Source organism: Microvirga sp. GN3, assembly GCF_055792825.1.
The window spans coordinates 1-47,519 of sequence record NZ_JBVVAK010000065.1; the positions used below are offsets into that span (position 1 = coordinate 1).

The following is a 47,519-nucleotide window of genomic DNA, read 5'->3' on the forward strand; positions in this document are numbered from 1 at the left end:
CAGGGTAAGACCTACGACACGGGCTCCAAGATCGGCTTCCTCATGGCCAACGTCGCCTATGCCCTGGAGCGCGAGGGGCTGTCCGCCGATTTCCGCCGGGAGCTCGAAGCCCTGCTGCGGCAGAAGTAAGCAAGCGCGAGGGTTCCTCATGGCCGCCCGTCTGTGCTAGAGGGGCGGCCATGGCACTTGCACAACAAGCTCCCCTTTCGCCCGATCTGACCATTGCCTCAGCCCTGCGCACGCTCGAAACCGAGCGGGACGGCCTGACGATCCTGATGGAAGCCATCGGCAACGGCCTCGGTCCCGTCTTCACGGCTGCGGTCGAGACGCTGGCGGCTGCCAAGGGCCGTGTGATCGTCACCGGCATGGGCAAGTCCGGCCATGTGGGCCGCAAGATCACCGCCACTTTCGCCTCGACCGGAACCCCTGCCCATTATGTCCACCCGGCAGAGGCGAGCCATGGCGATCTGGGCATGATCCAGACAGACGACGTGATCATTGCCCTGTCCTGGTCTGGGGAGACGGCCGAGCTCGCCGACATCCTCGGCTATTCACGCCGATTCCGGGTGCCGCTGATCGCGCTGACCTCGAATGCGGAATCGACGCTCGGCCGCGCCGCCGATATCTGCCTGACCCTGCCGAAGGCCAAGGAAGCCTGCCCCAACGGGCTGGCGCCGACCACCTCGACTACGATCCAGCTGGCACTGGGCGATGCCCTCGCCGTCGCCCTCCTGGAAAAGCGCGGCTTCACGGCGGAGCACTTCAAGGTCTTCCATCCGGGCGGGAAGCTCGGCGCCCGCCTCAAGCTTGTCCGCGACATCATGCACAAGGACGAGCGTCTGCCGATCGTCAGCATCGAAGCGCGCATGGACGAGGCCATCGGCGAGATCGGCCGCAAGGGCTTCGGGGCGGTGATCGTGGTGAATGGCGACGGCACGCTCGCGGGCATCGTCACCGACGGCGATCTGCGCCGCAACCTCAAGCCCGACCTCATGACACTGCCGGTGACGGCGATCATGACCAAGACGCCGCGCACCATCGCGCCGGATGCTCTCGTGGCGACCGCGCTGGAGATGGAAGAGGCCTCCCGGATCACGGCCCTGATCGTGGTCGAGAACAGCCGACCCATCGGCCTCGTGCATTATCTCGACCTGCTGCGCGCGGGTGCAGCGTAATCAGGGATCATCGACGACAAGCGTCGATCCCTCGACCCGCACGACACGCACCCTGGCGCCGGCAAAGCGGTCGGCGCCCGTCACCCGCCAGGAGCTGTCATCGACCCGGATGCGACCCTCGCCGTCCTTGATCGGTGTCTCAAGGGTGAAGACCCGCCCGACCAAAGATTGTCCGCGCTGATTGAGCGGCGTGGTCTCGGTGTCGGGCTGCGTTTTCGAGCGGGTCACGAAACGTCCCAGGATCACCGCTCCGATGGACAACAGCGCGAAGAGCAGCGCAGCCGCCTGCCAGGACAGACCGAGCAGGGAATCCAGCAAGCCGGTGGCGATGGCGGCAAGGCCGAGCCAGAGGAAGAACGATCCCGGCGCGATCAGCTCGACGCCGATCAGGATCACACCGAGGATGATCCAGGCCCAGGCGCCGAGGCCGAGGGATGCATCGGCTATCATGAGCGCTCGGCTCCGCCGGCAACCGTGGGAACGCTGCGCACGGGCTTGACGCCAGCGCCACCCTCACCGAACACGGATCTGGTGAGTTCGGCGATGCCGCCGAGCGTGCCGGCAAGGCCGGCCGCCTCGATGGGCACGATCACCACCTTCTGGTTCGGTGCCGAAGCAAGCGCACGGATCGCCTCGATATACTTCTCCGCCACGATGAAATTGGCGGCCGCGAGATCACCCCTCGTAATGGCATCGCTGACCATGCCGGTGGCCTTGGCCTCAGCCTCCGCTTGGCGCTCGCGCGCCTCCGCATCGCGGAAGGCCGCTTCCTTACGGCCTTCCGCGGCGAGGATCTGCGACTGCTTCTGGCCTTCTGCGCGCAGGATCTCCGCCTGCCGCAAGCCTTCCGCTTCGAGCACGGCGGCGCGCTTCTCGCGCTCGGCCTTCATCTGCCGCGCCATGGCGCCGGCAAGGTCCTGAGGCGGCAGAATGTCCTTGATCTCGACACGTGTAACCTTGGCACCCCAGGGCGAGGCCGCGGCATCGACGACGCGCAGGAGCCGCTCGTTGATCTCGTCGCGATGCGAGAGCAACTGATCGAGATCCATGGAGCCGACCACCGTGCGAATATTGGTCATCGTCAGCACCAGCAGCGCCTGATTCAGATCGGCAACCTCATAGGACGCCTTGGCCGCATCCAGCACCTGATAGAACGCGGCGGCATCAATCGTGACGCCCGCGTTGTCCTTGGTAAAGGCTTCCTGGCTTGGAACGTCGAGCACCTGCTCCATGACGTTCACCTTTTTGCCGATCTGGTCGATATAGGGCACGATCAGGCCGAGGCCTGGCGTGAGCGTGCGCGAATAGCGCCCGAACCGCTCGACCGTATAGGCATAGCCCTGCGGGACCGTCCTGATGCCCATGGCGAGCGTCACCACGACGACGAGCACCAGAACGATGACGAAGATGTCGAAACCACTCAGCGGCATGAGCCCCCCAGGCAACCTCGTTGCAGAGGGCTCACGCTACCGCAAACAGGCCTAGAGTCCTAGATCCAACCCTGGAGCTCGCGCTCCACGATGTGGTTGATCACGCGCATGCCGTCGTTACCGTCATTGAGGCAGGGCAGATAGGCGAATTCCTCGCCGCCGTTATGCATGAAGATCTCGCGGTTCTCGCCGTTGAGTTCTTCCAGGGTCTCCAGGCAATCGGCGGAGAAGCCGGGCGCCACGATGGCCATGCGCTTCACGCCGCTCTTGGCCAAAGCTTCCACCGTCTTGTCCGTGTAAGGCTGCAGCCATTCCGCCTTGCCGAAACGGGACTGGAAGCTCATGCGGAACCTGTCCTCCGGCCAGCCGAAAGCTTCCCGCATCAGTCGCCAGGTCTTCACGCATTGGCAGTGATAGGGATCGCCTTTGAGCAGGTATTCCTTCGGCACGCCATGGAAGGAGACGAGGATCACCTCCGGCTCGAAGGTGAGCGTCGCCAGTTCCTTCTTCATCGAAGCGATGACGGCATCGATATAGACCGGATCGTCGTGATAGGGCGGCGAGACGCGTACCGTCGGCTGCCAGCGCATGTCCATGAGGGCCCGGAAGGCCTGATCGCAGGCGGTGGCCGACGTCGCCGCCGCATATTGCGGATAGAGCGGCACCAGCAGGATGCGGTCGCAGCCCTGGTCGAGAAGCGCCTGGATGCGCTCGCGCACCTCCGGCTTGCCGTAGCGCATGGCCCAATCGACGGTGATCTTGTCGCCAGCAATGCTTTTCAGATGCTCGGCAACCTTTTCGGCTTGGTTGCGGGTGATGGTCTTGAGCGGCCCCTCGTCGCGCTCGTTGTTCCAGATCGAGGCGTAGTCGCGGCCCTTGGGGCCGGGACGCTTTGTCAGAATGATCAGGTTGAGGATCGGCCACCACAGGAGGCGCGGCGTCTCGATCACGCGCCGGTCGGAGAGGAACTCCTTGAGGTAGGCACGCATCGGCCAGTAGCTGGTGCCCTCGGGCGTGCCGAGGTTCAGAAGAAGCACACCGATCCTGCCAGCCCGGGCGGGCGGGTGATCCACCGGGCGCACATCCTGGCGAAGATCGGTCAGACTCACACTCTCATTCATAAAAAGCCCCTTGGCCGCAGGATCCGAGAAACGAATCCCGCTCTCGATGCGGCCTAGATAGGATTTTCAGGCGGCTGCGCCAACAGGACGCCTCATCGCATCGTCGGGATTGGTTGCAACCCGGTCTTGTGCGAGCGCGCGTCAGACGCCCATCTCCGGGAACCGCGCCTGCTTGAGAACGGCATCGATGGCTACGCGCAATCCTGTCGGGTTGAAATCCATCTCGACCTTGGCGTTGAGTTGCGTCGCCAGCACCCGGTGCAGCAAACGCGAGCCGAACCCCTGCCGTTTCGGCGACGAAACGGCGGGGCCGCCCCGCTCCTCCCAGACGAGTTGCAGCCGTGTCCCGCCGTCTGCAGGCTCGGCTTCCCAGGTTACCGCAACCTTCCCGTTGGGAATCGAAAGGGCGCCATATTTGGCAGCGTTCGTGGTCAGCTCGTGAATTGCCATGCCGATGGGCACGGCCGCCTCCGAGGGCAGTTCCACGGCGGGACCGTTCAGAATGACCCTCTCGCCCTTGGTGTCGTTGTAGGGGCGGAGTTCCTTTTCCAGGATCTCGCGCAAGGAAGCGGTCTGCCATACGGCTTCGGTGAGCAGGGAATGCGTGTTGGCGAGCGAAATGATGCGTCCGACGAAGGCGTGATAGAAATCGTCGATACTCAAAGCAGAGCGCGCCGTTGCGCCCACCACCGCCTGGACGGTGGCAAGCGTGTTCTTCACCCGGTGATGGAGTTCGCGGATCAGCAGGGATTGCTGGGTCTGGGCCTGCTTGCGCTCTTCGATCTCGCTCTGTGCATTGCGGTAAAGGCCGCTGTTCTCGAGCGCAATGGCCGCCTGTGCCGTCAGGCCAGCGAGAAGGCGCTCGGAACGCCGATTGAACATTCCCGCCATCTCGTGCCCGAAAACGAGGATGCCGTGGGTTTCCCCGGTCCGCAGCACGACGGGAACGGCCAGGATGCTGCGGATTACGGGCGCGTCTGGCGTAGCGTCCAGCGGGAAGGGCGTGCCGTCATGTCCCTGCTCGACTGCAATATTATCCAGGCGGACCGCCTTGCCCTCCTGGAAAGCCGGGGCGCAGATCTCCCGGATGTTCAGGGCGCCGAAAGCGTCGCGAAGTCCTGCGGGCTCGAATTTTCCATAATGCTCTTTCCCGCCCTGGGACGCGCCGCAGAAGAAGGCGCCGAACTGCGCCTCGGTCAGCTCGATGCCGGCTTCGACGACGCTCTCGATGATACGATCAAGATCGAGTTCCGCCGCAAGCACGCTGCCGGTGCGGTTGAGAATTTCCAGCGCTGCGGTTTCCGTGCGCAGTTCGCTCGTCCGCAGAGCCACCTGCCGCTCGAGGAGCGCAGCATTGGCCGCCTGTTCGTGGAATTGCTCGGAGGCCAGCGCCGTCAGTGCGAGCAACGCCAACAGGGCGATGAGCGCGAAGGCGCCGTAGAGCCGCGTCTGGACATACCACGGCGTCCAATAGGCATCCTCCGGCATGCTGACATTCAGATAGAGCGGCATCGAGCCTACCCGACGATAGGCCCCGAGGCGCTCCTGTCCCAGGCTGGCGAAGGAATAGAGCCCAGCCTGGGAGGAAGCGTTCAGCGCCCTGTCGAAGGCGGCCTTGTCGATCGGGGCGAAGGACAGGCCATCGGTCGGCGGCGGAAATTGCGCAATGACTGCGGCATCGGAGGCGCGCAGCAGAGCGACCCGGCTGCCTTTCGGCAAGCGGATCTTCGACCAATAATCGTAGAAATAGGATAGAGAGACGGTGACTGCCGCAATGCCGCCGAATTCCGCGCCGCCATCCTGGAGGCGACGGCTGATCATGAAGGTCGGCGCCTTCGAGACCCGCCCGAGGATCGGCTCTCCAACGAACAATCCTCGATCCGCATTCACGTGAGCGTTGAAGGCATCCCGCCCGGCAAGATTCGATACAGGCGTCGGGAACTGCGCCGATGTCAGGCGCAGGCGTCCGCTCGGATCATTGAGCCAGACATCCTCGATATAGGGCAAAGCCTCCTGGGCAGCATTGATCTGATGCCACAGGGCTTTCGAGGCTTCCACCTGATCCCAGTTCTGCCCCTGCACCAGGGTGGTGGCCTGTTTCAAGGTCAGGTCCGTGACCTCCAAAAGCCTGGCCGTGTGATCGGCCAGGAAGAAGGCCGCATTGCGGATGTCGTCCTCGTTACGCTGAATCAGGCGGTTGCGCTGCTCCCAGGCAATGTAGCCGAAGGTCAGAAGAATGAACGCAACGCCGAACAAGCCCATGAACAGCGTCAGTCGTCCGCGCGCAAGGGAACGGCGACGCCGCTTCTGGGACAGGCTGATCGATTCTGGGCGCGTGTAATACTGCAAGGAGAGATCGCTTTTGAATGTGAGATTCGCCGTTGCGCGGCCAGAATGGCACAGCAAACGCCAATGATGGAGAGGGAATTTGCGTCTCGCTGTCCACTTGACCAGAGGCATGCGGCAGAACGCGCATGAACATCACATCTGCAACATCGTTCCATAAAAACGCCGGGGCTCATGTGAGCCCCGGCGCGAAGAAAAAAATTGCCGGTCGGATCAGCGCAGAACGACGCGGCCCTCGACCTTCGGCGCCACCTTACCGGCCTTGGCGACGTAGTCGATCACCTGGCTCGCCATGAGCTGGCTCGCCGAGACGTCGATGAGCGACTTGGCATTGGTGAAGGCGCGATAGCCGTCGCCGCCGCGAGCCACGAAGTCGTTGGTGGCGAGCTTGTAGGTCTTGGCCGGATCGAGCGGCTGGCCGTTGATCTTGACCGATTTCACGCGGCTGCCGACAGGTTCTTTCACCTCGACCTCGGCCACGATGCCGGAGACTTGCGGGAAGCGACCGCCGAGCTCGCGCACCTGGCTCACGCCGTTCTCGAGCGCGTCCTTGATCTGCGCGCCCGTGACCTCGATCAGCACGGTGGTGTTGCCGAACGGCATCTCGGACAGGATGTCGCGACGGGTCAGTTTCTGACCGGCCTGATATTGCTTGTCAGCCCGGATGCCGCCGCCATTGGTGAGAGCGACATCGGCGCCGACGGCTGCCTTGAGCGCATCAGTGATCAGGTTGCCCATGGCGGCTTCGCCTCCGCGCACGGTGGCGCGGCGGCTGTCGAGGGCCGTTTCCGTCACGCCGATCTCGACGTCGAGTTCCTTGGAGAGCTTGTCCTCGTAGCCCTTCACGACGGCCTCGATGTCGGGATCGGGCTTCACCGTGGCAGTGTCGACGATGCGGAAGTTCGGCGTCCAAGTGACGGTGGTCTTGCCGTCCTTCGTGGCCTTGGTGACGGCCAGTTCCACCACGTTGACGTAGTTTGCTTGCGATTCCGATTCCGACAGGACCACCTTGCCGTCGTAGAAGGCAAGCAGGTGCTCGTCATGGCCGCCGATGATCACGTCCACGCCAGCGGAGCGGGCGATGATCAGATCCACTGCCAGGGGAGTGTGCGCGATGGCGACGACGATGTCGGCGCCCTTCTCGCGCAGTTCCTTGGCCTTCGCGCGGGCGGTGTCGATGGTGGAGGAGAACTTGATGGTGCCGGGGCTCGACTCGATCGGCGTCGTCTCGGTGGTGAGGCCGAAGAAACCGATCTTCACGCCCTGGACCTCGATCATCTTGTCGGGCTTGGTGTTGGCCGGCAGGCCGTTGCCGTCGACGATGTTGGTGGCCAGCACGTCGAACTTGGCCTCGGCTATGCGGGCGCGGAAGGCCGCGTCGCCGAGATCGAATTCGTGGTTGCCCGGCGCCATGGCGTCGACGCCCATGCGGTTCAGGATGTCGATGACGTGGGCACCCTTGTCGAAGCCCGACAGAAGCGAGGGCGAGATCGTGTCACCCGCATGGATGAAGAAAGCATTGCCTTTGGCCTTCTCTTCCTTGATGACCGTGGCCAGCTTGGCGAAGCCGCCACGGCCCTTCTCGGGGCTCATGCGGTCGATGTCGTTGGTCTGAACGAAACGGATGGTCACGGACTCCTGTGCCAGGGCCGTACCCGACAGAAGCATGGACAACCCAAGAAACCCGGCGCGAAACGCAGCGGAAGGGCGGCTCTGAAACATCATGAAGGTCCTCGTAGAAGGTTGGATCCATTGGTTAGGGTCATGGAACCTAGACCGGCAACGTGTCACAGAAGTAACATTCTGTCGATATTCCCGGCGCCGGATCGGCGGCATCCCTGGTGTCTTTTTCATCGCTCGCCGCCGAACCCTTTAGCCGGCGCATCAACAGAGTCTCCATCTTACCTAAAGGCAAGCTTTCTTCATGACTGGACCCATCAGCCAAGCCCTCGCCGATTTTCGCGCCAACTCGCAGGCCGAGGGTTGGCTTGGGCTCCCGTTCTTTCAAGATAGGAGCGCGGATGCGGTAGCGGCCAAGGTCGACGCGGTGGTCGCCTCGGGTGCCCAAGTGCTCCCCCCGCCCGACGCCGTGTTCGCCAGCATGACGCTGACACCGCTCGATCAGGTCAAAGTCGTCGTTCTGGGTCAGGATCCCTATCCGACACCCGGGGATGCCCATGGGCTGGCCTTCTCCTATCGCGGCTCCCGGCGGCTGCCGGCCTCGCTGCGCACGATCCTTGCCGAAATGGCAGAGGATCTTGGTGTGCCGATGCCGAAATCGGGCGATCTGTCGAAATGGGCAAAGCAGGGCGTTCTTCTCCTCAACACGTCGCTTACGGTCGAGGCCGGACGATCGGGTGCGCATATGAAATTCGGCTGGTCGGCCCTGGTCGATCAGGCGATTGCCGCAATCTCGGCGCAGCAGCCCGCCGTGGTTTTCCTGCTCTGGGGCGGACCGGCCCGCAAGCGCGCCACTCTGGTGGATCGGAAAAAGCACTTGGTAATCGAGGCGGGCCACCCCTCCCCGCTCAACCGCCTCAATGACTTCCGCGGCACGAGGCCGTTCAGTCGCGCCAATGCCTGGCTTGCCGAGAAGAGGCTGGAGCCGGTGGATTGGCGGCTGGATCCTTGAGTTTTCACGAAGAACCTTGCCGAGAGACCTCTACAGGAGCTAGGTCTCGCGCAATGCAAACACTTTCGCCGCGACAGGCTTGGAGATCAGCATGACGGAATCACTGTTTGGACATGTGGAAGCCTTCGCGGGCGACCCGATCCTGTCCCTCAACGACGCCTTCAAGGCCGATCCGCGATCCGAGAAGGTGAATCTCAGCATCGGCGTCTATACGGACGAGAACGGCCGCATCCCGGTGCTGGGCGCGGTCAAAACTGCCTATGAGCGCATCGGCTTTGCGGAGCGACCCTATCTGCCCATGGAAGGGCATGCGGGTTATCGTGCAGGCGTGCAGAAACTCGTCTTCGGCGACAGGCATCCGGCGCTTGCCGAGAAGCGCATCGCCACGATCCAGACCATCGGCGGCACGGGTGCGGTAGGCATCGCGGCCGACTTCCTCGCCAAGCATTGCCCCGGCCGCACGGTGCTCGTCAGCGATCCGACCTGGGAGAACCATCACGGTCTCTTCCAGCGCGCGGGCTTCAAGACCACGACCTATCCCTATTGGGACCGCACCAATCGTTCAGTCGATTTCAACGGCATGGTGAAGGCGCTCGAAGCCGCCGAGAGCGGCTCCATCGTCGTGCTTCAGCCCGTCTGCCACAATCCGACCGGCGTCGATCTCGACGAGCGCCAGCAGGCAGCCGTGACCGAGGTGCTTCTCGCCAAGCGCCACATCGTCGTGTTCGACATGGCCTATCAGGGCTTCGGCAACAGCCTCGACGAAGATGCCGCCTTCGTGCGCCGGTATGCGGAACGCGCGAGCTGCCTCGTCGCCAATTCCTTCTCGAAGAATTTCTCGCTCTATGGCGAGCGCTGCGGCGGCCTGAGCGTCGTCTGCCGCGATGCTGACGAGGCCGAGCGCGTGCTCGGGCAGTTGAAGCTCGCCGTGCGCCGCAGCTATTCGAGCCCGCCGATGACGGGCGGCCTTCTGGTCGCAATCGTGCTCGGCGACGATGGCCTTCGCGCCGAATGGGCCCGCGAGGTCGGGATCATGCGCGACCGCATGGATGCGATGCGCAAGCGTTTGGCCGACGAGATCCGCGCCCTGTCGAACGCGATCGACGTCGACTTCCTCACGACCCAGCGCGGCATGTTCAGCTATACGGGTCTGAGCGCGCAGCAGGTGGACACCATGCGCGAGCGGGACGGCGTCTATCTCGTAGGCTCCGGCCGCATGTGCGTGGCGGGCCTCAACGAGACGAATGTGCCGAAGGTCGCGAAGAGCTTCGTCGAGGCGATGCAGAAGTAACCATAGCGGTCATCCCGGACGGCGAAGCCGATCCGGGATCGTTCAACCAATAAAGCACTGTCATCCCGGCGAAGGCCGGGATCCATATTCACGACCTACGGCCAGCTTGGCACCGTCAGCGGTTATGGATTCCCGCCTACGCGGGAATGACAGCGTTTAGGCTCAAGTACCATTCTCGTCAGACGACCCCGGATCGCCTATGGCGTCCGGGATGACAATGGTCGAGACCTTTACTCCGCCGCAATCGCCATCGGTTGCGGCCCATTACGGAACTTGGCGAGGAGATCCGCCTCCTCTGCCTTCGCCGCTTTCAAGTTCCGCTCCTTGACGTGACCGAAGCCGCGGATCTTCTGCGGGATGTTGGCGAGGCCGACAGCGGCAGCGTGATTGCCGGCATCGAGCTTCGTCACAATCTCCTCGATCAGCCCTTCGAAGTCACGGATGAGCTGGCGCTCCGTGCGGCGCTCGTGGGTGTAGCCGAAAGCGTCGAGCGGCGTGCCGCGCAACGGCTTGAACTTCGCCAGAACGCCCATGGCTTTGAGCATCCAAGGCCCGAAGCTCATCTTCCTCGGCAGGCCCGTGACCGGATCCTTTTTGGCAAGAACCGGCGGCGCCATGTGAAACTCGTAGCGCAGGTTCTCGCCCTCGAAGGCGGATGCGACCTGTTTCTCGAAATGGCCGTTCGTGTAGAGCCGCGCGACCTCGTACTCGTCCTTATAGGCCATGAGCTTGAACAGCGAGCGTGTCACCGCATCGGTGAGCGCGGTCGAGCCCGGCACGGCTTTCTCTTCCGCCGCGCGCACGCGCTCGACGAGGCTGCGATAACGCCGGCCATACCGCTTATTCTGATAACCCGACAGGAACGCCACGCGCCGCTCGATCACCTCGTCGAGGGTCTCCGAAAGCTTGCGCGATTCTGTCGGCGCCTTCAGCTCGCTCATCATGGCGGCGATCAGCTCGGGCTCGGCTGCCGCGCGACGGCCCCAGGTGAAGGCGGAAAGGTTCATCTTCACCGCTTCGCCGTTAAGCGCGATCGCCTTCTCGATGGCGGCACCGGAAAGCGGGACGCGGCCGGTCTGGTAGGCGTAGCCCAGCATGAACATGTTGGCGGCGATGGCATTGCCGAGAAGTGCGGTGGCAATCGCCGTCGCATCGACGAAGGAAACGCCCTCCGTGCCCGCCGCCGACTTGATCGCCCGCTTGAGACGCTCGGTCGGCAGCGAGAAATCGGCATTGCGCGTGAACTCGGCCGGCATCACCTCCGCCGTATTGACCACGAGCGCGGTCTGCCCTTCCTTCACGGAGGCGAGCACCTTCTTGGTGCCCGTCACCACGAGATCGCAGCCAAGCACGAGATGCGCCGATTCGGCGCTCACGCGGATGGCGTGGATGTCGTCCTGGTTGTTGGCGAGCCGCACATGGCTGTAGACCGCGCCGCCCTTCTGGGCGAGGCCAGCCATGTCGATCATGCCCAGCCCCTTGCCCTCGAGATGCGCCGCCATGCCGAGGATCGCCCCGATGGTCACGACGCCCGTGCCGCCAACGCCAGTCACGATCACGTTGAAGGTGCGGTCGATGGAAGGAATCGCCGGATCGGGCAGCGGCTTGAACGCCATGCCGTCCGTGGAGACGGTCTCAGGCACAGCCTTTTTGATCTTGGCGCCATGCACCGTCACGAAGGACGGGCAGAAGCCGCTGACGCAGGAAAAATCCTTGTTGCAATTCGACTGGTCGATCTGGCGCTTGCGCCCGAACTCGGTTTCCACGGGCTGTACGGCGACGCAGTTGGACTGCACCGAGCAATCGCCGCAGGCCTCGCAGACGAGATCGTTGATGATGACGCGCTTGTCCGGATCCGGGAACTCGCCGCGCTTGCGGCGGCGGCGCTTTTCCGAGGCGCAGGTCTGATCGTAGATCATCACCGTCACGCCAGGAATTTCAGCAAGCTGGCGCTGCACGGAATCGAGCTCGGTGCGGTGATGGATCGTCATGCCGGACGGCCAACGCATCTCCTTCGGATATTTGTCCGGCTCGTCGGTGACGAGTGCGATACGCTCGACACCCTCCTCGCGCACCTGGCGCGCAATCATGTCGACGGTGAGCTTGCCCTCGTGCGGCTGCCCGCCGGTCATGGCGACCGCATCGTTGAAGAGGATTTTATACGTGACGTTGGTCTTGGTGTGGATCGACCAGCGCAGCGCCAGAACGCCGGAATGGTTGTAGGTGCCATCGCCGAGGTTCTGGAACACGTGACCGCGCTTCGAGAACGGCGCCTCGCCGATCCAGTTCGCGCCCTCGCCGCCCATCTGCGTGAAGCCTTCGGTGGAGCGGTCCATCCACTGCACCATGTAATGGCAACCGATGCCCGCATAAGCGCGCATGCCCTCGGGCACCTTCGTCGAGGAATTGTGCGGACAGCCGGAGCAGAAATGCGGCGTGCGAGTTGCCACGTCGCTGGTCGCGACGAGTACCTCCTGCGCATGGCGAAGCCGTGCCACGCGGCCGCGCAGGTCGTCATTGTTGTGATAGGCCAGCAGGCGCTCGCCGATAACGATGGCGATATCGTTGGGATCGAGCGCACCCTTCACCGGGAAGAGCCAGCGACCCTCCTCGTCCTTCTTGCCGATGCAGAGTGGCTGGTTGGCGGTGCCGTAAAGCTCCTCGCGCAGCTGCACCTCAATCAGAGAGCGCTTCTCCTCGACGACGATGACCTTGTCGAGACCGCGCGCGAAATCGACGAGTTCGCGTTGCGACAGCGGCCAGGGGCAGGCGACTTTGTAGAGCCGCAGACCCATGTCATTCGCCTTGACCTCGTCGAGGCCAAGCTCGTCGAGAGCCTGACGCACGTCGAGATAGGACTTGCCGACGGTGATGATGCCGATCTTCGGATTGCGGCCGCCGGAGAGGACGATGCGGTTGAGATTGTTGGCGCGGACAAACGCCAGCATGGCATCGCGCTTGAAATCCTGAAGCCGCGCCTCCTGGTCGAGCACGCCGTCACGGTTACGGATGTTGAGGCCGCCCGGCGGCATGGTGAAGTCGTCGGGGATGACGATCTTCACCCGGTCGAGGGACGCATCGACGGAAGCGGTCGATTCGATGTTGTCCTTCACGCATTTGAAGGCGACCCAGGTGCCACAGAAGCGGCTCATGGCATAGCCGTAGAGGCCGTAATCGAGAATCTCCTGAACGCCCGCCGGGTTCAGAATCGGGATCATCACGTCGACGAAGTGGAATTCCGATTGATGCGCGACGGTGGAGGATTCCGCCGTGTGGTCGTCGCCCATGAGCGCGAGCACGCCGCCGTACTTCGAGGAGCCTGCCATGTTGGCATGGCGGAAGACGTCGCCTGAGCGGTCGACGCCGGGCCCTTTGCCGTACCAGAGGCCGAACACGCCGTCATACTTGCCGTCTCCCCGGATTTCGGCCTGCTGCGAGCCCCAGATGGCGGTCGCGGCAAGTTCCTCGTTGAGGCCAGGCTGGAAGACGACGTTGGAGGCCTCCAGCCATTTCCGGGCGCGCCAGAGATTCTGGTCGAGGCCACCGATGGGGGAACCACGATAGCCGGAGACGAAGCCGGCCGTGCTCAAGCCCGCGAGCCGATCCCGCTCGCGCTGCATCAGCAGCATGCGGATGACCGCCTGCGTGCCGGTAATAAAAACGTGATCCTTGGAGAGATCGTATTTGTCGTCGAGCGTGACGTTACGGAGCGCACCGTGACCGCCGGTCATTACCCGTTTTCCTCCTGGAGCCTTTGCTCCGTTGCCGGTGTCCCGGTCTTATTTTCGTGGAATATGTCAGTAATGCTGACATATCTTCCAGTGGCCGTCAATCGAGGCCCGACGCTCGCGCCTTCGTTTCGCCTCTGTTAACCATGAAACCCTCATACCGCTCGTAAGGTCCGGCTCCTCGCCGGAAGCGTCGCTGTTCCAGGGTCAACGCATGACACGCCAGATCGGTCTGAAATCTGCCTTGGCGGCCTTGTGTCTGGGCCTCGCCTCCCCGGCCCTTGCCCATCCCCATGTCTGGGTCACGGCCAGGGCCGAGGTCGTCTTCTCGCCCGACGGCAAGGTGACGGGCGTTCGCCACCACTGGACGTTCGACGAGGCCTACACGGCTTACGTCACCCAGGGGCTCGACACGAACAACGACGGCAAGCTCTCTCCGGAAGAACTCCAGGACCTCGCCACCGAGAATGCCGCCTCCTTGAACGAATTCGGGTATTTCACGGTGCTGAAAGCCCGCGGCAAGCCGCAAGCCTTCGAGTCGCCGCGGGAAGCCCGGATGAGCATGGAGAAAACACAAGTTTCCATGTCGTTCTTCCTGCCCCTCAAGGCACCAGCCTCCTCCTCGGGGGCCGTGTCCATCGAGATCGAGGACCCGACCTTCTTCGTCTATTTCAGCCTGTCGGAGGGTCAGGCGGCCGTCTCCCTCGCCAATGCGCCGCAGGGCTGCGTGACCAGCATCGCCAAGGCCAAGCCGCTCGATGCCACCATGCAGCAGATCCTGCAGGACGAGGGCGCGATCCAGACCCAGGATATCGGCATCGAATATTCGAACAGGGCCATCATTGCATGTCCCTGATGTCCGATGCCTCTGCCCTTCCAAGTACCGGGCGGGCGCCGCTGTGGCGGCGGCTCGCTGTCATGTTCGCAGCCATCGCCGCCATTTCCCTCGCGATGGGACTGATCGGCCTGTGGCTTGGACCGTTGAGCAAGCCGCCGCGCAGCCCTTTCGGCATCGGCCTGCGCGAGGCAACACCTTCGGGAAGCCTCGGCGTCTGGATCCTGTCGGTGCAGTCGGGCTTCTACGGCAGCCTGCAGGCGGGTGTGCGCGAGATGAAAGAGAACGGCTCCGCCCTGCTTTCCCTCCTCTTCGTCGGCTTCGCCTATGGCATCTTCCATGCCGCCGGCCCCGGACACGGCAAGGGCGTAATCTCGGCCTATCTCGTGGCCGACGAGAAGGCTCTGCGCAAAGGCTTTATCTTGAGCCTCGCCGCCGCCCTGGTGCAGGCTCTCGTCGCCATCGCCATCGTCACTCTCGTGAGCCTGGTGCTGCGGGCCACCGCCTCGACCATGAACAAGCTCGCCATGAACGTGGAGCTGGCGAGCTTCGTCGCCGTGGCCCTGCTCGGCGCTGTCATCACCTGGCGCAAGGCTGGCAAGATCCTGGGCGTCATGGCGCTCGCGCGAAATCCCCTGGCGCAGGCCCAGGACGATTGTGATCACGTCCACATGCCGCCACCGGAAGAACTCAGCCGCCTGACCGGCTGGCGCGACATGGCAGGCGTGGCGATCGCCGCCGGCATCCGCCCCTGCGCGGGCGCGCTCATCGTCCTGGTCTTCGCCCTGTCGCAGGGCCTGTTCGCGGCCGGCATCGCCGCGACCTTCGCCATGGCGCTCGGCACAGCGCTGACCACCAGCGCGATTGCGGCGCTCGCGGTCTTCTTCAAGGCCATGGCCTTGAGAGTTGCCGGTGGACGCGGGGCCTCGGGCGCCATCGCCATCGCGGGGCTCGAGCTTCTCGCCGCCGCCTTCGTGCTGGTGCTGGGGACAAGCCTCCTCTACGGCCTGTGGGCGACCGCGTAAAACTTGCTATCGCCGCGATTCGAACGCCATCCGCACGGCGAGACCGCCCAGCACGGTGCCCATCAGCCAGCGCTGCATCACCATCCAGCGCGGACGCGTGGCCAGGAACACCGCGATCGAGCCGGCCATGACGGTGATGACCGAATTCACGCTGACGCTGATGACGATCTGGGTGAAGCCGAGCACGATGGACTGCATCAGCACGCTGCCCTGTTCCGGATCGATGAACTGAGGCAGGAGCGACAGGTACATCACGGCGATCTTCGGGTTCAGCAGGTTCGTGAGAAGCCCCATCGTGAACAGCTTGCGCGGGCTGTCCTCGGGCAAGCCTTTGACCTGGAACGGTGAGCGTCCGCCCGGCCTCACCGCCTGCCAGGCCAAGTAGAGAAGATAGGCAGCGCCGCCGAAGCGCAGCGCATCGTAGGCATAGGGCACGGCCAGCACGAGGGCCGTGATGCCGAAGGCCGCGCAGAGCATGTAGACGAGAAACCCGACGGCCACGCCCGCAAGCGAGATGAAGCCGGCCGCACGCCCCTGTGAGATGGATCGGGACACGAGGTAGATCATGTTCGGTCCGGGCGTCAGCACCATTCCGAGAGCGACCAGGGCGAAGGCGACGAGACTTGCGGTTTCGGGCATGTGAAAGCTCCTTGCCCCACCCTGTATCGGAGTTCGGCCCTAAAGTCCCAGGGATCCGCCATCCGAGCGCGGATCGTGCACAGCCTCGACGCGCCCGTTGCGCGGATGCTTCACCAGCATGCCCGCATGGCCCATCGCATCGGCATAGGGCTTGCCGAGTTCCTGGATTGGATGACCGAAGCTCAACAAGGTGCGCAACAGGCTCGGATCGAAGCGGTCCTCCACCTTGAGGGTTGCCGATGATGCGCCCCACGATTTGTCAAAGCGCCAGCGCGGCGCGTCCACGGCATCGGCGAGGCTCATGCCGAAATCGGCATAGCGGGTGAAGATCTGGCCCATAGTCTGCGGCTGCCCGTCGCCGCCCATGGTGCCGTAGGAGAGCACACGCCCGTCATTGAAAACGGCAAGGCCCGGGTTGAGCAGATGAAACGGCTTTCGTCCTGGCTCCAGGGCTCTGAAGCTCTTGGGATCGAGCGAGAAGCTCAAGCCCCGGTTGTGCCAATGGATGCCGGTCGCGGGCAGGACGCAGCCGGAGCCGAAGGCCCAATAGACGGACTGGATGTAGGACACTGCCAGCCCATCCCTGTCGATGCACCCCATCCAGATCGTATCGCCCTCCGCAGAGCGCGGCGGATAAGGCGCAGCGCGGCGAGCCTCGATCATCGACGCCTCCCGCTCCAGCGCCGCTGGGGTGAGGAAATCCGCTGGATTATGGGTGAGTTCGCGGGGATCGGTCACCACCCGGTCGCGGATGGCAAAGGCGCGCTTGGCAGCCTCGATCAGCCCGTGATGATGTTCCGGCGTCTCGGAACGCGCCACATTCAGGCGCTCGAACATCCCGAGGATCAGGAGTGAGGCCAGTCCCTGGCTCGGCGGCGGCAGGTTGTAGACGGTCGCGTGATTCAGCCGGACGGATAGGGGCTGCACGACCCGGGCGCGATAGGTCTCCAGATCCTTGCGGATGATCGGGCTGCCGATGCGCTCCAGGTCGGCGGCGATCTCGCGTCCCACATCGCCGCGATAAAAATCGGCGAGCCCCGCATGGGCGAGCTGGGCGAGCGTATCGGCAAGCTTGAGGTTGCGCCGCGTGGCGCCGGCCTCCGGCAGCTTGCCGTCGACCAGAAAGGCTTCCGCAAAGCCCGGCGCCGCAAACAGAGACTCCTGCTCCAGCAGAGTATTCCGCCCCTCTGCCGCACCGATGGCATAGCCTTCGCGGGCGAAGCGAACAGCATCGCTCAGCAGGAGATCGAGGGGTAACTGCCCGCCGAGTGCCCTGGCAAGCTCCAGCACCAGCCCCCATCCGCTCACGGCCCCGGCGACGGTGAGCGCTGCATCCGGCCCACGCGGCGGGATGGCGTCATACTCCTTGTCGTGGTAGCGCCGGATGGTAGCGAGCGAGCCGGCTGGTCCCGAGGCGTCGAGGGCATGGATGCGACCCTTGGGCTCGCGCACGAGCCAGAACCCGTCGCCCCCGATGCCGTTCATGTGCGGATAGACCACCGCGATCGTCGCCGCCATGGCCACCACGGCCTCGACCGCATTGCCGCCCGCGGCCAGAATGGCCTGGCCGGTCTCTGCGGCTAGCCTGTGAGGAGCCGCAACGGCGGCTGTCGAGAAGACGGGAGTTTCAGCCATGAGCACGATCACACGGAAAAGTAGCTGACTAGCCCCTGTCGCCCCCGGTGTCATCTCCGGCGGTCTGCAGGATCGAGAAGGGAATCCACTCTCATCCACGATGCGATGGCTCCGCCATCTCCGGTCGGGAATGGCAAAGTGGGCTGCGTCACGATTGAAGGGGACAAAACCTTGCGCCGGAGGGTGCGTTTAGGGTAGTCCCATTCGCAAGCAATGGAGTTAGGCAACAGTGGCTCAGGCGAAAAGCACCAACTGGCGCAACGTGATCACCATCATGAGCATCATGATCCTGGTGGGCGCGGAGGTCTTCGGCGTGGCGATCGCCGCCGGCTGGGCCATCGCGGGCCTGTTCGAGCTCGGGGATTACGTCGGCTACGCGCTGATGGTCCTGTTCAGCCTGTTCGCCGTCTACATCCTGGTCAATCTCTGGCGCCGCTGCGTTGCCGTCGAGCCGCTGACCGGCCGGGCTTAAAAACAAAACATTCAGGCCTATCATCCCAAGAACCTCATCCGGAGGAGCAGCGAAGCTGCATCTCGAAGGAGGTTCCAGATCGCACTGAATCCTCCTTCGAGACGGTCGCTGTGTGACCTCCTCAGGATGAGGACAGTGTTTTTTAAGGCTGTTGGCCGCCCTCACATGCCTTCATCACGATCGGATCGGCCTCGGGCGGCACGGAAGCTTCCATCGGGCGACATTGGCCCGCGATGCAGATTCGCCAATCCGCCGTCGCGCCTGAGCGGCGCATCGTCACCTGCGCCTGCGGCGGCAGGCTCGGCCGCCACGACCAGACCCCGTTGACGAGCTTGGCCTCAGGCGGCGGCTCCATGCCGGCCCCGGAGCCGCGCACCCGCGCCTCGACGAGTTCGAGCCCCGCCGGAGTACTGCGCCAATCCTCCTCCCAGGTGATCTTCTCGACCGAATGGGTCCAGGCCAGGGTGATTGCGCCCGCCATGAGGGGCGCAATCATGGAGCCGCCGAGCAGGCAGATCATCAGCCGATGGCGGCGGGTGAGGCGACCCGACGCGTCCGCCAGACGTGGTATCCGACGAAGAGACCCGAGAGCACGAAGCCGACCTCATCGGTGAGCGGGATCGCCGCCACGAGAAGTGCAGCCGCGACCATCGCCCAGAGGCGCTCCCACCACGACAGAGGCTTGAGGAAATAACCGATGGCGGCGGTTCCCCAAAGCGTCATGGCGAGCGTCGCCTTGAGGACAATGTAGACCACCGCGAGCCAATAGCTTACGCCCTCGAGCCCTGGCACCGGCTGCAGCATCAGGGTCGGATCGTAGACCGCCATGTAGGGAATGACGAAACCGGGCAGCGCGATCCTGACCGCCTGCATGCCGATCTTGAGGCCCGATTCCTTGGCCATGGGGGCGGCCGCGAAGGCCGCAAGCGCCACCGGCGGCGTCAGGTCCGCCATGATACCGAAATAGAACACGAACATGTGCGAGACGATGAGCGGCACATCAAGCTGCAGCAGGATGGGGGCTGCGAGCGAAGAGGTGATGATGTAGTTCGGGATCGTCGGGATGCCCATGCCGAGGATCAGGCTGAAGATCATGGTGAGCACGAGGGCGGCAAAGATGTTCTCCTTGCCGATGGAGATCATCCAGGTGCCAACGATGGTGCCGAGACCGGTGAGCGTCATGGTGCCGATCACGATGCCGACCACCGCGCAGGCAAGGCCCACCGGCAGCGCCTGACGCGCACCATCCGCCATGGCTTCGACACAGGCCTGCAAGGTCGTGCGCCCGCGTCCCGAGAAGGCGTTCCACAGCGAAAGCGCCGCAACGACGAGCACGACGAGCGTCACGGTCGAGGCAAGCGAATAGGCCGCTACCAGCGCCAGCCCGACCCAGAACGCAATCCGCAGAGCCGGCGTGCCGAAGCCCATAGCGATGGCCGTGCCGAGGATCAGCGCCACGGTCAGCGACAGACCGACCGCGCCGGCGAAGAGCGGCGTGTAGCCGGTGAAGAGCAGATAGACGAGGACGCCGAGCGGGGCGATGAGGAACCACTTCGTCTTCAGCTCGGTCCAGGCGTTCGGCAATTCAGCTTTAGGCAGGCCGCGCAGGTTGCGCTTGCCGGCCTCCAGATGCACCGCGAGATAGCAGGCCGCGAAATAGAGGATGGCCGGAATGATCGCCGCCTCGACGATCTTCGAATACGGCACGTCGATGGTCTCGGCCATGATGAAGGCAACCGCACCCATGACCGGAGGCATGATCTGGCCGCCCATGGAGGATGTCGCCTCGACACCGCCGGCAAAGGCGGAGGTGAAGCCGAAGCGCTTCATCAGCGGAATCGTGAACTGGCCCGAGGCCACCACATTGGCGACGCCCGAGCCCGAGACCGTTCCCATGAGGGCGGAGGAGGCCACGCACACCTTGCCGGGCCCGCCCTGCTTGTCGCCGAAGACCGCCATCGAGATGTCGTTGAAGAAGTCGATGACGCCGGCCTTTTCCATGAAGGCGCCGAACAGGATGAAGAGGAAGATGTAGGTGGCCGAAACCAGGGTCGGCGTGCCGTAGATGCCTTCCGTGCCGAAGGACATGTGCTCGATCACCTGCTCCAGCGAATAGCCGCGATGATCGAGGGGAGCCGGCAGAAGGTGCCCGAACAGGCAATAGGACAGGAACAGGCTGGCCACGATGGGAAGTGCAGGACCCATGACGCGCCAGATCAGGTAGATCAGAATGGCGAGCCCGGCGATGCCGACGACGAGATCGAGCGTGGTGAGTTCACCCGCGCGAATGACCAGCTCCTCGTAGAGCGCCCAATGGTACAGCCCGACCAAGAAGCTTACGACGCCGACGATCCAGCCGACAGCGCGCGTAGATGACGAGCCGGCGCGATGGTTGGCGATCATCGCCGCAGCCACAAGGCACAGGAAACCCACATGAATGGTGCGCACGACCTGGCTCGGCATGCTGCCACCGAACCAGAGCACGAGCCCGAAGGCGCAGGCAACAGCGAGCCAGGCCAGAACGCCGTCTAGGATGCTGCGGCGGCGAACGGCAAGCCCGATCAGCCAGGCCGCCCAGGCCACCATGGTGACGGCCCAGAGATGGGTGAGGCTCAGGCCCGTGATGAAGGGCTGGTCGAGGGGAATGCCGAAGGAGGTGATGATCTGGAAGGTGGAGAACGAGACGGCAATCCAGAACAGGAGCTTGCCCGCAAAACCTTCACCAAAGCTTTCCGGCAGGCCGTGTTCCGGATTCACAGCCTCAGACGGCGCCTCCATCTGGGCGAGTTCAGAATTGTTCGCTCCCTGGCTCATGGCGTTCCCTCAAACCTTGTTCTTATTGTCATGAAAAAGCCGGAGCAGTTCACCTGCCCCGGCCTGATTGTAAATGGTCCGAAGGGTTTAGGAGCCCTGCTTCTTCACGCCCTTCTCGTCGAAATAGCGCTGGGCGCCCGGATGCATCGGGACGGGCATGCCGGAAAGCGCACTCTCGAGCTTGATGTCCTTGGCAGCCGCATGGGCGGCCACGAGATCCGGCAGGCTATCATAGATCGCCTTGGTCATCTGGTAGACGGTCTCGTCCTTCATGCCGGAATGGGTGACGAGGTAGTTGACGACGGCCGCCGTCTGCACGGGAGCGGTCTGACCGCCATAGGTGTTGGCCGGGATCGTGGCTTTCACGTAGGGCGAGCCGACCTTGTCCACGACGCTGGCCGGGATCTCCACCACGACGATGGGCACCGAAGTGGCGAGGTCGCGGATCGAGGAAACGCCGAGGCCAGCCGATTGCAGGGTGGCATCAAGCTGGCGGTTCTTCATCAGCTCGACGGATTCACCGAAGGGGAGATACTCGACCTTGCCGAGATCCTTGTAGGACAGACCTGCGCCCTGGAGGATCGCCCGGGCATTGAGCTCGGTGCCGGATTTCGGAGCGCCGACGGAGAGGCGCTTGCCCTTCAGGTCCGCCAGCGACTTGATGCCAGATTCCTGGGTCGCCACGACCTGGATGTAGTTCGGGTAGATGGCGGTGATGCCGCGCAGCTTGTCGAGCTTGCCCTTGAAGCCGGCTTCCTCGTCACCGGCCCAGCCCATGGCGAGGCTGTCGCCGAGGGTAAAGCCGATCTCGCCCTTGCCCTGCTGCAGGAGGGTGAGGTTCTCGACGGATGCCTTCGTGGCCTGGACCGACGGCCGAGAACCCTGCACCTTGTCCGTGAAGACCTTCGAGAGGGCGACGCCGAGCGGATAATAGACGCCCGAGGTGCCGCCGGTCAGGACATTGATGAAATCCTGGGCTTGGGCGGGCAGGCCCGCTCCGGCAATGGCAATGGCCGCCGCTGCGCCGATGACGCGGCGCATGACTTTTCGATGCATGACGTACTCCCTATTTTATGGCGCGGTTATTCCTACGCCTGTGTGTAGGGTAACTTTGCCCGCTGACGAAGATTTCTCAAGAGGCTAAGAGGGACTTAATCCTGCCACCTTGGTCGGTAGGGGTGCGTCCTTTCCACAGACATATGCGCTCATTCATGATCAATCGCCGCCGCTTCCTCCAAACAGCAACCGCCACCGCCGCCCTTGCTGCGCAAGGCTTTTCCGGTGAGGCACTGGCGCAGCAAAGCCTGAAAATGGGGGCCCCTGCCCCGTTCTCGTTCGAGGATTTGAGGAAGCGGGCGCAGAACATGGCGCGCTCGGCCTATGTGGCGCCGCCGAGCCCTTCGCCCGAGATCCTGTACCAAATCGACTACGACGCCCACGGCAAGATCAAGTTCAAGACGGATCTGGCGCTCTGGGCCAACGGCCCCAGCGAATTCCCCGTCACCTTCTTCCATCTTGGCCGCTTTTTCCAGAAGCCGGTGCGCATGCACGTGGTCGAGGGCGGCCGGGCCCGCGAGATCATCTACGACAGCGACTATTTCGACATGCCGGCGGATTCGCCCGCCCATAAGCTGCCGGACAATTCGGGCTTTGCCGGCTTCCGCTTCCAAGAGGCCCGTAACGGCAAGCTCGACTGGCGCAAGAACGACTGGGTTGCCTTCCTCGGCGCCTCTTACTTCCGCGCCATCGGCGAATTGTTCCAATACGGCCTCTCCGCCCGCGGCCTCGCCGTGGACGTGGCGGTCTTCGGGAAGAACGAGGAATTCCCCGACTTCACCCATATCTATTTCGAGACGCCGCAGCCGGGTTCGAACACGGTCACGGTCTATGCCCTGCTCGACGGCCCGAGCGTTGCCGGCGCCTACCGCTTCGTCATGCAGCGGGCGGCAGCCGTCATCATGGATATCGACAGCGCCGTCTACATGCGCCAGGACGTGAGCCGGCTCGGCCTCGCGCCGCTGACCTCCATGTACTGGTACTCGGAGAAGTCGAAGACCACCGCCGTCGACTGGCGCCCCGAGATTCACGACTCGGACGGGCTCGCCATGTGGACGGGCACGGGCGAGCGCATCTGGCGCCCGCTCAACAACCCGCCGCGCATCATCACCTCGGCCTTCACCGACGAGAACCCGAAGGGGTTCGGCCTGCTCCAGCGCGACCGGAACTTCGACCATTATCTCGACGGCGTCTATTACGACCGCCGCCCCTCCCTCTGGATCGAGCCGCAGGGCGGCTGGGGCCGGGGCTCGATCCAACTGGTCGAGATCCCGACCGACGACGAGATCCACGATAACATCGTGGCCATGTGGGTGCCGTCCGAACCGGTGCGCGCGGGCCAGGCCATCGAGCTGCGCTATCGCATGCATTGGGCGGCGGACGAACCTTATCCGACGCCGCTCGCGCGGGTCATCGCCACCCGCCTCGGCAACGGCGGACAGGCCGGCACCAACCGGCCGAAGGGCGTGCGCAAGTTCATGGTGGAGTTCATCGGCCAGCCCCTGACCAAGCTGCCGAGCGGCGTGATCCCGAAGCCCGTGCTCAGTGCCTCCCGCGGTGAATTCTCGAACATCCTGACCGAGGCCGTGCCGAACAACGTGCCTGGGCACTGGCGCACCCAGTTCGACCTCACCGCGACCGGAACCGAGCCGGTGGAGATGCGCTGCTACCTGCGCAATGAGAATGAGGTGTTGAGCGAAACCTGGCTCTACCAATACCACCCGACGTTCTGAAATATCTTCAAATAAACCATATGGTTGATAGGGGCGTATAAAATACTATACGCCCCTAGAAATGCCGGCTGATCCGGTTTATGTAAGGGGCCATGTCGCATGGCCACCACCATCATTACCATACCCACGAGCATCGGGCGATTGCCGCCGCTCCGACCTTCTCGCTGCTGCGCCTGTCGGCCGGGCAGCGTCTGATCGGCGCCGCCGCCCTCCTGCTTGTCCTGTGGCTGCTGGTCCTTGCGGTGATGGGGTAGCGCATGCCGTCCAGATCGACCGCCATCCGCTTCGACGGGGTCACCTTAGGCTATGACCGCAGGCCGGCCGTGCATCACCTCGATGGCGATATCCCGGCCGGCAGCCTGATGGCCGTGGTCGGGCCCAACGGGGCCGGCAAATCCACTCTGCTCAAGGGCATCGTCGGCACGTTGAAGCCTCTCGAAGGCCATATCCGCCTGAAGGGCTCTGCTTCCGGCATCGCCTACCTGCCGCAGGCCGCCGAGATCGACCGGTCGTTTCCGCTCTCCGTCTACGATCTCGTCGCCATGGGCCTCTGGGGGCGCTCCGGCCTGTTCGGCGGCATTTCCCGCTACGACCGCACGAAGATCGAGCGGGCTCTGGCAGCCGTGGGTCTCATCGGCTTCGAGCGGCGCCCGATCTCGACCCTGTCGGGCGGGCAGATGCAGCGGGCGCTCTTCGCGCGGCTCCTTCTCCAGGACGCCCCCGTGATCCTGCTTGACGAACCCTTCACCGCCATCGACGCCAAGACGACCGCCGATCTGCTCGACCTCGTCCGCCGCTGGCATGACGAATCCCGCACGGTGGTTGCGGTCCTGCACGACCTCGACATGGTCAAGCGCACCTTCCCGCAGACCCTGCTGATCGCCCGCGAGCCCGTGGCCTGGGGCGAGACGATGAACGTATTGAGTGCCGAGAATCTTTTGAAGGCCCGGCGCATGGTCGAGGCATATGATCCGCACGCGGATGTGTGCCACCGCAACGTCGCGTAAGAGCGCCCGTCCATGCTCGACCTGCTTTATACGCCCTTCTCCGAATTCGAGTTCATGAAGCGCGCCCTCGTGGGCGTAATCGCCATCGCCCTGGGCGGCGGCCCGGTCGGCGTTTTCCTGATGCTGCGCCGTATGAGCCTCACCGGCGACGCCATGGCGCATGCGATCCTGCCCGGCGCGGCCGTCGGCTATCTCGTCGCCGGCCTCTCGCTGCCGGCCATGACCATCGGCGGCTTGTTCGCCGGCGTCATCGTCGCGGTTGCGGCGGGCCTTGTCTCACGCTTCACGTCATTGAAGGAGGATGCCTCTCTGGCAGCCTTCTACCTGTTGTCTCTGGCACTCGGTGTCACCATCGTGTCGCTTCGCGGTTCGAACGTGGACCTGCTGCACGTGCTCTTCGGCACGGTACTGGCGCTCGATGACAACACGCTGCTTCTGATCGCCTCCATTTCCACCATCACTGTGCTGGCGCTCGCCGTGCTCTACCGCCCGCTCGTGCTTGAATGCGTGGACCCGGTCTTCCTGCGTTCCGTGAGCCATGCCGGCACGCCAACGCATCTGATCTTCTTAGGCCTCGTCGTCATGAACCTCGTCGGAGGATTTCATGCGCTCGGAACCCTGCTGGCGGTCGGCATGATGATGCTGCCTGCCGCCGCGTCCCGCTTCTGGACCAATGACATCACCATGATGATGCTGGTCTCCGTCGTCATCGGCATCGTCTCGGGATTGAGCGGCCTGCTGCTCTCGTTCCATGCGGAACTGCCCGCGGGGCCGGCGATCATCCTCTCGGCCGGTGCCGTCTATGTGATCTCCCTCGTGCTGGGGCGCGAGGGCGGCCTGCTGCGGCTCGCATGGCCCGGCAAGCACCTGGAAGCCTGACCTCCTTCATAAGGATCAAGACCCATGCTGACGCGAAGAGCTGCCGTATCCCTTCTGGCAGGATGCCTCACCCTTGCCGCATCGTCGCTGCCGGTGGCGGCACAGAACGCCGACAAGCTGAAGGTGGTCGCGACCTTCTCGATCCTCGGCGACATGGTGCGCAACGTGGGCGGCGAGCGCGTCGAGGTCGCCACCCTCGTCGGCCCGAACGGCGATGCGCATGTCTATTCGCCGACGCCGGCCGATGGACGGCGCCTGTCTGAGGCGACAATCGTCTTCACCAATGGCCTGAAATTCGAGGGCTGGATCGACCGTCTCGTGAAATCCTCCGGTACCAAGGCCGTGAAGGTCGAGGCCGCCAAGGGTGTGAAGCCTCTGAAGAGTGACGATGAAGGCCACGGGCATGATCACGGCCATGGCGGCGCTGATCCCCATGCCTGGCAGAGCATCGGCAATGCGAAGATTTACGTCGTCGGTATTCGAGATGCGCTGATCGCCGCGGATGAAGCGGGCAAGGCGACGTACGAGGCCAATGCGAGCGCTTATCTCAAGCAGCTCGATGCGTTGGATGCCGAGGTGAAGAGCCTCGTCGCCGGCATTCCCGCCGAGCGCCGCAGGATCATCACCTCCCACGATGCTTTCCGCTATTTCGAGGAGGCCTATGGGATCGACTTCGTCGCGCCTCAGGGCGTCTCCACCGAGTCGGAGGCCTCGGCCAAGGACGTGGCCCGGATCATTCAGCAGATCAAACGCGAGAAGATCACCGCAATCTTCGTGGAGAACGTCTCCGATATCCGCCTGATGGAGCGTATCGCTAAGGAAACCGGCGCGAAGATCGGCTCCAAGGTCTATTCCGACGCACTCTCGGACGGCAATGGCCCAGCTGCCACTTACATTGACATGATGAGACACAATATAAGGGCTTTCAGCACGGCCCTGTCGAGCTGATCAACCACCCTCCCCGCTCGTGGGAGACGAACGTTGCGGACCCATCCGATGACCGACAAGATTCCCGTCACCGTCCTCACAGGCTATCTCGGCGCCGGCAAGACCACGCTTTTGAACCGCATCCTCACCGAGCAGCACGGCAAGAAATATGCCGTGATCGTCAACGAGTTCGGCGAGATCGGCATCGACAACGAGCTCGTCGTCGGCGCCGACGAGGAAGTGTTCGAGATGAACAACGGCTGCATCTGCTGCACCGTGCGCGGCGACCTGATCCGCATCCTCGACGGACTGATGAAGCGTAAGGGCAAGTTCGACGCCATCATCGTCGAGACCACCGGTCTTGCCGATCCGGCTCCTGTGGCTCAGACCTTCTTCATGGACCAGGACGTGTCCGACACCGCGCGGCTCGACGCGGTGGTGACGGTGGCGGACGCCAAGTGGCTCTCCGACCGGCTGAAGGATGCGCCCGAGGCCAAGAACCAGATCGCCTTCGCGGACGTGATCATCCTCAACAAGATCGATCTCGTCTCCGAGGGGGAACTGGAAGAGGTCGAGGCGCGCATCCGCGCCATCAATCCCTACGCCAAGGTCCACCGGACCCAGAACTGCGCCATCCCGATCTCGGAAGTCCTCGACCGCAAGGCCTTCGATCTCGACCGCATCATCGAGCTCGAGCCCGACTTCCTGGAGGAAGGCCATCACCATCATCACGACGAGGAGATGCAGTCCGTCTCCGTCGCCATCGATGGCGAAGTGGATCCGGAGAAGTTCATGCCGTGGATCTCGAACCTGACCCAGGTCGAAGGTCCGAACATCCTGCGCTGCAAGGGCATCGTCGCGTTCCCGAACGAGCCGAAGCGCTTTGTCTTCCAGGGCGTGCACATGATCCTGGACGGCGACGTGCAAGGCGAGTGGAAGCCGGGCGAGAAGCACACTTCCAAGGTGGTCTTCATCGGCCGCGACCTGAACGAGAAGGCGATCAAGGAAGGGTTTCTGGCCTGCGCGGCATAAAACAGCCGTCTGACGGCCTCGGGGCTCAGCCCGGGGCCAGGCCTGCCCGCAACATGCAGTCGCGCACGTGGGCCCTGCGGGCGGCGATGATCTGGTTGCGGGCATCCTCACCCATGCCGATGCCCCGGCTGCTCGTCCTGTAGATCAGGTTGGCTTCCTGCTGGCAGGCGGCCTTCTGCGCCTCCCTCGCGGAGGATTCCGCGCTCTGCTCCTGGGCCGACACCTGCGCCGACAGGACACCTGCAAGGGCAAAGGTCGCCAAAGCCAGAACTCGCATTCAATCACTCCGTTTTTGAGCGCGTAGTCTCAGGCAATAAGCTGGAACGGGCTACGGCTCAGAAGTCCTAATCCTGGGACTCATTGGTAGATCACCGCCTTTGAGAAATTCGTGATGCCCCTGCCCGCAACCAGCCAAACTATGTTATGGGCAGCGCACATGAAGGGATCGTTTTGATGAGTACTGGAACCGCGCCGTCCTTGACCCAGAATGTGGCGCCCGTGACGGCAGGCGCGCATGTCACGGCCATCGGCTGGCTCAAAGGCACGGCCGCCTTCGGTCTCGGCGACGGCGGCGTTCTTCTCAGCAAGGACGGCGAAAGCCATCGTGTCGAGGTTCATCCCGATGCGGGCGTTCTGGCGGCAGCGAGCGACGGCGAGCGCTTCGTGACCGGCGGAGACGACGGCCGCGTCGTCGTTACCGGCGCTGACGGTTCCACGAAGACCCTGGCCGAGACCAAGGGAGCCTGGATCGACTCGCTTGCCGTCAATGCCGGCGGCGCCTTTGCCTACGGCGCCGGCAAGCGCGTGATCGCCCGCGACGACAAGGGCCGGGAGAAGACTCTTGAAGTGCCCTCCGCCGCGCGCGGCCTCGCCTTCGCGCCCAAGGGCTACCGGCTGGCGATTTCCCATTACAACGGCGCGACGCTCTGGTTTCCCAACGTGGAAGCCAAACCCGAGGCGCTCGAATGGAAGGGCTCCCATCTCGACGTCACCTGGTCACCGGATGCCCGCTTCGTCGTGACCTCCATGCAGGAGAACGCGCTTCACGGCTGGCGGCTCATCCCCGACAAGGGCCACATGCGGATGAGCGGCTATCCGTCGAAGACGCGCTCCCTGTCTTGGTCGGGCGACGGCAAGTGGCTCGCCACCTCCGGTGCCGAAGCGGCCATCATCTGGCCGTTCGAATCGAAGGAAGGCCCCATGGGCAAGGCGCCGCGGGAATGCGGTGTACGTCCGGCCAAGGTCAGCCGTGTGGCTTTCCATCCCAACACCTATGTGCTGGCGGTGGGCTACGAGGATGGCTGCATCCTGCTCATCCGTCTCAACGATGCCTCCGAGCTTCTTGTCCGCCCCGCCGTCAAGGACAGCGGGATTACGTCCATGGCCTGGGACAAGGGCGGTAAACGCCTCGCCTTCGGCTGCGAGGACGGTCAGGCCGGCATCCTGACCCTGCCGACTTGAGATCGCCCGTGGCTCTGTTCGGTGCCTTCCTGAGAGGGTCCTTCGGTCTGCCGAAGCCTGACAAGCAGGCCATCGACCGAGTGAAGGATCTCGCCCGTGCGGCTCTTCAGGTCTCGCCGGATACGGCCTTTGCGGTCAACGAGATCGCCTGCAACGATCCCGGCTGTCCGGGCATCGAGACCGTGATCCTCGTGATGGAGCCGGGCCGGAAGACCAGGGCCCTGAAGGTCCCCAAGGTCCTCGACGAGGTGATGGAACAAGATATCCTCAAGGCTCTTGAGCCTTAAAAGAGGTCAAGCTTGTCTCGGGTCATTCGCATCATTGCATTCGGTTGTGGGCTGTGCGGCGGCATCGTCGCCTCGCAAGGCCCGGAATTCGCACAGCAATACCGTCAGCGTCTCGGCGGCGCGATCGACGAGCTGCAGCAGGTGATCACGCGCTTCGATGCCGATGCGCAGGCGAGCGGCGAGACGCGGGAGAGCGCCATCGTTCGCCTACGCTCCAACGCGGACGATTTCGTCAGCCGCCAGGGCACCGCCATGCAGGCCAATGTGGAGCGTCTGGGCCGGCTGGAGAATCATCGCAGAACCATGATGCAAGCAGGCCCCTTCTCTCGCGTTGCCCTGATGGTGCGCGACGGAGACCAGGATGTGATGGAGGCGGTCTACCGCGATTTCGAGCCGGCCGTGCCGGTGACGGAAGAAGGCATCCTCTCGACCGCCATCGGCTTCATTGCCGTCTGGGGCGGCGTTCTTCTTCTGATGGGTTTTCTGCGCAGTCTTTGGCGGAGGCCGCGCACACGCCGGCAGAAAATACAGGCTTAAGCCTCGCGCTCCGGCTTTCCGGCCAGCACCACATAGAATCCCAGACCGTCCTGCGCCGGCAGGGTCTGCAGCCTGTCGATCCAGCCGCGCTTCTTGGCCTCGAGCAGAGCCTTGCCGACCGGCTGGAACAGGGTCTCGCCGCCGCCTTCCGGCGGCGGATCGAGACGGATGGCCACTGACTTCGCTGCAGCGAAGCGGCTGCGCTCCAGCATGTCCTGAATCGAGGCCTCCGCCTTTTCGCGCGAGACGCCCCGCAGGTCGAGCAGGCTTTCGGCATCGACGACGCCAAGGCCGCCACGGAGCTTGTTGGCGTAGAATTCCTCGAAATGGGGCATCTCAGCTCACTCCAACCGTCATGCCCGGACTTGTCCCGGGTATCCACGCCTTGCTTTGTTCAGGAACAGAAGATGTGGATGGCCGGCACAAGGCCGGCCATGACGCGCGTGGTTACCGCACCAGGATGTTCCGGAACTGCCACGGATCGGACGTATCGATATCCTCCGGGAAGAAGCCAGGACGGTCGTCGAGCGGGGTCCAGTCCGTGTAGTAGCCGTTTACCGGACCGAGATAGGGTAGCTGCACTTCGAGGCAGCGGCGGAAATCGATGTCGTCGGCCTCGACGATGCCGGCATTCGGATTCTCCAGCGCCCACACCATGCCTGCAAGCACGGCGGAGGTCACCTGGAGGCCGGTGGCGTTCTGGTAAGGCGCAAGCTTGCGGGTCTCCTCGATGGAGAGCTGCGAGCCATACCAATAGGCATTCTTGCCGTGCCCATAGAGCAGCACGCCGAGTTCGTCCTTGCCGTCCACGATCTCATTCTCGGTGAGGATATGGTGATTCTCCTGCACTTTGCCCTCATTGCCGAACATCTCGTGAAGCGAGAGCACCGCGTCGTTCGCCGGGTGGTAGGCATAGTGGCAGGTCGGCCGATAGACGGCCTTGTCACCCTCGCGAACGGTAAAATAGTCTGCGATCGAGATCGCCTCGTTATGGGTGACCAGGAAGCCGTATTGCGGCCCGGGCGTAGGGCACCAGGAACGGACGCGCGTGTTGGCGCCGGGCTGAAGCAGATAGATGGCCGCGCCGCTACCCTTCGTATGGGTGCGGCCATTCTCCGGCATCCAGGTCTCGTGCGTACCCCAGCCGAGCTCCGCCGGCTGCACGCCTTCCGATACGAAGCCCTCCACGGACCAAGTGTTCACGAAGACGCCCATGGGCTTCGGATGCTCCGCGCGCTGGGTGTCACGCTCGGCGATGTGGATGCCCTTCACGCCGACGCGCTGCATGAGACCGGCCCATTCCTCGCGCGTCTTCGGTTCTTCGTGCTCGAGACCGATATCCTTGGCAATATTGAGAAGCGCCTGCTTCACGAACCAGGACACCATGCCGGGATTGGCGCCGCAGCAATTCACCGCGGTGGAGCCGCCGGGGCTCTTTCGGCGCGCATCGAGGATGTTCTCGCGCAGCATGTAGTTGGTGCGGGCCTCAGGCCCCGCGCTCTTGTCGAAATAGAAGCCAGCCCAGGGCTCGGCCACGGTGTCGATGTAGAGCGCGCCGAGTTCGCGACACAGCTCCATGATGGCTCGCGAGGATGTATCGACCGACACGTTCACGCAGAATCCCTGACCGCCACCTTCCGTGAGGAGGGGCGTGAGGATTTCGCGGTAATTGTCAGGCGTCAGAGCCTTCTGCACGAGAGTGATGCCGCGCACATCGAGCATGCTGCGGTCCGTGTCGACGGGATCGATGACCGTGAACCGGTTCTTGTCGAACTCAAAATGCCGCTCGATCAGGGGCAGCATGCCTTTGCCGATCGAGCCGAAGCCGATCATGACGATGGGGCCGGTGATGCGACCATGAACGGGCCAAGTGGTCATCAGATCTGTCTCCTTGCGAAAGCAGTGATGGAAAACGGTAAACGCCAAACAGCGAATTTGGGCGCATCTAGGATTGAGGAGCCCTTGGGGTCAATGCCCGGGGCCAACTCCCAGCTTCTTGAAGCAATTTCCCTGCGGATGGCGAAGGCAGAATGACAATGACAGCGCTGCCATGCCGATTTCGCGCTCGACATCGCGCAACAGCGCTGCATGATCGCAGGTCTCTCCGTCTCATCACCCGACCGTGACCGATGAAATTTCATGAACTTCTCAGGCATTACTGGCGCATCATCGGCCTCGGCTTTGCACTGACCTTCCTGTCCTCCTTCGGCCAGACTTTCTTCATCTCCCTGTCGGGTCCGGATATCCGCGAGGCTTTCGGCCTGACGCACGGCGCCTTCGGCTCGATCTACTCTCTCGCGACCCTGTCCTCGGGCCTTTTGATGATCTGGGTCGGCAGCGTCATCGACCGGGTCGATATCCGGCTTTACGCCACCACGGCCATGCTTGGCCTGGCGGCAGCGGCCATCAGCCTGTCCTTTGCGTCCAGCATCCTCGTGCTGGGCTTGAGCCTCTTTGCCTTGCGCCTCTTCGGCCAGGGTATGCTCAGCCATGCGGGCGTGATGAGCACCGCCCGTTTGCATGAAGGCGTGCGCGGCAGGGCTTTGGGCATCGCGGCCCTCGGCTTTCCGGCCGGCGAAGCGACCCTGCCTGCCCTCGCTCTCGCACTGATCGCGGCTTTTGGTTGGGCAGGCGCTTGGCGCATCGCCGCGCTCGTGATCGTGGTCGCACTGACCATCGGCTGGCTGCTCGGCTTTGTTCTCAAGGCGAAGGATCCGGATCTCGAGGGAGCGGCACGAAAAAAAGCCTTGAGCGACGCGGGTCCGCGCTGGATCGACATCCTGCGCGATTGGCGCTTTCTCGCGCTGATCCCCACCATGATCGGCTATCCAGCGATCATGACGGCGTATTTCTTCCACCAGCGCTTCATTGCGGATCTGAAGGACTGGTCGCTGGAGCTTCTGGCGAGCAGCATTACGCTCTTCGCGCTGGTCTCCGTGGTGGTCGCCATGAGCGCTGGCAGCTTCGTCGACAGATTTGGAGCGGTGCGCCTCAGCCATTTCTATCTCGCCGGCATGACGGCGGCATCCTTCGCGCTCGCCGCCTTCGATGCGCCGTATCTGCCGCTCGTGTTCTTCGGCCTGATCGGTCTCACCTCGGGCTGCACCAATGTGGTGATCGCGGCCGTTCTGGCCGAATTGTTCGGGACGACGCATCTGGGCAAAATCCGCGCGCTCGCCGGCGCAATCATGGTGGTGGCCTCGGCCGCGACGCCGGGGGCCATCGGGCTTCTGTTCGATGCAGGGGTAAGCCTTGAGGCGATCTGTCTAGGCTTCGCCGCCTACATGATCGCGGCAGCAGCCATTACCTTCGCGCTGCCCAATCCGAGGGCCGCGCGTTTGCAGCCCTCGGAAGGATAGAGTCAGACTCAGAGCGCCGAGCGGATGCCCGCCAGCGCGCCCTGCGCGGCAGCGGCGACGAGAGCGCCGAGATCGGGCTTCTGCTCGAAGGCGCCGGTCGCGGAGACGAGGCCACGTGCGCCATCGAGCGCCCCCGCATCGAGCTCGAGCGCCAGGAAGCGATTGCGCTCGTAGGGACCCGGGAGCCAAAGCGAGCCCGTCTTCTCCGTCGAGAAGCCGAAGCGCTCGTAATAGGGCGCATCACCCACCAGCAGCACCGCCTTGTGGCCGAGATCGACCGCCCGCTTCAGCGCTTCGCGCATGAGCTTGCCGCCGAGGCCGAGGCTCTGCACGGACGGATCGATGGCGATGGGCCCCAGCATTAGTGCCGCACGATTCGGGCCGGCCGAGATGTGCCACAGGCGCACGGTACCAATGATCTCACCGTCGCGGTCGATGACCAGGGACAGGCCGTCGGCCGGCATCCTGCCCTTGCGCAGGCGTTCGCAGGTCTTCTGGAACCGGGCGGATCCGAAGCAGGCATCGAGCAGCGCCTCGCGTGCATCGACATCATGGAAGGTTTCTTCGCGAATCGTGATCATGGCCGTGGCCTCCCAATACACGTGGGGTGAGCGACAGCCCTCGCACCTGTTCACAACTTGAACAGGCCGTCCGGGACAACTTCTTGGAGGTTGGTGCCTGCCTCATTTCACGAGGCAGGCGGGACGTGACTTTCTAAAGTCGCATTTTCTTCCGCAAAACCGGCAAGCCACTTTTGCGGAAAATGCTTTAGATCACGTAGGACTTCAGCGGCGGGAAGCCGTTGAACGCGACCGCCGAGTAGGTGGTCGTGTAGGCGCCCGTGCCCTCGATCAGCACCTTGTCGCCGATCTCCAGCGAGATGGGGAGCAGGTAGGGCTCCTTCTCGTAGAGAACGTCGGCCGAGTCGCAGGTCGGCCCGGCCAGCACGCACGGCACCTTGCGGTCCTCGTCGCGCTCGCTGCGGATCGGGTAGCGGATCGACTCGTCCATCGTCTCGGCGAGACCGCCGAACTTGCCGATGTCGAGATAGACCCAGCGCACCTCGTCCTCGTCGCGGCTCTTCTTCGAGACGAGGACGACCTCGGCCTCGATGACGCCCGCATTGCCGACCATGCCGCGGCCCGGCTCGATGATCGTCTCCGGGATGCGGTTGCCGAAGTGCTTCGACAGCGCCCGGAAGATCGACTCGCCGTAGGCTTCCACCTGAGGCACCGTCTTCAGGTACTTCGTCGGGAAGCCGCCGCCGAGGTTGACCATCGACAGGTGGATGCCGCGATGTGCGCATTCACGGAAGATCGCGGAGGCGGAACCGAGAGCCTGATCCCAGGCTTCCGTGTTGCGCTGCTGCGAGCCCACGTGGAAGGACACGCCGTAAGCCTCGAGGCCCTGACGATAGGCATGCTCCAGCACGTCCACGGCCATCTCGGGCACGCAGCCGAACTTGCGGGAGAGCGGCCACTCGGCGCCGGCGCCGTCGCACAGGATGCGGCAGAACACCTTCACCTCGGAGGCATCGACACCGGCGGTCGCAGCCGCGCGGACGATCTTCTCGACCTCGACTTCGCAGTCGACCGCATAGAGGCGCACACCGAGCTCGAGAGCGCGCACGATGTCGCGCTCCTTCTTGATCGTGTTGCCGAAGGAGACGCGGTCAGGCGTCGCGCCGGCAGCCAGCGCAAGCTGGATCTCGACCACGGACGCCGTGTCGAAGCATGAGCCGAGCTCGGCCAGGAGCTTGAGCACCTGCGGCTCCGGATTGGCCTTCACGGCGTAGAACACACGCGTGTCGGGGAGCGCACGGGCAAACTTCGAATAGTTGTCGCGCACGACTTCGAGGTCGACGACCACGCACGGGCCGTCCTCACGTCGGTTGCGCAGGAATTCACGGATGCGCTGAGTCATGGCGCTCTCCCCACCAAAGGTTCAATGGAGGTCTTGTCCAGCCTCCGGATTGAAGTTCAGACGATCAGATTTCCTGCCGTCCGGCGTCAGCGAGGGAAGATGACATCCCGCTTCGTGCGATGGAGACACGAGAAGCGGCGATGGGCTCTTCACCCGACGATGCTGCCTTGGATTGGATGGGGATACTCCATCCGCACGCCTGGCAATGATAAACAAGCCTCTTCGGTGTTGACCTTTGGAGGGCCAACGAGACCAAAAAAGCCCGTTCGTCGTTGCTTTAAGTTGCGTCCCCCGTTGAGAACGAGGTGCGCCGGTTTTCGCCTCCGGCTGCCGGTTAGGGGTATCGAGAGCTAGGTCGCTCTCGGGCGGCTGTCCGGCCTCTTGTCCGGATGCCCACCAACCGGCACGCGACCACAGGCACGTGCGAAATTGGGCAGGGGTGAAATAAGCATATTCGTCAGGGATCACAAGAGCTTTTCAGACCTTTCAGAGGATTTTTTTAACCCTGCCGGGACCTGTGTCTTGCCCGCATCACCATTCAGCCTCCATTAAGCGGGACAGGTACACGGAAGAAGATCCGGGCCCATATTCCAAAGCCCGAATTCCGGCCATTTTGCTCTTTCAGTCGAGAACGCTCCGCAGCCATGACGAACCTGTCCCGCCGTACCCTTCTGCAAAGCCTGCTCGCAGCCACCGCGCTGCCCGCTTTCAGTCAGCAGAGCCGGGCTCAGCAGCAGAGCGGCGCACCGGCACCCAATCCGTTCCGCTACGAGGACGTGGTGCGCCGGGCCCGCGAGCTTGCGGCCGTCCCCTACGAGGCGCCAGCGGTGCAGCTGCCCGAGCCCCTCAACCGGCTCAGCTTCGACGATTACCGGGATATCCGCTTCCGCCCGGACAAGGCCCTGCTCGGCTCCGGTAACGGGCCGTTCCGGATGCAGCTCTTCCATCCGGGCTTCCTCTACCAGCGCCCGGTGATGGTGAACATCATCCGCGACGGCGTTCCGACCCCGGTACCCTACCAGCGGGAGCTGTTCGATTACGGCCGCAACAAGATCGAGCGGCCATTGCCGGTCAATCTCGGCTTTGCGGGCTTTCGCCTCCACTACCCTCTGAACAACCCAAAAGTGCTCGACGAGGTCATCGCCTTCCTCGGCGCGAGCTATTTCCGCTTCCTTGGATCGGATCAGAAATATGGCCTCTCGGCGCGAGGCCTCGCGATCAATGTGGAAGGCGGCGAAGCGGAGGAGTTTCCGCATTTCCGCGAATTCTGGGTCGAGATGCCCAAGCCCAATGACGAGCGGGCCATCGTCTATGCCCTTCTCGACAGCCCGTCCGTCGCCGGCGCCTACCGGTTCGAGATCTACCCGTCGAAGGAAACGACTCTCGACGTCACGGCGACGCTGTTCCCGCGCCAGACCATCACCAATGTGGGTGTCGCCCCCCTCACCTCGATGTTCTTCGAGGGCGAGAACGACCGGAAGCCGACGGACGACTACCGCCTGGAAATCCACGATTCGGACGGGCTTCTCATGCAGTCCGGCGCGGGCGAGTGGATCTGGCGGCCCCTGCGCAACCCGAGCCGCAAGACGATCTCGTCCTTCAGCGACAACAATCCGCGCGGCTTCGGCCTGATGCAGCGCGACCGGGCATTCGAAAACTACCAGGATCTCGAAGCCACATACCATCAGCGTCCCGGCTACTGGGTCGAGCCCATCGGGCAATGGGGCGAGGGCTGGGTCGAACTGGTCGAGATTCCGACGCCAGACGAGACTCACGACAACGTCGTGGCTTATTGGCAGCCGAACCGGGCCTTCGAGCCGGGGCAGGAAGTGGTTCTCTCCTACCGCCTGCGCGCTGCATCCGAGATCCGCGCCATGCATCCAGGCGGGAAGGCGATCAACACCTTCCAGACCCCGCCGCGCGCCAGCGGGTCGAACGCGCCGAGCGATCCCCGACATCGCCGATTCATCATCGACTTCGCGGGCGGCAATCTGCCTTACTATCTCGGCGCTCCGGAGCAGGTGCAGCTCGTCCCCTCCACTTCCGCCGGGCAGATCACCAATACCTTCATCATGCCCAACAGCCACGCGAACGGCTTCAGGGCCGCCATCGACGTGAAGCTGGAACCGGGGCAATCCACGGATCTGCGCGCCTTTCTGCGCGCCGGCAACCGGGCACTGACGGAGACCTGGACCTATCCCTGGTTCGTGGAGTGATTCACATCCTCTCCGTGTCATTCCCGACCGGAACGCAGCGGAGGGGGAGGGAATCCATAGAGGCAGCACGTCACAGTGGATCCTCTTCCCTCGCCTGCGGCCCGCCAGGGATGACACTTTCGACGTTATGGCCGGGCTCGTCCCGGCCATTCCGATAATGCAAAGCATGCCGCCTCGGGCAATCGGGATCACCGGTACAAGGCCAGTGATGACTGCGGATGGCGGGAGACCTTGCCAAGCCCTGCCGAACCGCGCAGAAGCTGTGCCTCGGATGGCAGGCCGTTTGCCCTGCCTTAGCGGAAGGTGAGTGCGATGAAGCTGAACGCTTGGATCACGGGAGCGTTTGCAGCCTGTTTGGGCGGAAGCGCCCTGGCGCTACAGCCGCTGACAGAGGTGACCTTCGGCACCAACTGGATCGCGCAAGGCGAGCATGGCGGCTACTACCAGGCCGTCGCCGACGGGACTTACGAGAAATACGGCCTCAAGGTCGCCATCGTGCCGGGCGGCCCTCGCGCCAGCAATCGCATGCTCATGACCGTCGGCAAGCTCGACTTCTACATGGGCGGCAGCATGATCCAGGCCCTCTCCGCTGTGGAGAAGAACATCCCCACCATCGTGGTTGCGGCTCATTTCCAGAAGGAACCGCAGGTGCTGCTGAGCCATCCTGGCCAGGGCCTCGACACCTTCGCGGATCTGAAGAAATCGAACGACATTCTTCTGTCCAAGGACGGCGTCGCCACCTTCTTCCAATGGATGAAGGCCGAGTACGGCTTCAAGGACGAGCAGGTGAAGCCCTTCGGCTACAACCCGGCGCCCTTCATCGCCAACAAGGCATCGGTGCAGCAGGGCTATGTCACCTCCGATCCACTGACCATCGAGAAGGCCGCGGGCTTCAAGCCCAACGTGTTCCTGCTCGCGGATCATGGCTTCAGCACCTATTCCACCACGGTGGAGACCCGCCGCGAGGTGATGGAGAAGAATCCCGATCTCGTACAGCGCTTCGTCGATGCCTCGACCATTGGCTGGTACAATTATCTCTACGGCGACAACACGAAAGCGAAAGAACTCATCAAGCGCGACAATCCGGAGATGACGGACGAACTGCTGGCCTATTCCCACGCCAAGATGAAGGAATACGGCATCGTCGATTCCGGTGACACGCAACCGCTCGGCATCGGTGCCATGACGGATGCGCGCATGAAGGACTTCTTCGACAAGATGGTGAAGGCGGGTCTCTTCAAGGCGGACCTCGATTACAGGAAGGCCTATACGCTCCAGTTCGTGAACAAGGGCGTCGGGCTGAACCTGAAGAAGTAAGAGGAGAGCGACGCCTTTTTCATGTCGCTACACCCATGACGCAGCTTTCGCCCGCGCTCGTTTCTCTCAGAGAGATCACGAAGATCTTCTCCAACGGCGTGACGGCGCTTGCCGGTTTCAATCTCGATGTGCGCGCAGGCGAGTTCGTGTCCCTCCTCGGGCCTTCGGGATGCGGCAAGTCGACGGTGCTGCGCCTCATCGCGGGACTTGCGCAGCCGACGGAAGGAAGCGTCACTTGGCCAGGCTCGACCGATGAGGATCATCGCAGCGAGATCGGCTTCGTGTTCCAGGATCCGACGCTGATGCCCTGGGCGAATGTGGCGGACAATGTGTGGCTGCCGTTGCGCCTTCGCGGCATGTCCAAGCGCGGTGCGCAAGACCGCATCGCCGAGAGCCTGGCCCTCGTCGGATTGAGCGATTTCGCGAAAGCCTATCCACGCGAACTCTCCGGCGGCATGAGGATGCGCGTGTCGATCGCGCGCGCGTTGTCGCTCAAGCCGCGGCTACTTCTCATGGACGAACCCTTCGCCGCCCTCGACGAGATCACACGCTTCCGGCTCAACGACGACCTTCTGCGCGTGCAGAGCGAACTGCATTGCACCGTCGTGTTCGTGACCCATTCGGTTTATGAGAGCGCCTATCTGTCGAGCCGCATCGCAGTCATGTCCCCGCGTCCGGGCCGCATCGTCGCCGAGATCGAAGGCGAGCTGCCCGGCCCCCGCTCGAAGGATTTCCGCACCAGCGCACGCTATGCGCGACTTTGCGGAGAGATCTCGCAGATTCTGCTCGATCAGACAGCCGAGGAGCGGTTGTGATGACCTCGGCTCCGCTGCCCGCACGCCGGCAGGGTAACCCCTTGAAAATCGTTCTGCCGCTTGTCGTCTTCGCGGCATCCATCGCCGCGTGGGAAGCCATCGTGCGCATCGGGGGCATCCCACCCTATATCCTGCCCACGCCGAGCCTGATCGCCCAAACTCTCGTCGCCGATTGGTCGCTGCTCTCTGCCTCGCTCATGACGACGCTCAACACCACGCTCACCGCCCTCGTCCTCGCCGTTCTCGGCGGTGTGTTGCTCGCGGTGCTGTTGAGCCTGTCGAAGATCGTCGAGTATTCGCTCTATCCATTCGCCGTCGTGCTGCAGGTCACGCCGGTCATCGCCATCGCGCCCCTGCTCCTGATCTACATGCCGCAGGATGTGGCTGTCTTGACCTGCGCGTGGCTCGTCGCCTTCTTTCCGGTTCTCTCGAACACGATGCTCGGCCTGCAATCCGTGGACCGGAATCTGATGGAACTGTTCCAGCTTTATGGCGCTCCGGCCTCGCAAGGCCCGCTGGCACGCCTGAGGGCGCGCCTGAAGGCCCTGTGGTTTCTGCGCCGTCCGGCCGCCCTTCCGGCCTTTCTCGCGGGGCTGCGGATCGCGGGCGGATTATCACTCATCGGGGCTGTGGTTGCCGAGATGGCCGCAGGGTCCGCAGGGGCAGGTTCAGGGCTCGCCTACCGCATCATCGAAAGCCAGTACCGGCTCAACATCCCGCGCCTGTTTGCGGCTCTTGTTCTTTTGGCCGCGACCGGCATCGGCCTGTTTCTCGTCCTAGCAGCGCTCAATCATGCCCTTCTTCGCCGCTGGCACGAAAGCGCCCTCAATCGAGAGGCCTGAGCGCTTCCATTTGTTTAGCCTGTTAATAGTGTGCCGGCTTGTCATCGTACCGTCATGAGTCCCGTCCATGGTAGGTAAGGAGAACGCTTCGAACAGCGAGGGACCATGGATACCGATAACACGCATCCGGGCATCAAGAGCGTCGGATGGGCTCTGGTTCAAGCCTCACGCCTGCATCGAAGCCGCACGGGCGACAAGCTCTCGGAACTCGGCCTCTTCGCCGGCCAAGAGCAGGTCCTCCAGGCTCTCGGCAATTCCGGTCCCATGACCATGGGCGAGTTGGCCGCCATCCTGCGGGTGCGCCCGCCGACCGCCTCCAAGACGGTCTCCCGCCTTTCCAGCTTGAAGCTAGTGGAACGCCACACCGAGCCCGGCGATGCCCGGGTCGTGCGCGTGAAGCTCACCAAGGAGGGCAAGCGCAAGGCGGCCGCTATCGACGCCCTATGGGAAGAGGTCGAGGGCGAGCTGCTGCAAGGCTTCGACAACAAGGACCGCAAGCGGCTACGCAAGCTCCTGCGCAAGGCCGCCAAGAACCTCGCCGGTCTCACCGGAGCCGATCAGACGGGTTTCGAGACCGATGACGAGGTAGACGGGCTGGAAGCCTCCAGCGAACCGGAGATGGCAGCGACGGCCTGATTAGAGCATCGGATCCAAAAGTGGACTTGCGCTTTCGGGATCCAATCCGATGCTCCCTTTATGGATCAGCGTATCGCCGAGCGCGGAAAACTGGACCCACTTTTCACTGACGTGGCCCTCTGGGTCCGCACGATGCGCTAGAACCCCTGTGTGCCACGCACGGCCCTCGTGCGTGGCGGACATTCGTCTCGGGACGGCTAAGCGGCTAGCATTCCCGGCATGGCCGACACCGTTATCACGTCCTCGTCAAAAGCCGTCTCGCAGCGCCAGAACCGCATGGTGGGGATCGCCCTCATGTGTGCGGCGTTGTTCTGCTTTTCGTGCCTCGATGCGACGGCCAAATGGGTGAATCGCTCCGTCGACCCCATGGTCACGGTCTGGGCCCGCTACATCTCGGCCGCTCTTCTCACCTTCCTCGTCATCAACCCCCGGACCCAGCCCGGGGCGCTGAGGACGCGCCGTCTCCCGTTGCAGCTCCTCCGCTCGTTCCTGCTCTTCGCCTCGACCCTGTGCAATTTCTTCGCCCTGCAATACCTGCAGCTGGTCGAGACCCAGTCCATCATCTTCGCAACCCCGCTGCTTGTGGCCCTTCTTGCAGGCCCCCTTCTGGGAGAACGCATCGGCTGGCAACGTATGATCGCCATCGGCGTCGGCTTCATCGGCATTCTCGTCATCACGCGGCCAGGCTTGGGCACCATGCATCCCGCCGCCCTGCTGTCGCTCATGGGCGCCGTGGCCTATGCGTTCTACAGCATCGTGACGCGGATGCTGGCCTCGAGCGATTCCATCGCGACCACAACCCTTTATTCGAGTGTCGCTGGGATCATCTTCGTCACTCCCATCCTGCCCTGGATATGGTCCACCCCCTCCTCGCCGCTGATCTGGTTTCTTCTCGCGACGACGGGCTTTTATGGAGCCTTTGGCCATTGGCTGCTGGTCCTCGCCCATGCCCGGGCTCCGGCGGCGATCCTGTCCCCCTTCATCTACAGCCAGATCATCTGGATGCTGGTTTTAGGCTACGTCCTCTTCGGGGATTGGCCGGATTCTTGGACCTTCGTCGGGGCTGGCATCGTCATCGCATCGGGGCTCTATTTGCTCTACCGTGAACGCGTGAAGCATCGAAAGCCGGAGCCGTCCCCTTGAGTGATGCCGCCATCGACACCCTGCCCGGGATCGGTCCCGTGACGCAGAGCCGACTGGAGGACGCCGGCATCCACACGGTTGGCGAACTTCGTTCCATGGGATCCGTCGAGGCCTATCGCCGCCTGAAATTCATGCTGCCCCGGCAGGTGAGCCTCAATGCGCTCTATGCCCTGGAGGCCGCCTTGCGCGGCTGCCACTGGCTCGACCTGCCGCAGGACGTGAAGGCCGCCCTCCAGCAGCAGGCCAAGATCATCGACGAAGCCTTTCGCCAGGGCGGCGTCGCACGCTGTGCTCTTTAACCCGACATCACAAGGAAACGCCATGAGCCGAACCGATATCCTGATGACAGCGCCGATGATGCCGATCGTGATCGAGGCGCTGGACAAGGCCTTCACGCTTCACCGTCTGTGGGAGCAGACAGACAAGGAGGCTTTTCTGAAGGAGGTCGGCCCTCGCATTCGTGGTGTGGCGACCACCACGCTCTTCGGTCGCGTGGACGCCACCCTTCTCGATCGCCTGCCCAAGGTGGAGATCATCTCGAGCTTCGGCGTCGGCTACGACAATGTGGACGCGGCGGAGGCCGCCAAGCGCAACATCGTCGTCACCAACACGCCCGGCGTTCTCGACGATGAGGTCGCCGATCTCACTCTCGGTCTCCTTCTCGCGACGTTGAGGAAGATTCCGCAGGCGGACCGCTACCTGCGCGAAGGACAATGGTTGAGGGCGTCCTTTCCCCTGTCGGCCACCTTGCGCGAGAGGAAGATCGGCATCGTCGGTCTCGGACGCATCGGCAAGGCCATCGCGAAACGATTATCCGGCTTCGATGTGAGCATCGCCTATCACGGGCGCACGCAGCAGGACGACGTGGCCTATCCCTATTACCCAACCGTGACTGGCCTCGCTGAGGCTTGCGACGTGCTGATCATCATTACTCCCGGCGGTGCCTCGACCAAGCATCTCATCAATGCGGAGGTCCTGAAGGCGTTAGGATCCAATGGCATTCTGATCAACGTCGCGCGCGGCACCGTCGTCGACGAGCAGGCGCTCATCGACGCGCTCAAGTCCGGCACGATTCTCAGCGCAGGCCTCGATGTCTACGAGGACGAGCCGCGCGTTCCGCAGGAACTGATCGACCTGGAACACGTGGTGCTCCTCCCCCACGTCGCCTCCGCCTCGGTCCATACCCGCAACGCCATGGGTATGCTGGTCGCTGACAATCTGATCTCATGGTTCGACGGCAAGGGTCCACTGACGCCGGTGGCGGAGACGCCTTACAAGGGGCGATAAATTTAAGCCACGCTCTTCGTCTTCACCGGCCTTGTGCCGGTGATCTCGATGGGTTGTAGCACACCGCTTTTCCGCATCGAGATGGCCGTCCCCGGATCAAGTTCGGGGACGGCCATGACATCAGAAGGATGTCGTCCCCGGCGAGCGAAGCGAGGGAAGGGGATCCACTCACACGCTCAGCGCCATGGATTCCCTTCCCCTGCGATGGCTTTGCCATCTCCGGCCGGGAATGACACGTGTGAACCATCCCCACGAAGTGCGAAATTAAAGCGCAAACCCGCCATCGACGAGGTGGATATGCCCCGTCGTGTAGCTCGCCTCATCCGACGCGAGATACACAGCCAATGCCGCTACCTCCTCTGCCGTACCGAGACGCCCCATCGGCTGGCGGTCGATGAAGGCCTGACGCACGGTCTCCAGGCTCTGCCCGGAGCTCGCCGCAAGCGCCGCGATCCGCTCGTCGAGCGAAGGCGACTGAATCGTGCCGGGGCAGATGGCGTTGGCACGGACACTGCGCTTGATGAAATCCGCCGCGACCGCCTTGGTCAGGCCGATTACCGCGGCCTTCGTCGTCCCATAAACATACCGGTTTGGGATACCGCGCACGGAGGAGGCGCCGGAGGCGATGTTGACGATGGAGCCCCTGCCCTTCTCCAGCATACCCGGCAGCACAGCCTTGATCGTCCGATGCATGGACCGCACGTTCAGGTCGAACGAAAAATCCCAATCCTTGTCGGAGCATTCGAGGATCGTGCCGTGATGCACGAAACCGGCCGCATTGACGAGAATATCGAACGGTCCGGCCTCGGCGACGAGTTGCTCGACATCCGCACTTGAGAGCACATCGAGCCTGCGCCTCTCAGCGCCCTCGAGACCCTCCAGCTTCGCCACATCGAGATCCGTCGCCCAGACCTTCGCACCTTCGCGAAGGAAGGCTTTCGCGGTGGCGCGTCCGATCCCCTGCCCTGCCGCCGTGACGAGGGCTGTCTTTCCGTGAAGTCTGTTCATGACAGCCCCCGTTCCCTTTCGTGCAGATCAGTGATTATCGCGCGGCACGCCGAAGGTCTGCGCGACCTTCTGGTACTTCACGGCCGGCTTCAGGGTCATGCCCTCGGAGAGCTGATCGACCATGGAGCGCTGGATCTCCTGCCAGGGCGTCTGGCTCGCCGGATAAGCATAGCCGCCCCTGGCTTCGAGATCGGCGCGACGCTTCTCCAGCTCTTCCGGCGAGAGAAGAATATCGGCGCTGCGCTTGTTGAGATCGATGCGGATGCGATCGCCCGATTGCAACAGGGCCAGCCCGCCGCCGATGGCAGCCTCCGGCGAAGCATTGAGGATCGACGGCGTGCCGGATGTGCCGGACTGGCGTCCATCACCGATACAAGGCAGCGAGAGAACGCCGCGTTTGATGAGCGCGCCCGGCGGCTGCATGTTCACCACTTCCGCGGCACCCGGATAGCCCACCGGGCCCGCCCCGCGCATGATGAGGATCGTGTGCTCGTCGATGTTGAGCGACGGATCATCGATGCGGTGGTGATAATCCTCCGGCCCATCGAACACGACCACGCGGCCTTCGAAAGCATTCGGATCTTCGGGATTGTTGAGATAGCGCTCCTGGAATTCCTTGCTGATCACGCTCGTCTTCATGATCGCGGAATCGAAAAGCGTTCCCTTCAGGTTGAGGAAGCCAGCCTTCTCCTTCAACGGATTGTCGTAGGAGCGGATCACGTCGTGATCCCAGGTGAACTTGCCCTTGCAGTTCTCGCCGATGGTCGTGCCGGTGCAGGTCAGCGCGTTCTCGTGAATCTTTCCGGCGCCGATCAGTTCGGCAAGAACGGCCGGAAGACCGCCGGCGCGGTAATACTCCTCGCCAAGATATTCGCCCGCAGGCTGCATGTTCACGAGAAGCGGGATCTCGAAGCCGAGACGCTCCCAATCGTTGTTGTCGAGCGGCACACCGATATGCTTGGCAATCGCGTTGATGTGGATCGGTGCGTTGGTGGAACCGCCGATCGCCGCATTGGCGACGATGACATTCTCGAACGCTTCACGGGTCATGATATCGGAAGGCTTCAGATCCTCCCACACCATGTCGACGATGCGAAGGCCGGTCTCGAAGGCCATCTGTCCGCGCTCGCGGTAAGGCGCGGGCACTGCGGCGGAACCCGGCAGGGACATGCCGAGCGCCTCTGCCAGCGCGTTCATCGTCGAGGCCGTACCCATCGTGTTGCAATGACCGACGGACGGTGCGGATGAGCCGACGATGTCGATAAATTGTTGATAGTCGATATCGCCCGCCGCATGGCGCTCACGCGCCTTCCACACGATGGTGCCCGAGCCTGTGCGCTCGCCATGATGCCAGCCATTGAGCATGGGACCGACATTAAGCGAGATGGCGGGAATGTTCACGGTCGCCGCCGCCATGAGGCAGGCCGGCATAGTCTTGTCGCAGCCCGTCAGCAGCACGACGCCGTCGAGCGGATAACCATAGAGAACCTCGACGAGAGAGAGATAAGCGAGGTTGCGGTCGAGGCAGGCCGTGGGGCGCTTGCCCGTCTCCTGAATCGGATGACACGGGAACTCGAAAGGCACGCCACCTGCAGCCGTGATACCGTCGCGCACGCGCTTGGCGAGCTCAAGATGATGGCGGTTGCAGGGGGACAGATCGGAACCCGTCTGCGCAATGCCGATGATCGGCTTCTTGCCCTGCAGCTCCCTGCCGGTGAGGCCGAAATTCAGGTAGCGCTCCAGATAGAGTGCGGTCATGCCCGGGTTGTCGGGATTGTCGAACCAGAGCCGTGAGCGAAGCTGATCGGGAGTGCGACGGTGAGGCCTCTCAGCCATTCTTCATATCCTTTCGGGCATCCGTAAATGCAGTGGCGGTATTTGATCCGGGACAGGGCTTAAGATCAACTGCCCTCTGAGGAAAGTAGCTACCTTTTAGCAATTCGAAACGCTGTTTAAGCGCAGCAGCAACGTTCCATCCGCATTCCAATCCAGAGGAATAATTGTTATAGAATTTCACCCATTGGAATCCTTCCGATGCGGCGTCCCAGCCGACAACTCCGAGCAGCCCTGCCATGTTTCGATGCGCTCTCTCCTTCATCTTGACCGCCTTTCTCGCTTCTCCGGCTATGAGCGACGATTGCCCAACCGCCCAGACCGCGAAGCTGGGCTTCGTGCTGGAACGCCAAGGGACGATTGCGGAGGTCCGACCTGCTTCGGATCACTTCTTCCATGTGTTGAACTCGTATCCGGGTGGGAAAAAGCAGGATGTGATCTACTACCGGGGGTTCTTCCCGATCAGCCGTTTCGACGACACGGCCCGAAGCATCAACATTCCCGTCTCCGATCTGCGTACCGTCTTCCCGCTCGAACAGAAAGCCCGACGGGCGCTCACCTATGCACCGGCCCAGCCGGGCAAAGTGGGAGCCTTGATCTCATTGGAACTGACGGTGACAGGCCAAGAGCAGCTTCAGCTCGGTTCCTGCTCCTACAGCGTCCTGGCGGTGCGCAACCGCTTCCTCAACGCGGACGGAAAGATGACGTCCGAACACACGGATCTCTACTCGCCCGAGCTCGGTTTCGTTCTGGCGAAGCGCTACGAGGAAAAGGGCGGGACGCAGACCATCATTAAGTATCAGAGCATCAGGCCGCTGGGGCGGATTTCCCCCCTCTGAGAACAATGAATGGCCTGAACGCGTCGCGAACTCAACGGGCCGCGTCAGCGAAAAGTGGACCCGGATTTCGGCGTCAACGATGTGTCGCTTAAGGGACCGATGCACTAGAGCATCGGACGGTTAAACAGACGCATATCCGGTGGCCCTGAGGAAGTTCCAACACTCATGTGGCTCAAACAAATCGCAGATGTCACCGAGCGCTCGCCAGAGCGCGTCGAACGTTCGGGCCTCGGCCTTGC

At 63.3% G+C, this 47,519-nt stretch carries 44 protein-coding genes and 1 pseudogene; 26 read left to right on the forward strand and 19 right to left on the reverse strand.

The window, feature by feature from the left end:
• Both ACS5Q1_RS26335 and ACS5Q1_RS26340 read left to right on the forward strand, forming a co-directional pair.
• A pseudogene (locus tag ACS5Q1_RS26335) lies at window positions 1-129 on the forward strand (UTP--glucose-1-phosphate uridylyltransferase); the annotation flags it as partial.
• A gap of 50 nt (window positions 130-179) precedes the next feature.
• Complete coding sequence (locus ACS5Q1_RS26340; protein ID WP_473100946.1) at window positions 180-1,175, forward strand: KpsF/GutQ family sugar-phosphate isomerase; 996 nt, start codon at window positions 180-182, stop codon at window positions 1,173-1,175.
• On the opposite strand, the gene ACS5Q1_RS26345 is transcribed toward ACS5Q1_RS26340, so the two are convergent.
• The 5 genes from ACS5Q1_RS26345 to ACS5Q1_RS26365 form a co-directional block, all read right to left on the reverse strand.
• Window positions 1,176-1,625, reverse strand: a complete 450-nt coding sequence (locus ACS5Q1_RS26345; protein ID WP_473100947.1) for an NfeD family protein — start codon at window positions 1,623-1,625, stop codon at window positions 1,176-1,178.
• Window positions 1,622-2,605, reverse strand: coding sequence for an SPFH domain-containing protein (locus ACS5Q1_RS26350; protein WP_473100948.1), 984 nt, complete (start codon window positions 2,603-2,605; stop codon window positions 1,622-1,624). Before ACS5Q1_RS26350 ends, ACS5Q1_RS26345 begins: the two co-directional genes overlap by 4 nt.
• 59 nt (window positions 2,606-2,664) lie before the next feature.
• On the reverse strand, window positions 2,665-3,726 hold the full coding sequence (hemH, locus tag ACS5Q1_RS26355) for a ferrochelatase (RefSeq protein ID WP_473100949.1): 1,062 nt from the start codon (window positions 3,724-3,726) through the stop codon (window positions 2,665-2,667).
• 141 nt (window positions 3,727-3,867) lie between these two features.
• A complete protein-coding gene (locus ACS5Q1_RS26360) occupies window positions 3,868-6,075 on the reverse strand; it encodes an HWE histidine kinase domain-containing protein (protein ID WP_473100950.1) in 2,208 nt (735 codons plus the stop codon).
• A 210-nt stretch (window positions 6,076-6,285) separates the two neighbouring features.
• Window positions 6,286-7,797, reverse strand: coding sequence for a bifunctional metallophosphatase/5'-nucleotidase (locus ACS5Q1_RS26365; RefSeq protein WP_473100951.1), 1,512 nt, complete (start codon window positions 7,795-7,797; stop codon window positions 6,286-6,288).
• A 199-nt stretch (window positions 7,798-7,996) separates the two neighbouring features.
• Between ACS5Q1_RS26365 and ung the strand changes: the two genes are divergently transcribed.
• On the forward strand, window positions 7,997-8,704 hold the full coding sequence (ung, locus tag ACS5Q1_RS26370) for a uracil-DNA glycosylase (RefSeq protein ID WP_473100952.1): 708 nt from the start codon (window positions 7,997-7,999) through the stop codon (window positions 8,702-8,704).
• A gap of 91 nt (window positions 8,705-8,795) precedes the next feature.
• Window positions 8,796-9,995 carry an amino acid aminotransferase gene (locus ACS5Q1_RS26375; RefSeq protein ID WP_473100953.1) on the forward strand — a complete coding sequence of 400 codons (1,200 nt, stop codon included), beginning with the start codon at window positions 8,796-8,798 and terminating at the stop codon, window positions 9,993-9,995.
• Window positions 9,996-10,225: 230 nt separating this feature from the next.
• Here the strand turns inward: ACS5Q1_RS26375 and ACS5Q1_RS26380 are convergent, their stop codons facing one another.
• Window positions 10,226-13,726 (reverse strand): indolepyruvate ferredoxin oxidoreductase family protein, encoded by a 3,501-nt coding sequence (locus tag ACS5Q1_RS26380; protein ID WP_473100954.1) that lies wholly within the window; start codon window positions 13,724-13,726, stop codon window positions 10,226-10,228.
• Between the two features lie 211 nt (window positions 13,727-13,937).
• Between ACS5Q1_RS26380 and ACS5Q1_RS26385 the strand changes: the two genes are divergently transcribed.
• Together ACS5Q1_RS26385 and ACS5Q1_RS26390 are read left to right on the forward strand one after the other, a co-directional pair.
• A complete protein-coding gene (locus ACS5Q1_RS26385) occupies window positions 13,938-14,579 on the forward strand; it encodes a DUF1007 family protein (protein ID WP_473100955.1) in 642 nt (213 codons plus the stop codon).
• Entirely contained in the window at window positions 14,570-15,583 is a 1,014-nt protein-coding gene (locus ACS5Q1_RS26390; protein ID WP_473100956.1) for a nickel/cobalt transporter, read from the forward strand. Before ACS5Q1_RS26385 ends, ACS5Q1_RS26390 begins: the two co-directional genes overlap by 10 nt.
• A 6-nt stretch (window positions 15,584-15,589) precedes the next feature.
• Here the strand turns inward: ACS5Q1_RS26390 and ACS5Q1_RS26395 are convergent, their stop codons facing one another.
• Both ACS5Q1_RS26395 and ACS5Q1_RS26400 read right to left on the reverse strand, forming a co-directional pair.
• Complete coding sequence (locus ACS5Q1_RS26395) at window positions 15,590-16,222, reverse strand: LysE family translocator (RefSeq protein WP_473100957.1); 633 nt, start codon at window positions 16,220-16,222, stop codon at window positions 15,590-15,592.
• Window positions 16,223-16,261: 39 nt separating this feature from the next.
• Complete coding sequence (locus ACS5Q1_RS26400) at window positions 16,262-17,857, reverse strand: gamma-glutamyltransferase family protein (protein ID WP_473100958.1); 1,596 nt, start codon at window positions 17,855-17,857, stop codon at window positions 16,262-16,264.
• 274 nt (window positions 17,858-18,131) lie between these two features.
• On the opposite strand from ACS5Q1_RS26400, the gene ACS5Q1_RS26405 reads away from it, so the two are divergent.
• Entirely contained in the window at window positions 18,132-18,329 is a 198-nt protein-coding gene (locus ACS5Q1_RS26405) for a hypothetical protein (RefSeq protein ID WP_473100985.1), read from the forward strand.
• A gap of 142 nt (window positions 18,330-18,471) precedes the next feature.
• Here the strand turns inward: ACS5Q1_RS26405 and ACS5Q1_RS26410 are convergent, their stop codons facing one another.
• From ACS5Q1_RS26410 to ACS5Q1_RS26420, 3 genes are all read right to left on the reverse strand, one after another.
• Complete coding sequence (locus ACS5Q1_RS26410) at window positions 18,472-18,825, reverse strand: DUF1850 domain-containing protein (RefSeq protein WP_473100959.1); 354 nt, start codon at window positions 18,823-18,825, stop codon at window positions 18,472-18,474.
• 23 nt (window positions 18,826-18,848) lie between these two features.
• Window positions 18,849-21,143, reverse strand: coding sequence for a TRAP transporter permease (locus tag ACS5Q1_RS26415; protein ID WP_473100960.1), 2,295 nt, complete (start codon window positions 21,141-21,143; stop codon window positions 18,849-18,851).
• Window positions 21,144-21,230: 87 nt separating this feature from the next.
• On the reverse strand, window positions 21,231-22,199 hold the full coding sequence (locus tag ACS5Q1_RS26420; RefSeq protein WP_203441209.1) for a TAXI family TRAP transporter solute-binding subunit: 969 nt from the start codon (window positions 22,197-22,199) through the stop codon (window positions 21,231-21,233).
• A 155-nt stretch (window positions 22,200-22,354) separates the two neighbouring features.
• Between ACS5Q1_RS26420 and ACS5Q1_RS26425 the strand changes: the two genes are divergently transcribed.
• From ACS5Q1_RS26425 to ACS5Q1_RS26450, 6 genes are all read left to right on the forward strand, one after another.
• The gene (locus tag ACS5Q1_RS26425) at window positions 22,355-23,932 is read left to right on the forward strand and encodes an OpgD/OpgG family glucan biosynthesis protein (protein ID WP_473100961.1); all 1,578 of its coding nucleotides are present in this window, start codon (window positions 22,355-22,357) and stop codon (window positions 23,930-23,932) included.
• 92 nt (window positions 23,933-24,024) lie between these two features.
• Window positions 24,025-24,186 carry a hypothetical protein gene (locus ACS5Q1_RS26430; protein WP_473100962.1) on the forward strand — a complete coding sequence of 54 codons (162 nt, stop codon included), beginning with the start codon at window positions 24,025-24,027 and terminating at the stop codon, window positions 24,184-24,186.
• A gap of 3 nt (window positions 24,187-24,189) precedes the next feature.
• On the forward strand, window positions 24,190-24,939 hold the full coding sequence (gene aztA / locus ACS5Q1_RS26435; RefSeq protein ID WP_473100963.1) for a zinc ABC transporter ATP-binding protein AztA: 750 nt from the start codon (window positions 24,190-24,192) through the stop codon (window positions 24,937-24,939).
• Window positions 24,940-24,951: 12 nt separating this feature from the next.
• Window positions 24,952-25,818, forward strand: a complete 867-nt coding sequence (gene aztB, locus ACS5Q1_RS26440; RefSeq protein ID WP_473100964.1) for a zinc ABC transporter permease AztB — start codon at window positions 24,952-24,954, stop codon at window positions 25,816-25,818.
• A gap of 24 nt (window positions 25,819-25,842) precedes the next feature.
• Complete coding sequence (locus ACS5Q1_RS26445; protein ID WP_473100965.1) at window positions 25,843-26,766, forward strand: metal ABC transporter substrate-binding protein; 924 nt, start codon at window positions 25,843-25,845, stop codon at window positions 26,764-26,766.
• Window positions 26,767-26,814: 48 nt separating this feature from the next.
• A complete protein-coding gene (locus tag ACS5Q1_RS26450; RefSeq protein ID WP_203441215.1) occupies window positions 26,815-27,777 on the forward strand; it encodes a CobW family GTP-binding protein in 963 nt (320 codons plus the stop codon).
• Window positions 27,778-27,802: 25 nt separating this feature from the next.
• Here ACS5Q1_RS26450 and ACS5Q1_RS26455 read toward each other — a convergent pair whose 3' ends face one another.
• Window positions 27,803-28,054 carry a hypothetical protein gene (locus tag ACS5Q1_RS26455; RefSeq protein WP_203441216.1) on the reverse strand — a complete coding sequence of 84 codons (252 nt, stop codon included), beginning with the start codon at window positions 28,052-28,054 and terminating at the stop codon, window positions 27,803-27,805.
• A 176-nt stretch (window positions 28,055-28,230) separates the two neighbouring features.
• Between ACS5Q1_RS26455 and ACS5Q1_RS26460 the strand changes: the two genes are divergently transcribed.
• The 3 genes from ACS5Q1_RS26460 to ACS5Q1_RS26470 are packed head-to-tail and all read left to right on the forward strand — an operon-like array spanning window position 28,231 to window position 30,062.
• A complete protein-coding gene (locus tag ACS5Q1_RS26460; protein ID WP_473100966.1) occupies window positions 28,231-29,238 on the forward strand; it encodes a WD40 repeat domain-containing protein in 1,008 nt (335 codons plus the stop codon).
• Window positions 29,239-29,246: 8 nt separating this feature from the next.
• Complete coding sequence (locus tag ACS5Q1_RS26465; protein ID WP_473100967.1) at window positions 29,247-29,525, forward strand: hypothetical protein; 279 nt, start codon at window positions 29,247-29,249, stop codon at window positions 29,523-29,525.
• A 12-nt stretch (window positions 29,526-29,537) separates the two neighbouring features.
• Window positions 29,538-30,062, forward strand: coding sequence for a DUF2937 family protein (locus tag ACS5Q1_RS26470; protein WP_473100968.1), 525 nt, complete (start codon window positions 29,538-29,540; stop codon window positions 30,060-30,062).
• Here ACS5Q1_RS26470 and ACS5Q1_RS26475 read toward each other — a convergent pair.
• Together ACS5Q1_RS26475 and ACS5Q1_RS26480 are read right to left on the reverse strand one after the other, a co-directional pair.
• The gene (locus ACS5Q1_RS26475; protein ID WP_473100969.1) at window positions 30,059-30,397 is read right to left on the reverse strand and encodes a hypothetical protein; all 339 of its coding nucleotides are present in this window, start codon (window positions 30,395-30,397) and stop codon (window positions 30,059-30,061) included. The genes ACS5Q1_RS26470 and ACS5Q1_RS26475 overlap by 4 nt on opposite strands.
• Before the next feature lie 112 nt (window positions 30,398-30,509).
• Window positions 30,510-31,940 (reverse strand): homospermidine synthase, encoded by a 1,431-nt coding sequence (locus tag ACS5Q1_RS26480; RefSeq protein WP_473100970.1) that lies wholly within the window; start codon window positions 31,938-31,940, stop codon window positions 30,510-30,512.
• Between the two features lie 251 nt (window positions 31,941-32,191).
• On the opposite strand from ACS5Q1_RS26480, the gene ACS5Q1_RS26485 reads away from it, so the two are divergent.
• A complete protein-coding gene (locus ACS5Q1_RS26485) occupies window positions 32,192-33,421 on the forward strand; it encodes an MFS transporter (RefSeq protein ID WP_473100971.1) in 1,230 nt (409 codons plus the stop codon).
• Window positions 33,422-33,429: 8 nt separating this feature from the next.
• Here the strand turns inward: ACS5Q1_RS26485 and ACS5Q1_RS26490 are convergent, their stop codons facing one another.
• Window positions 33,430-34,002 (reverse strand): GNAT family N-acetyltransferase, encoded by a 573-nt coding sequence (locus tag ACS5Q1_RS26490; RefSeq protein WP_473100972.1) that lies wholly within the window; start codon window positions 34,000-34,002, stop codon window positions 33,430-33,432.
• A gap of 187 nt (window positions 34,003-34,189) precedes the next feature.
• Window positions 34,190-35,344, reverse strand: a complete 1,155-nt coding sequence (locus ACS5Q1_RS26495; protein WP_473100973.1) for a type III PLP-dependent enzyme — start codon at window positions 35,342-35,344, stop codon at window positions 34,190-34,192.
• A gap of 644 nt (window positions 35,345-35,988) precedes the next feature.
• Here ACS5Q1_RS26495 and ACS5Q1_RS26500 point away from each other — a divergent pair.
• The 8 genes from ACS5Q1_RS26500 to ACS5Q1_RS26535 all read left to right on the forward strand — a co-directional run bounded on the left by ACS5Q1_RS26500 (window position 35,989) and on the right by ACS5Q1_RS26535 (window position 43,600).
• Window positions 35,989-37,560, forward strand: coding sequence for an OpgD/OpgG family glucan biosynthesis protein (locus ACS5Q1_RS26500; RefSeq protein ID WP_473100974.1), 1,572 nt, complete (start codon window positions 35,989-35,991; stop codon window positions 37,558-37,560).
• Between the two features lie 312 nt (window positions 37,561-37,872).
• The gene (locus ACS5Q1_RS26505; RefSeq protein ID WP_473100975.1) at window positions 37,873-38,877 is read left to right on the forward strand and encodes an ABC transporter substrate-binding protein; all 1,005 of its coding nucleotides are present in this window, start codon (window positions 37,873-37,875) and stop codon (window positions 38,875-38,877) included.
• Window positions 38,878-38,912: 35 nt separating this feature from the next.
• On the forward strand, window positions 38,913-39,692 hold the full coding sequence (locus tag ACS5Q1_RS26510) for an ABC transporter ATP-binding protein (RefSeq protein WP_473100976.1): 780 nt from the start codon (window positions 38,913-38,915) through the stop codon (window positions 39,690-39,692).
• The gene (locus ACS5Q1_RS26515) at window positions 39,692-40,534 is read left to right on the forward strand and encodes an ABC transporter permease (RefSeq protein WP_473100977.1); all 843 of its coding nucleotides are present in this window, start codon (window positions 39,692-39,694) and stop codon (window positions 40,532-40,534) included. Before ACS5Q1_RS26510 ends, ACS5Q1_RS26515 begins: the two co-directional genes overlap by 1 nt.
• Window positions 40,535-40,639: 105 nt before the next feature.
• Window positions 40,640-41,170, forward strand: coding sequence for a MarR family winged helix-turn-helix transcriptional regulator (locus ACS5Q1_RS26520; RefSeq protein WP_203441228.1), 531 nt, complete (start codon window positions 40,640-40,642; stop codon window positions 41,168-41,170).
• A gap of 219 nt (window positions 41,171-41,389) precedes the next feature.
• Window positions 41,390-42,313, forward strand: a complete 924-nt coding sequence (locus ACS5Q1_RS26525) for a DMT family transporter (protein ID WP_473100978.1) — start codon at window positions 41,390-41,392, stop codon at window positions 42,311-42,313.
• On the forward strand, window positions 42,310-42,612 hold the full coding sequence (locus tag ACS5Q1_RS26530; protein WP_473100979.1) for a TfoX/Sxy family protein: 303 nt from the start codon (window positions 42,310-42,312) through the stop codon (window positions 42,610-42,612). Before ACS5Q1_RS26525 ends, ACS5Q1_RS26530 begins: the two co-directional genes overlap by 4 nt.
• A 22-nt stretch (window positions 42,613-42,634) precedes the next feature.
• Window positions 42,635-43,600, forward strand: a complete 966-nt coding sequence (locus ACS5Q1_RS26535; protein ID WP_473100980.1) for a 2-hydroxyacid dehydrogenase — start codon at window positions 42,635-42,637, stop codon at window positions 43,598-43,600.
• Between the two features lie 264 nt (window positions 43,601-43,864).
• Here ACS5Q1_RS26535 and ACS5Q1_RS26540 read toward each other — a convergent pair whose 3' ends face one another.
• From ACS5Q1_RS26540 to ACS5Q1_RS26550, 3 genes are read right to left on the reverse strand one after another with little or no spacing between them, the layout of a single operon-like run.
• The gene (locus ACS5Q1_RS26540; protein ID WP_473100981.1) at window positions 43,865-44,608 is read right to left on the reverse strand and encodes an SDR family oxidoreductase; all 744 of its coding nucleotides are present in this window, start codon (window positions 44,606-44,608) and stop codon (window positions 43,865-43,867) included.
• Between the two features lie 27 nt (window positions 44,609-44,635).
• On the reverse strand, window positions 44,636-46,444 hold the full coding sequence (locus ACS5Q1_RS26545) for an IlvD/Edd family dehydratase (RefSeq protein ID WP_473100982.1): 1,809 nt from the start codon (window positions 46,442-46,444) through the stop codon (window positions 44,636-44,638).
• Complete coding sequence (locus ACS5Q1_RS26550; RefSeq protein ID WP_473100983.1) at window positions 46,437-46,682, reverse strand: hypothetical protein; 246 nt, start codon at window positions 46,680-46,682, stop codon at window positions 46,437-46,439. The genes ACS5Q1_RS26545 and ACS5Q1_RS26550 overlap by 8 nt, the downstream gene beginning before the upstream one ends.
• On the opposite strand from ACS5Q1_RS26550, the gene ACS5Q1_RS26555 reads away from it, so the two are divergent.
• On the forward strand, window positions 46,681-47,280 hold the full coding sequence (locus ACS5Q1_RS26555) for a hypothetical protein (protein WP_473100984.1): 600 nt from the start codon (window positions 46,681-46,683) through the stop codon (window positions 47,278-47,280). The two genes, ACS5Q1_RS26550 and ACS5Q1_RS26555, sit on opposite strands and share 2 nt — an antisense overlap.
• The last annotated feature ends 239 nt before the right edge of the window (window positions 47,281-47,519 follow it).

Excerpts from the sequence above, each read along its gene's own strand:
- ACS5Q1_RS26400 (WP_473100958.1), bottom strand. The coding sequence starts at position 17,857 with ATGGCTGAAACTCCCGTCTTCTCGACAGCCGCCGTTGCGGCTCCTCAC.
- ACS5Q1_RS26375 (WP_473100953.1), top strand. The coding sequence starts at position 8,796 with ATGACGGAATCACTGTTTGGACATGTGGAAGCCTTCGCGGGCGACCCG.
- ACS5Q1_RS26460 (WP_473100966.1), top strand. The coding sequence starts at position 28,231 with ATGAGTACTGGAACCGCGCCGTCCTTGACCCAGAATGTGGCGCCCGTG.
- ACS5Q1_RS26495 (WP_473100973.1), bottom strand. The coding sequence starts at position 35,344 with ATGACTCAGCGCATCCGTGAATTCCTGCGCAACCGACGTGAGGACGGC.
- ung (WP_473100952.1), top strand. The coding sequence starts at position 7,997 with ATGACTGGACCCATCAGCCAAGCCCTCGCCGATTTTCGCGCCAACTCG.
- ACS5Q1_RS26420 (WP_203441209.1), bottom strand. The coding sequence starts at position 22,199 with ATGCATCGAAAAGTCATGCGCCGCGTCATCGGCGCAGCGGCGGCCATT.
- ACS5Q1_RS26380 (WP_473100954.1), bottom strand. The coding sequence starts at position 13,726 with ATGACCGGCGGTCACGGTGCGCTCCGTAACGTCACGCTCGACGACAAA.
- ACS5Q1_RS26555 (WP_473100984.1), top strand. The coding sequence starts at position 46,681 with ATGTTTCGATGCGCTCTCTCCTTCATCTTGACCGCCTTTCTCGCTTCT.
- ACS5Q1_RS26520 (WP_203441228.1), top strand. The coding sequence starts at position 40,640 with ATGGATACCGATAACACGCATCCGGGCATCAAGAGCGTCGGATGGGCT.
- ACS5Q1_RS26410 (WP_473100959.1), bottom strand. The coding sequence starts at position 18,825 with ATGATTGCGCCCCTCATGGCGGGCGCAATCACCCTGGCCTGGACCCAT.
- ACS5Q1_RS26535 (WP_473100980.1), top strand. The coding sequence starts at position 42,635 with ATGAGCCGAACCGATATCCTGATGACAGCGCCGATGATGCCGATCGTG.
- ACS5Q1_RS26505 (WP_473100975.1), top strand. The coding sequence starts at position 37,873 with ATGAAGCTGAACGCTTGGATCACGGGAGCGTTTGCAGCCTGTTTGGGC.
- ACS5Q1_RS26390 (WP_473100956.1), top strand. The coding sequence starts at position 14,570 with ATGTCCCTGATGTCCGATGCCTCTGCCCTTCCAAGTACCGGGCGGGCG.
- ACS5Q1_RS26485 (WP_473100971.1), top strand. The coding sequence starts at position 32,192 with ATGAAATTTCATGAACTTCTCAGGCATTACTGGCGCATCATCGGCCTC.
- ACS5Q1_RS26450 (WP_203441215.1), top strand. The coding sequence starts at position 26,815 with ATGACCGACAAGATTCCCGTCACCGTCCTCACAGGCTATCTCGGCGCC.
- ACS5Q1_RS26490 (WP_473100972.1), bottom strand. The coding sequence starts at position 34,002 with ATGATCACGATTCGCGAAGAAACCTTCCATGATGTCGATGCACGCGAG.
- ACS5Q1_RS26475 (WP_473100969.1), bottom strand. The coding sequence starts at position 30,397 with ATGCCCCATTTCGAGGAATTCTACGCCAACAAGCTCCGTGGCGGCCTT.
- ACS5Q1_RS26445 (WP_473100965.1), top strand. The coding sequence starts at position 25,843 with ATGCTGACGCGAAGAGCTGCCGTATCCCTTCTGGCAGGATGCCTCACC.
- ACS5Q1_RS26340 (WP_473100946.1), top strand. The coding sequence starts at position 180 with ATGGCACTTGCACAACAAGCTCCCCTTTCGCCCGATCTGACCATTGCC.
- ACS5Q1_RS26480 (WP_473100970.1), bottom strand. The coding sequence starts at position 31,940 with ATGACCACTTGGCCCGTTCATGGTCGCATCACCGGCCCCATCGTCATG.
- ACS5Q1_RS26455 (WP_203441216.1), bottom strand. The coding sequence starts at position 28,054 with ATGCGAGTTCTGGCTTTGGCGACCTTTGCCCTTGCAGGTGTCCTGTCG.
- ACS5Q1_RS26540 (WP_473100981.1), bottom strand. The coding sequence starts at position 44,608 with ATGAACAGACTTCACGGAAAGACAGCCCTCGTCACGGCGGCAGGGCAG.
- hemH (WP_473100949.1), bottom strand. The coding sequence starts at position 3,726 with ATGAATGAGAGTGTGAGTCTGACCGATCTTCGCCAGGATGTGCGCCCG.
- aztA (WP_473100963.1), top strand. The coding sequence starts at position 24,190 with ATGCCGTCCAGATCGACCGCCATCCGCTTCGACGGGGTCACCTTAGGC.
- ACS5Q1_RS26510 (WP_473100976.1), top strand. The coding sequence starts at position 38,913 with ATGACGCAGCTTTCGCCCGCGCTCGTTTCTCTCAGAGAGATCACGAAG.
- ACS5Q1_RS26425 (WP_473100961.1), top strand. The coding sequence starts at position 22,355 with ATGATCAATCGCCGCCGCTTCCTCCAAACAGCAACCGCCACCGCCGCC.
- ACS5Q1_RS26405 (WP_473100985.1), top strand. The coding sequence starts at position 18,132 with ATGAGCATCATGATCCTGGTGGGCGCGGAGGTCTTCGGCGTGGCGATC.
- ACS5Q1_RS26415 (WP_473100960.1), bottom strand. The coding sequence starts at position 21,143 with ATGAGCCAGGGAGCGAACAATTCTGAACTCGCCCAGATGGAGGCGCCG.
- ACS5Q1_RS26395 (WP_473100957.1), bottom strand. The coding sequence starts at position 16,222 with ATGCCCGAAACCGCAAGTCTCGTCGCCTTCGCCCTGGTCGCTCTCGGA.
- ACS5Q1_RS26350 (WP_473100948.1), bottom strand. The coding sequence starts at position 2,605 with ATGCCGCTGAGTGGTTTCGACATCTTCGTCATCGTTCTGGTGCTCGTC.
- ACS5Q1_RS26345 (WP_473100947.1), bottom strand. The coding sequence starts at position 1,625 with ATGATAGCCGATGCATCCCTCGGCCTCGGCGCCTGGGCCTGGATCATC.
- aztB (WP_473100964.1), top strand. The coding sequence starts at position 24,952 with ATGCTCGACCTGCTTTATACGCCCTTCTCCGAATTCGAGTTCATGAAG.
- ACS5Q1_RS26550 (WP_473100983.1), bottom strand. The coding sequence starts at position 46,682 with ATGGCAGGGCTGCTCGGAGTTGTCGGCTGGGACGCCGCATCGGAAGGA.
- ACS5Q1_RS26385 (WP_473100955.1), top strand. The coding sequence starts at position 13,938 with ATGACACGCCAGATCGGTCTGAAATCTGCCTTGGCGGCCTTGTGTCTG.
- ACS5Q1_RS26365 (WP_473100951.1), bottom strand. The coding sequence starts at position 7,797 with ATGATGTTTCAGAGCCGCCCTTCCGCTGCGTTTCGCGCCGGGTTTCTT.
- ACS5Q1_RS26430 (WP_473100962.1), top strand. The coding sequence starts at position 24,025 with ATGTCGCATGGCCACCACCATCATTACCATACCCACGAGCATCGGGCG.
- ACS5Q1_RS26545 (WP_473100982.1), bottom strand. The coding sequence starts at position 46,444 with ATGGCTGAGAGGCCTCACCGTCGCACTCCCGATCAGCTTCGCTCACGG.
- ACS5Q1_RS26500 (WP_473100974.1), top strand. The coding sequence starts at position 35,989 with ATGACGAACCTGTCCCGCCGTACCCTTCTGCAAAGCCTGCTCGCAGCC.
- ACS5Q1_RS26525 (WP_473100978.1), top strand. The coding sequence starts at position 41,390 with ATGGCCGACACCGTTATCACGTCCTCGTCAAAAGCCGTCTCGCAGCGC.
- ACS5Q1_RS26515 (WP_473100977.1), top strand. The coding sequence starts at position 39,692 with ATGACCTCGGCTCCGCTGCCCGCACGCCGGCAGGGTAACCCCTTGAAA.